Raw genomic sequence first — 56,310 nt, 5'->3', positions numbered from 1 at the left:
TCGCAGACGTTCATCTTGGTCCGCAGGGTCAGGCAGGCCACCCCGTCGCCCAGGTCGACCAGCGCCGCCGACTCGTTCTCGGCCAACACCCCGGACGCCTGCGCGACGGTCAGCGGACAGGGCGGCAGTTCGGCCACCGAGCCGTCGGTGGCCAGCACCGCACCCGGACGGGGACGGAATCCGCCAGCCTCTGCCGCCTGCCGCAGCAAAGTGGGCACCGGGCGTCCTTCGGCCTCGAAGCGTTCGACCAGCCAGTCCACGCCGACCGTGTCGGCGAGTTCGAACGGACCCGCCTGCCAAGCGTAGCCGAGCTTCATCGCGTCGTCGATCAGGCCGACGTGGTCGGCGATCTGCGGCGCGGTGAGGCAGCAGTAGTCAACGAATTCCCGCAGCACCGTCCACGCGTACCGGCCGGCGGGCGAGTCGGTCTCGCACACCGCACGGAGGCCGCGGGCCTGCAGCGCCGGGTCGGACGGCGTCCGCCGCGGCCGGTACTCGAAGGTGTCGGTGTCGATCACCTCGTCGATCGGACCGTCCTCGGTCTTGCGGCGGCGGGTGAATCCGCCCGGGCCACGGCGTCCAACCAGGCCGCGTTCCAGCAGCCCGGTGAAGGTGGCGTTGGTGGTGATGTCGTAGCGGTGGTAGCCGTCGTCGGCGGGCAGCAGCCGCAGGAAGCTCGTCCAGATCGACGGCACCAGGTTGATCCCGACCAGGTCGAACAGCCCGAAGACACCGGTGCGCGGCGTCCCGAATGCCCTTGTCATCACGGCATCGGCGGTTTCGATGTCGACGTCGCCGGTGAGCGCCTCGGCCGAGGCGACGGCCATCCAGAAGTTGCCGATCCGGTTGGCCAGGAAGCCCGGGGTATCGCGGCAGCGCAGCACCGTCTTGCCGAGTTGATAATCGCCGGCCGCGACCAGTCGTTCGACCACCTCCGCGTTCGTCGATGGCCCGGCGACAACCTCCAACAGAGGCATGTGCCGGGGCGGGTTGAAGAAGTGGGTGATCGCGAAGTGGGCGACGAACCCGGCGTCGCGGCCTTCGACCAGACTGGCCAGCGGGATCGTGGAGGTGTTCGAGGTGACCATGGTGTCCGGGCCGCGGTGCCCCTCGATGGTCGTGTACAGGTCACGCTTGACCCCGAGGTCCTCGAAGACCGCCTCGATCACCCAGTCGGCTTCGGCGTAGGCGGTCACGTCATCGACCACGTTCCCCGGCGTCACCCGCTCGGCGAAGACCGGCAACATGAAGCCTCCAGCCTTCACCTGACGGGCAATCGCGTCCCTGGCCAGCTTCGACCGATCCTCGACCTCACCCTCGGGGACCACATCGAGCAAGCGCACCTTCACGCCCGCGTTCGCCAGCTGCGCCGCGATCCCGGAACCCATCGCTCCCGCGCCGACCACGACCGCCTGCCGCACGTCCGTCGCACTCATGGACACCTCCTCGTGCCTGCTCCGATCGTAGTCCGAGCCGCTTGTCCACGTTCGCCCAACCCGACCCCGCCCCGGGCCCTCCATCGTCATCCCGGACTTGATCCGGGATCTCTCTCCCCGGGGATCTCGCCCGCCGGAGATCCCGGGTCGGAGCCCGGGATGACGTGAACGATCAGCGCTTCCCCAGGAGGAGTTGAGGGGTCGGACAAGCGGACGAGCGAATACCGACCCGGCGGAGATGGTTGACTCGGAGCATGAAGGTCAACCTCGTGCTCGGTGCCGGCGGGGCTCGCGGATTCGCCCACGTCGGGGTCATCCAGGAACTGCATGCCCGCGGTCACGAGGTGGTCGGGGTGGCCGGCACCTCGATGGGTGCCCTGGTCGGCGGGGTGCTCGCCGCCGGCGGCCTGGACGGCTTCACCGACTGGGTCCGAGCGCTGACCCGCACCGACATCGTCCGGCTCACCGACCTGAGCCTCGGCGCGCCCGGCCTGATCCGGCTGCAACGGGTGATGCGCGAACTGCACCGGTTCATCGGCGACGTCCGCATCGAAGATCTGCCGATCCCCTACACCGCGGTCGCCACCGACATCGATTCCGAGCGCGAGGTGTGGTTCCGGCACGGTCCGCTGGTGGCGGCGATGCGGGCGTCCATTGCGATTCCGGCGGTGTTCACCCCGGTGCGGATCGGCGAGCGGCTGCTGGTCGACGGCGGGCTGCTGAACCCGCTGCCGATGGCGCCAGCGATGGACATGCCCGGTGAGGTGAGCATCGGGGTCTCGCTGTTCGGCCGCAGCCCGGGCCTGCACCTGGGACTGCCCAGCAAGGAGTCCGCCGACGAGGCAAGCGCCGACGCCGACATCCCGGTCGACGCCGGAGAGCCGTCCTGGACGGCGCGGCTGGCGCATTCGGTGGCCGAATCCTGGCCGGTGCGGAATCTGAACAAGCTGCGCACGCCGACGCCCCCGGCGGAGAAGGCGTTCGAGGACTGGCCCGCCGACGTCAACCTGGCCGACTTGCTCGGCCGCTCCCTCGACATCATGCAGGGCCGCATCGAGATGGCCCGCACCGTGCTCAACACACCCGAAGTTCTGGTCTGGGTGCCGATGGACGCGTGTAGCGTGCTCGATTTCCACCGGGCGGAAGAGATGATCGAATTGGGACGACGGGTCGCCATCGAGGAGTTCGATCGGATGGGCCTGTGACCAACACCGTCAACAATCGGAGAACGCAGATGCACGACGTCCGGCTGATCGCCTCGGACATGGACCACACCCTGCTCGACGAGCAGGGCGAGCTACCGCCCGGGATCGACAGCTACGTGAGCCGGCTGCACGCCGCCGGCATCACCTTCGTGGCGGCCAGTGGGCGTCCGCTCAACCGGCTGCAGCAGATGTTTCCGCCCCGCGAAGGCATCGCCTACATCGGCAACAACGGCGGCTCGGTCAGCTACGGCGACACGATCCTGTTCGAGAGCCGGCTGAGCCCGCAGAGCTATCGGGAGATGGCGGCGCTCACCCTGCGCGTGACCCCCGGAGTACCGGTGGCCTGCAGCCCCGACGCGGCCTACGTGCTGGCCGTCCATGCTGAACACGAGGAGTACCTGAGCAGGTTCAACCCCCGGATCGTCTACATCGACGATTTCGAAGAACTGGACGCCGCGATCGACAAATTCAGCGTCTATCTTCCGCAGGGCGAGAGCATTCGCTACTACGACGAGGTCTTCTACCCGGCCTACGCCGACGAGTTCTCGGTCACCACGGGCAGCCCGCTCTGGGTGGACGTGATGAATCCCGGCGTCCACAAGGGTCATGGGCTCCGTGTGCTGGCCGACCACCTGGGCCTGGAACGGCATCAACTGATGGCGTTCGGCGATGCCTACAACGATCTGGAGATGCTCGACGAGGCCGAGCACAGCTATGCCGTGCGCAACGCCCACGAGGCGGTGCGGCAGCGGGCCCGGTTCCTCGCCGAGTCGAACGCCGACCACGGCGTGGTCCAGGTGATCCGACAGGTGTTGGCCCTGCACGAGGGCGATTGTGCCGAGCCGGTCGAAACCGTCGGCGGCATCGGCAAGGATGGGGTCCGACCCACGCAGGAGGTAACGCTATGAGCACCGATCACGGCAAGAAGCCGTACGTCCTCGACATCGAGGCGGCCACCATCGAGAACCCGAACTTCCGCACCACGTTGTGGACCGGCGAGCACCTGCAGCTCACCGTGATGTCGATCCCGGTCGGCGGCGACATCGGGCTCGAGGTGCACCCCGACAACGACCAGTTCCTGCGCGTCGAGCAGGGCCGCGGGCTGGTGCAGATGGGTCCGGCCGAGGACGACCTGCCCTTCCGCGAAGAGGTCGAGGACGATTGGGTCATCCTGGTCCCGGCCGGCACCTGGCACAACGTGACCAACATCGGCGATGAGGATCTGAAGGTGTACGCGCTGTACGGCCCGCCCGACCATCTTCCCGGCACCGTGCACGCCACTCAGGCCGACGCCGAGGCCGACCCGCACGAGCACTGAGAACGCTGATCAAGACGTCCGCCGCTGGTTGAGCTTGTCGCCCCCCCGGCGAGGGGATGCCCTGCACGAGGGTCTCGACAAGCTCGACCAACGACTAGGGCCAGGGGTTCGCCGTGCAGCCGCGCAGGTCGCCGCTCTGTTGCATCATCACCGGCGCCTTCTTGCCCTTGCCGGCGCAACTCGCGTTGCCCTTGCCGAGCAACTGCCCGATGGCGTGGTTGATCAGGTAGGTGCGATAACCCGCCTTGTCACCGGCGTAGCCGGCAGCGCCGGACTTCCAGCCTGCGGCGTTGATCACCACCACGTCGCCCTTGGTGCAACTGGTGGCGACGCTGCCGTCCGAACCGCACAGCTCGGCGGCTGTCGCCGCACTGGCCAGGTACAGCTTGACGTCCGCCTTCGACTGGGCCACCAGGGCGAACCGGACGTCACCGGAACCGGTCCAGCTGCGGGGGTCGTTGAGCACGCCCGCGATGGTGGTGGCGCTGGAGTCGGCCTTCAGCTTGGCGCTGGTCTCGACCGCCACCGCGTAGCGGTAGAGCTTGCCCTGCGAACCGGTGGCGGCCGCGGTCACGGTGGACCAGTCGAAGTCGCCTGAGGACTTCATCGTGCTGCTCGGCGATCCGGACGCGGTTCCCGTCGGGCTGGCCGAGGTCGTCGTGCTGGCGGTCCCGCTGGGACTGGCTGAGGGACTGGTGAACCGGGTGCCGGTGGGCGCGGGCACCGGAACGGTCGGTTCACCCGCCCGCTCCACGGGAGCCGACAGCGCCTGGACGCCGGCCACGACACCCACGAAAACGGCCACCACGGCCGCAATCAGTCCGATTCGCACCCAGTTCGGCCGCACTCGTCCGCCTTCCGGTCGATCCACCGGTTCACCCTATGCGATCGTCGCGAAGGCCCTGATGCGCGACCCGCGCCGCGAGTTCCGCCGTCCGATCATTGCTCGGTGACGGCGTCGGAACGTCAGCGGCGGCGGGGAATGACCACACCGGCGAGGCCGGCGAGCAGCCCGCCCACCGTCGCGATCCAGGCCGCCGTCTGCGCCGAGTGAGATTCGACCACCTGTCCGGCCAGAGCGGCACCGATCGCGACGCCGACCACGCCGACCGTGCTGAGCATCGTCATGACGGTCGACAACCGCTCGGGCGGCGAGATCCGTTCCGCGTAGGCGTACCCGGTGACCAGCGTCGGGCCCACCATCACACCGATCAGCAGGCAGGCGAGCGCCATGCTCGGGGCGTCCCACGCCACGATCAGCAGCGGTGAGGTCAGCGCGCAACCGAAACCGAAGACGACGATCCTGGCGGCCAACGGGAACCGCGCCGGAATCCGATTGCTGAGCAGCCCGGTGGCCGCGCTGCCCACCGCCAGCGCGCCGTAGACGAGACCTGTGACAGCCGCCTCACCACGCTCGGTGAAGTACGCGGCGACACTGGTCTGGGTGCCACCGAACAGGACGCCGACACCGCCGACGGCGATGCCGAGCGGAACCAGCACCCTCCAGTCGATCCGGTCGGCCGATTCGGCGTGCCGCAGCCGTCCGTGCCGGAGCGCGGGCAGCGCCGAGCGGTGCAGCGCGAAACCGACCTGCCCCACCCAGGCCAGTGCCAGCGCGGTGAGCAGCGGGAGAGGCGGCGCGACCGCGCTCAACGTGGTGGCCAGCACCGGTCCGACCACGAAGGACACCTCGTCCACCGCGCCCTCCCAGGCCATCGCCGAGGCGGTGAACGCCACCCGGTCGGGTCGTCCGGCGGCGACCTGGGACCAGCGGGCCCGGGCCATCGCACCCAGCTGCGGGTTGGCGAAGCCGATCAGGGCGGCCAATCCGCATGCGACGGTGAGCGGAACCTCCGGACGGCACCAGGTCAGGAATCCCGCGATCGCCGCGGTCTGGACGACGGTGGCGACCAGGCCGACGACGCGGTGTCCGTACTGGTCGGAGAGATGACCGACCAGGACGGCACCCGCCGCGCCGCCCAGACTCAGCGCGGCGGTAGCCAACCCGGCCAGCGCGAACGAACCGAGGGCATGTTGGGTGTACAGCAGCAGCGACAGCGGCAGGATGCCGGTGGGCAGGCGTCCGAGGAAACCCAGGGCGACGAACGACGCGCCCTGGCTGCGCAGCAGAACCGGGTACGGCAGGTGCTGCGGCATGGGTTCCCTCCTGGCAGGTGGACGTGCGGCGCTCACCGACCGCTCGCCGAACTATCTACCGCTCGCCGAACTCAGCGAGCGCTGAATAGTTCGGGGAGCGCGGTAGCTGTGGGCAAACAAACAGCGAGGCGGGGAGGAATCCCCGCCTCGCTGCTGTGGCTGGCTCAGGCGGCGGCGACGACGCTCACGTTGATGTGAGCGACAACGCCGCTGGTCAGCTTCAGGCCGACGGTGTGGGTACCGACGGACTTGATCGGCTTGGCGATCTCGACCGAGCGCTTGTCGACGGCGGGGCCGCCGGCCTTCTTCACCGCGAGCACGATGTCGGCCGGGGTGACAGCACCGAACAGCTTGCCGTTCTCGCCGGCGTTGGCCGGCAGCGAAACGGCGAGCTCCTCGAGCTGGCCGCGGATCTCCTTGGCGTGCTCGACGTTGCGGATCTCGCGGGCGTCACGGGCCCGCTTGATGCCCTCGATCTGCTTCTCGGCGCCCTTGGTCCACTTGATCGCGAAACCGCGGGGCAGCAGGTAGTTACGGCCGTAGCCGTCCTTGACCTCGACGATCTCGCCGGGGATGCCGAGGTGGTCGACGGCAGCGGTCAGAATGAGCTTCATGCTGGCGTTCCTCCTTCTCAGCGGGCGGTCGAGGCGTACGGCAGCAGGGCCAGCTCACGCGCGTTCTTGACGGCGATCGCAACCTTGCGCTGCTCCTGGACGGACAGGCCGGTCACCCGGCGGGCGCGGATCTTGCCCCGCTCGGAGATGAACTTCCGCAGGGTCGCGGTGTCCTTGTAGTCGATGTGGCCGATGCGCACGGACTTGGCCGGCGCGATCTTCTTCTTGTTCACAGGCTTGCGCTGTGACTGGGCCATTATGGTGCTCCCTTTCAGTGAGCCCGGCCGAGGCCGGAATGACGTAGATGAATGGGGACGAGCCGCCGATCAGGCGGTACCGCTCGGACGTGCACCGAACGGCAGGCCGATCAGAACGGGGGCTCGTCGCTCTGGGCCTGCGCCCAGGGGTCGTTGCCGGCCGAACGGTTGTTGTTGCCACCGCCGGACGACCACGAATCGGAACCGCCGGCGTTGCCGCCACCGGAATTCCCGCCGCCGGAGTAGCCGCCACCACCGGAGTAGTTGCCGCCACCGCCACCGGTCGTCCGAGTGACCTTGGCCGAGGCGTACCGCAGCGACGGGCCGATCTCTTCGACCTCGACCTCGAACACGGTGCGCCGCTCACCCTCACGGGTTTCGTACGAGCGCGACTTCAGCCGGCCCTGGACGACCACCCGCATGCCCTTGGTCAGCGACTCGGCGACGTTCTCGGCCGCCTGCCGCCACACGGAGCAGTTGAGGAACATCGCGTCGCCGTCGCGCCACTCGCTGGTCTGACGGTCGAACGTCCGCGGGGTGGAAGCGACGGTGAAGTTGGCCACCGCCGCACCGGACGGCGTGAAGCGCAGCTCGGGATCGGCGGTCAGGTTGCCGACCAGGGTGATTTGGGTTTCGCCTGCCATGAGTGTGTCTTTCGATCGAGGTACTGAGTCACTCAGAGCCTGTCAGCTGCCGCTGACAGAAACTTCTCTAGCGGGTATCGGGCCGGATGATCTTGGTGCGCATGATCTGCTCGTTCAGGGTGAACTGGCGGTCCAGCTCCTTCACGTCGGCAGGTTCAGCGGTGAGATTGATGACGGCGTAGATGCCTTCGGACTTCTTGCGAATGTCGTAGGCAAGCCGGCGACGGCCCCAGATGTCCAGGTTGTCGACGGTGCCACCGGCCTTGGTCAGGCCTGCGAGCGGCTTCTCCAACAGGCCGTTCACCTGACGGTCGTCCACATCGGGATCGATGATCACCATGACTTCGTATTGACGCATACGCGAACTCCACCTCCTCTGGTCTCGAGCGGCCATGAGCATTTCCCATGGCAGGAGGGCGTGTGCAAACGGTGCCGGAAGGCACCAAGGGTCAACCTTAGCGGCCGGACGCCGCCGGCGGCGAATCGCGCGACGCTCGGGTGACCGCGGGAACCGTCCCGCCGATCAGTCCAGACCGAGGTACTGCTCGAGGGTGACGTTCGCTCCGAGCGCCCGGATCGCCCGTGCCTGCGAGACGCCGACGTAGCGCCAGTGCCACGGCTCGTAGCCGATGCCGGTGATCTTCGTCGCGCCCTTCGGGTAGCGCAGCACGAAGCCGTAGTCCTGGGCGTGGCTCCGCAGCCAGCGCCACTCCTTGGTCTTGTCGAAGGTGGTGCCGCGTCCGGAGGGACTGCGCAGGTCGACCGCGAGGCCGGTCTGATGCTCACTGGTGCCGGGCAGCGCCACGTACTTGACGGTGTAGGCGCGCCCGTAGCGCCGCAGTGAACTGTTGTACAACGCCTGCTGCTGGGCGTGCGAGCGGTAGCTGGAGACCACGTGCAGCGCTCCACCGGCCTTCCGGAGCGCCTTGGTGAGCGCCGCATAGGCTTTCGCGGCCGTCGGGGTCAGCCGGGCCGGACCGGTCACCTTCGGGCGGTAGCCGGCCCCGAGCCGGTGTTCGGCCGACACCACGATCACCCCGTCGACCACGAACGGCCGGTTCAGTCCCTTGCCACGCCGGGTGTCCTTGGGCGGCACGGACGGGGTGGTCGGCGGCGTCGCTGCAGGCGTTCCGGACGCACTCGGGCTCGGCGACGCGGTCCGGATGGCTGCCGACGAGTCCACGGACGTGGCGACCCGGGTGGTCGGCGGGGGTACGTCCGGGCCGGCGACGGGTGCTTGGGCGCAGCCGGCGACACCGAGGACGGCCACGGCCGCCACCGGCACCAGCCAGTCCCCTACCGGTCGACGCATCGACGTCCCTTCCGCTCCGAGCAACCCCATCGTGCCGGACGTCGGCGGCGCCCGAAGCCGTCCGACATTGTCAGAGGCCGCCGTTAGGCTCGTGACCATGATCGCGATGGGTGCACACGTCGACTCCACCGACCCGATCGCCGAGGCGAGGGCACGCGGGGCACAGCTCAGCCAGTTCTTCCTCGGCGACCCGCAGGGCTGGAAGGGCCCGCAGGTCGCCTATACCGGCGGGGCCGCCGCCTTGAAGGCGGACGCCGAGGCCGCCGGTATCGCGCTCTACGTGCACGCGCCGTATGTGCTCAACGTGGCCAGCATGAACAACCGGATCCGGATTCCGTCGCGCCAGCACCTGCAGAAGCAACTCACCGCGGCCGCCGAGATCGGCGCGGCGGGAGTGATCGTGCACGGTGGCCACCTGACCGCCAAGGACGACCTCGAGGCCGGCTTCACCAACTGGTTCAAGGCGGTCGACGGGCTCGACATCGCCGTCCCGCTGCTGATCGAGAACACCGCCGGCGGCACCAAGGCGATGGCCCGGCATCTGGAGAACATCGACCGGCTCTGGGCGGCCATCGGCGCCTCGGCCAACGCCGACAAGGTCGGCTTCTGCCTCGACACCTGCCACGCCCACGCCGGGGGCAACGAACTACTCGGCCTGGTCGACCGCGTCCGTGCCATCACCGGGCGGATCGACCTGATCCATGCCAACGACTCCCGCGACGCGTTCGACTCCGGCGCCGACCGGCACGCCAACTGGGGTGCCGGGCAGTGCGACCCCGAGGGTGCCCGCGACGTGATCCGCTCCGCCGGCGCACCGGTGGTCGTCGAGACCCCCGGTGACGCCGCCGAGCACCGCGCCGATTTGGCTTGGCTGGCCGAAGGGCTCTGACCCCACCCGGATCAATATGGATGCTCGTTGGTCGAGCTTGTCGAGACCTCGGACGGCACCGCTCGCACGGTTTCGACAAGCTCAACCAGCGGTGGGCGCGTTGATCAACGCCTCCAGCCGACCTTCAGTCGGCGTCCCGCTGAGCGGCGCGCTTGCGGCGCTTTCCTTCATGCATCGCCGCCACCCGGGCGATCGGGATGGTGTGCCCTTCGGCGATCAGTTCGTCGGGCACGGGCTGCGGCGACGGCAGCAACGCCGCCCACAGATCATCATCACCAACCAGCGCAGGAGCGCTGCGAACCGTGAAGTCAGCGGGCCGCACCTCCGGCAGATCGTCCCAGGGCACCGGAAAGGACACCGGCGTCCCGGGGCGCACCCGTGGGCTGTAGGCACACGCCAGCGAGGCGCCACCGGAGCGAGTGGCGTCGACGAACACCTTGCCGCCGCGATCCGCCTTCAGGAACGCCGTCGTCACCGCCTCGGACGCCAGCCGTTCGGTGCGGGCAGCGAGGGCCCGGGTCGCGGCGGCCGCATCGGGCAGGTCGATGCCGCGCACCGGCACGATCACGTGCACACCCTTTGATCCGGACGTCTTCGCCGCCCCCGCCAGCCCGGCCTCCGCGAGTGCCTGCCGCACCAGCAGCGCAGCCCGGATGACCACGTCGAAGCCACTGCCCTCCGGCGGATCGAGGTCGAGCACCAGGTGGGTGACCCGTCCGGCCAGAATCTCGGTGCGCTCGCCGATCTCGGGCAGCATCACCGTCGGGTGGTATTCGACCGCCCGCTGGTTGGCCAGCCACAACAGGGTGCGCCGATCGTCACAGAGCGGGTAGCGGACCTCGCGATGCCCGGCCTGCGACCACACGATCGTGCTGCGCACGTAGTCAGGGGCGTAGTCGGGCAGGTTCTTCTGCATGAACGGCTGCTGTCCGGGGCGCACTCTGATCACCGACAGCGGTCGCCCGGCGAGCTCGCGCAGGATCGGGCCGCGGACGGCGTCCAGGTAGTCGATCAGATCACGCTTGGACGCCTCGGCACCGCCGAACAGCGGCTGATCCAGGTTGGTCAGCTCGACCCCGTCGCGTACCTCGACCCGCCGCGTGCGTGCCATTGACCCAGCCTGCCACCAGTCACCCCAAGAAGCGCGCCCAATGGTCGAACGAGCCGCAGACAGGCACGTCATGGCGGCATTAGCCTGTCGACCGTGACCCGAAGCATTTACGTCGCGGCCCCCGAAGGCCAGACCGGCAAATCCGTCATCGCCCTAGGACTCCTCGACACGCTGCTGCGCGAGGTCGAGTCGGTCGGCGTGTTCCGTCCGCTGGTGCGCTCCGATCAGCACGACGACATTCTTCAGATGCTGCTCGACCAGCCCGGCGTGCAACTCGACTACGACGACGCCATTGGCATCACCTACGACGAGATGCGCGTCGATCCCGAGGGTGCCCTGGAGCGGATCGTCGAGAAGTTCGGCCGGATCAGCCCCCGCTTCGACGCCATGGTGGTGCTCGGCTCCGACTACGCCGATGTCACCAGCCCGACCGAGCTGGCCTTCAACGCCGATGTCGCGGCCAACCTGAACGCCGCACTTCTGCTGGTGGTCAGCGGTTTCGGACGCGGCGTCCGCGAGATTCGCGACGCCGCCGACGCGGCCCTCAACGAGTTCACCGCCCACCACGTCCAGACCATCGGCGTGATCGCCAACCAGGTCGACCGGGCCATCCTGACCGAGACCTCGGCCGCGTTGCGCGAACTCACCCACCTGGTCGTCGCGGCCCTGCCGGCCGAGCCGCTGCTGGTCGCCCCCACCCTGCGGGCCCAGTTCGAGGCGGTCGGCGCGACCCAGGTGCTGGGCAATCCCGATCTGCTCGACCGCGAATCGCAGGACGCCATCGTCGCGGCGATGACGCTGCCGAACGTGCTCTCCCGGCTGGTCACCGAGGCCACCGTGCTGATGCCCGGCGACCGGTCCGGCGACCTGCTGCCCGGCCTGATCCTGGCCCACCATTCCGGGTCGTTCCCGCAGCTCACCGGCATCATCCTGACCGGCGGCTACCCGATCCCCGAGAACGTGGTGAAGCTGTTCGACGGCATGCATCTCGACCTGCCGATCGGCATGACCGACCAGGGCACCTACACCACCGCCCGTGACGTGTTCCAGACCCGCGGGCATTTCACCTCCTCGCCCCGCAAGGCTGAGACGGCCCGCCGGATCTTCGCCGAGCAGGTCGATTCCGCCGAGCTGATCAAGGCGCTCGAGGTGCCGCCGTCGCACGTGGTCACCCCACTGATGTTCGGCTACCAGCTCAACGAGCTGGCCCGCCGCGACCGCCGCAAGATCGTGATGCCCGAGTCGTCCGACGACCGCATCCTCGAATCGGCGTCGATCCTGCTGCAGCGCGGCGTCGCCGACCTGGTGCTGCTGGGTGACCCGGTCGAGATCAAGACCCGCGCCTCGGCGATGGGCTGGGTGCTGGACGGCGTCGAAATCGTCAACCCCACCGACCCCGAGCTGGTCGAGCGGTTCGCGGCCGAGTACGCCACGGTGCGCGCCCACAAGGGCGTCACCATCGAGCAGGCCCGCGAGAAGATGAAGGACCTCTCCTACTTCGGCACGATGATGGTGCATCTGGGCATGGCCGACGGCATGGTGTCAGGCGCCATCAACACCACAGCCAACACGATCCGGCCGTCGCTGGAGTTCATCAAGACCAAGCCGGGCGTCAAGGTGGTCTCGGGTTCGTTCCTGATGTGCATGACCGACCGGGTGCACGTCTACGCCGACTGCGCGGTGAACCCCGACCCGACCGCCGAGCAACTGGCGGACATCGCGATCAGCTCGGCCGAGACGGCGGTGGCCTTCGGTATCGAGCCACGCGTCGCGATGCTCTCCTACTCCACCGGCAGCTCCGGCTTCGGCGCCGACGTCGACAAGGTGCGGCAGGCCACCGAGATCGTCCGCGAGCGGCGTCCGGATCTTGCCTTGGAGGGGCCGATCCAGTTCGACGCCGCCGTCGACCCGGACGTGGCGAAGACCAAGCTGCCCGACTCGCCGGTGGCCGGCAAGGCGACGGTGTTCATCTTCCCCGACCTGAACACCGGCAACAACACCTACAAGGCGGTGCAGCGGTCGTCGGGTGCGGTCGCGATCGGCCCGATCCTGCAGGGCCTGAAGAAGGCCGTGAACGACCTTTCCCGCGGCGCCCTGGTCGAGGACATCGTGAACACCGTGGTGATCACGGCCATCCAGGCCCAAGCCGACGCCAACTGACGACACGACCGCCGAAACCCCTAGGAGCTTCCATGAGCACGCCCATTCTGCTGTTGAACGCGGGTTCGTCCTCGATCAAGTACCAGGTGATCGACGCCGACGACGAGAGCGTCCTGGCCACCGGCCTGGTCCAACGGATCGGGGACGAGTCCGGCACCATCGACCACACCGTAGGCGGCCAGACCTTCCATCAGGAGCGCGGCTTCCCCAACCACGGCCGCGCACTCAAGGTGATGGTGCAGCTGTTCGAGGAGAACGGGCCCAAACTCGCCGACGTGGTGGCGGTGGGTCACCGGACGGTGCACGGCGGTGCCGCCTTCCGGGAGACCACCCTGGTCACCGACGAGATGCTGGACACCCTGCGCGAGCTGTCGCCGCTGGCCCCGCTGCACAACCCGCCGGCCATCGCCGGCATCGAGGCGGCCCGCGCCGCGCTGCCCGACGTGCCGCACGTGGCCATCTTCGACACTGCGTTCTTCTCCAGCCTGCCGATCGAGTCCTACACCTACGCACTGGCCAAGGACGTCGCCGAGAAGCACGGCATCCGCCGCTACGGCTTCCACGGCACCTCGCACAGCTACGTGTCGAAGAAGGTGGCCGAGGTGCTCGACCGGCCGTATGAGGAGCTGAACCAGATCGTCTGCCACCTCGGCAACGGTGCCTCGATCTCGGCGATCCGCGGCGGTGTCGCGGTGGACACCTCGATGGGGCTCACCCCGCTGGAGGGCCTGGTGATGGGCACCCGCAGCGGCGACGTCGACCCGGGCCTGCACGCCTACCTGTCCCGCCAGGTCGGGATGAGCATCGACGACATCGACACCCTGCTGAACAAGAAGTCCGGCATGCTCGGGCTCTGCGGGGTGACCGACTTCCGCGACATCAACGATCTGATCGCCGAGGGCAACGCCGACGCCAAACTGGCGCTCGACGTCTACGTGCACCGGTTGCTGCACTACATCGGCGCCTACCTGGCCGTGCTGGGCAGCCTCGACGCGATCACCTTCACCGCGGGTGTCGGCGAGAACAACCCGGGGCTGCGCAAGGCGATCATCGACCGGCTGGCCGGCTTCGGCTTCAGCCTGGACGACGAGGCGAACGCCGTCCGTTCCAAGGAGCCGCGGGTGGTCTCGACGCCCGATTCGAAGGTGACGGTGCTGGTGGTGCCGACCAACGAGGAGCTGGCGATGGCGCGCGAGACCAAGGCGGCCGTCGGCGCCTGAGGCACCGTCGGTTGAGCTTGTCTAAACCCCCACGCTCGTACCACCGGGGTCTCGACAAGCTCGACCAGCGACCGCTCAGGCCTCGACTCCGGCCAGCACTGCCCGAACCCCGAGGTGATCGGTGCCCCGAACCCGGAAGGTGCTGAAGCCGGACGCGGTCAGGTTGGGCGTCACCAGCACGTGGTCGATGCCGATCAGCGCGGGGAAGGATCGGTCGGCCGGCCAGGTGCGGACGAAGCCGGCACCGGCCAGGTCGGCCGCGCTGCGGAAGCCGTCGGCGTAGAGGTCCTGCATGGTGAGGTGGTCGTCCACGGCGTTGAAGTCACCCGCGACGATCATCGGCATCGTGTCGCGATGGTCGGCCAGCCAGGCGCGCAGCTGGGCGGCGTCCTGCACCCACAGGCCGGGCCGGCAGTAGGGGTTGCAGGGGTGGACGGCGACCACCCGCACCGAGCCCAGTTGCGGCGTGCGGACCACCGCCGACCATTGCTGGAAGTTGCTCTGCGGCAGCGCCTCGGACGACACGATCGGGTACTTGGAGAAGACGACGGTGTCGCTGTCGGTCGCGCGGGCGGGGCCGTCCGTCGGGGCGCGGTACGGGTACGCGGCACGGAAACTCTGCGGCAGTGAGGCGACCCAGTCGGCATGCGCCTCGACGAAGACCGCCACGTCGGTACCTGTGACCGCGCGCGCGGCCGCGGCCGGGTCGGCCGAGACGGCCACGTTCAGGCTGGTGACGGTCAGCGGCTCGGTGGCGGCCGGACGCCGGTCGGCGACGAACGCGGGCGCCTGCCAGGCCACGGACGCCGCCAGGCCGGCAGCGCAGAGCAGTGCGAGCGGCACCACCACAGGCCTGCCCGGCGTCCGGTGCCGCAGCGCGCGCAACGCCGCGATGCCCACCAGCAGCAGCGCCGGCAGCCAGAAGACCAGGCCGTAGGGAATGAACGACGCCAGCTTGGCCAGCCGCTCCGAGGAGGGCGGCAGCACCCGCAGCCAGGTCGCCACGGCGGCCGGCACGGCGGCGAGCAGTCCTGGGATCACCAGCCAGCCCTGACCTCGGGGTCGGTGCCGAGCAGGCACGGGCGTCGGGTCGGCAACGGCCGGGCGCGTCGAAGTCACGGGGACAAGCGTGCCGGATCGAAGCAGGCCGGCTCCATCGCTGGAAGTTGTCGAGACCCCTGGCCCATCCGGCGCGGACAGGTTCAAACCGTAGGACTACAGCAACTCGAACGCCGAGCCGTCCCGAGCACTCAGCTGCCGTACGGCGTCCAGGCCGCGTCCGTTCAATACCGCCGCGTCACAGATGATGTGCAGCACCCGGGCGATCGCGGCGGGCGGCAGGCGCGGCTCGCGCCGCACCGCGAGGGCGAGATCCGAGGTGTGCACCACCAGTTCGACGGTGCGGGTCTCCAGGTAGTCGGAGAAGCGCATCCCGCCGAGCAGGGTGTAGATCACCGGGTCGCCCTTGGTCGCCGCGATGGCGGCGCGCAGGCGTCCGATCATCATCTCGACCACCTCCGCCGGCTCGTCGCCCAGATCGTGCCCGGCCGCAACACCTCGGTCGGCCACCGCCTCGTGGATGGATCGGTCGACCAGGTAGCCGGCCGCCAGGTACTCCGCCGCCGATCTCAGTTCCAGGGTCGCGGCAGGCTTGGCCAGGTAGTCGTGAGCGGTGGTCACCGCCCTTGCGGTGTGGCCGACCAGAGAACGGACGTCCCACACGCCCAGCGCCGGGCGATCCCAGGCGTCATGCGGTATCTCGCTGACCAGGGCGACGAAGGCCTCGGCTGCATCGAGCATCGTCTTCGCGGTGTCCATGTCTGACAGTACCGGCCCGGCTATCGCCAGGCACAGGGCCGCAAGGCAACTTAGCTTCGATCAGCGACCGCTAGCCTGCCTCGCATGACAACGGCACTGGTCACCGGCGGCACCTCCGGCATCGGCGCCGCCTTCGCCCGAGCTCTGGCCGACCGCGGGCACGACCTGATCCTGGTCGCCCGGGACGCCGAGCGTCTGACGTCCTGCGCCGCCGAGCTGTCCGAGCGTTACGGGGTACAGGTGGAGACGCTGGCGGCCGACCTGGCCGTCCGCGACGATGTGCTGGCGGTCGCGGACCGGTTGTCCGATGCCGAGCGGCCGGTCGAGATCCTGGTGAACAACGCCGGCTACGGGTTGCACGTGAAACTGCTCGATGACCACCTGGACGCCCACACCCACGCCATCGACGTGATGTGCGTCGCCGTGCTGATTCTCGGTGGCGCAGCCGGACGGGCGATGCGGGCCCGTGGTCACGGCACCATCATCAACACCGCCTCCTTGGCCGCCTACATCAGCCAGGGCGCCTATTCGCCGATCAAGGCGTGGGTGCTCGCCTACTCCGAAGGTCTGGCCAACGAGTTGCACGGCAGCGGTGTCGGGGTGACCGCGGTCAACCCGGGTTGGGTGCGCACCGAGTTCCACGAGCGGGCCGGAATCCGCACCTCGTCGATCCCGGACTTCATCTGGGTGGATTCCGACAGAGTTGCGGCCGAGGCTTTGGTGGATGCCGACAAGAAGCGGGTCATTTCGGTGCCCACAAAGCGTTGGAAACTACAGAAACTGCTAGCCAGGCACGCGCCGCGTTCCGGAGTGCGTTGGGCCTCCCGTATCTTGAGCAGAAGCCGTCAGTGAGCCCGGTCCTCTAGGGTTGCTGCGCGGTACGTGGAGGATCCGATCCAGCGGAAGGGACGTGGTGGCCGACGACAACCCGAACCGGTACTCGTCCGCTCCCGGGGCGGCCGGCCGCTTCGTGGCGCAGCAATTGGTGCTGAAGCCGTACGTCTGGTCCGCGCTGCACGTCCATGAACACGGACGCCGCAACCTGGACGGCCTCAAGCCGCCGTTCATCGCCGTCGCGAATCACTCCAGCCACCTGGACGCGCCGCTGATCATGGGCTCGCTGCCACGCAGGCTGAGCCGCAATCTGGCCGCCGGCGCGGCCGCCGACTACTTCTTCGACAAGTGGTACACCGCCGCCGCCACCCGGCTGTTCTTCAACGCCTTCCCGGTCGACCGCAAGGGCCTACGGAACCGCAAGGGCATGGCTGGCGTGCTGCTCAGCGAGGGCGTCCCGCTGCTGCTGTTCCCCGAGGGCACCCGGTCGCGCACCGGTGCGATGAAGAACTTCACCCCCGGGCATGCCGCGCTGTCGATCAGCCGCAACGTCCCGATCCTGCCGATCGCTCTGGTCGGCGCGTTCGCCGCCATGCCGTACGGGGCGACCCGTCCGCCGTCGGGCCGGCCGCATGTGCATGTGGTGTTCGGACGTCCGCTCAAGGCGGCGCCGGGCGAGATCGCGCACCAGTTCTCCGAGCGCGTCTACCGCTACGTCGTGGAGCTGCACGACTCGACCGCACGCGCCTACGGCATGCCCACCCAGGCCGACTTCCACCGCGCCGTCGCCCTCCGCAAGGCGGCCACCGAGCAGGCCCAACTGGCCCAGGCCGAGGCTGCGAAGGACGCCGAACCGCCCACTGACGGCTAGTCAGGCCCCCACCGCTGATCGAGCTTGTCCCTCTGAATGGTCTCGACAAGCTCGACCGACAGTGGGTTCAGGAGGCCCGGACGGCGTCCGGATAGTCGAGCCGCTGCCGGGACATGAAGCGGAACCGGTCGCCGCGGAAGCTGGAGACCGTCCACTCGACCACGTGGCCGTCGGCGTCCCAGCCGGTGCGCTGGACGCGCAGCATCGGTAGACCGGTGTCCACACCCAGCAGGTCGGCGGTGACCGGGTCGGCCAGCACGGTCTCGACGATGTCCTCCGCGGTCGCCACCACGGTGTCGCATTCTTCGCGCAGCGTCCGGTACAGCGAGCCGTACTCGGCGAGCTGTTCGGCCAGCCGGGGTAGCACCCGGGGCAGGTGGGCGACCTCGTGCGCGATCGGCTCGTCGAAGGCCGTCCGCAACCGCTCGACCCGCTGCACCAAGGTGCCGGACGGCACCCCCAGATGCTCGGCGAGCTCCCCGTCGGCGACCAGCTCGGAGATGTCCAGGACCACACTGCCGGGACGCCAGCCGTCCATCGCCAGGTCCTGCGAGAACGAACTGAGCGGACGCACCCGCATCATCTTCGGCTGCGCCACGAACGTGCCGCTGCCCTGGGTGCGCACCAGCTTCCCGTCGACCACCAACTCGGCGATCGCCTGCCGCACGGTGGTCCGTGAGGTGTCGAACCGGGCCGCCAGCTCGCGTTCGGTGGGCACTGCGGAGCCCGGGGTCAGGTCGGCGATCAACTCAAGGATGGCCTCTTTGATCCGGTAGTACTTCGGAACCTTCACAACTGTCCCTCCGGGGTGTGGGATCGACACCAGGGCCACCAGGATATTGGACTAGACCAAATCTGCGCAAAGGCTTGACGCCCACGATTGGTCTATGCCAATCTCTACGTAATGGTCTACACCAATCGACCAGTCGCCGCTCGCAACCGCTTAGAGGAGACCGCATGAGCACCGTCGCCGACGGGACTTCCGCCAAGAAGTCCGGCCCGCGCATTCCCGGGTTCGCCCAACTCCAACGGCTCGGCAAGAGCCTGATGCTTCCCATCGCCCTGCTGCCCGCCGCCGGCATTCTGCTGCGGCTCGGCCAGCCCGACCTGCTGGGCCAGATCAAGACGCCGATCATCGGCCCGTTCTTCGAGGCGATGAGCGCCGCCGGTGGCGCCATCTTCGCCAACCTGCCACTGCTGTTCGCCGTCGGTGTCGCGATCGGCTTCGCCAAGAAGGCGGACGGCTCGACCGCGCTGTCGGCGGTGGCCGGCTACCTGGTCATCGACGCTGTCTTCAAGAACATGTCCCCGGTCGTGCTGGCCGGCGTCACCGACGCCAAGGGCGAGCAGGCGATGATCAACTACAGCGTCTTCGCCGGCATCATCGTCGGTCTGGTCACGGCCTGGCTGTTCGACAAGTACCACAACATCCAACTGCCCGCGTATCTGGGCTTCTTCGGCGGCCGCCGGTTCGTGCCGATCGTCGTCTCGCTGGCCAGCCTGATCCTGGGCTTCGGGCTGAGCTACTTCTACCCGATCTTCGAGTCGGGCCTGACCGGTGTGGCCACCTTCATCGCGGGCTCCGGTGCGTTCGGCGCCTTCCTGTACGGCTTCGCGAACCGCATGCTGATCCCGATCGGCCTGCACCACATCCTGAACACCTACATCTGGTTCCTGTACGGCTCGTACACCACCCCCGGTGGCGACGTCGTCACCGGCGAGCTGACCCGATTCGCCGCCGGCGACATGAGCGCGGGCCTGCTCACCTCGGGCTTCTACCCGATCCTGATGTTCGGCCTGCCGGCCGCCGCGCTGGCGATGATCCACGTCGCCAAGCCGAAGCAGAAGAAGATCGCCATCGGCATCCTGTCGGCCGCCGGCCTGACCGCGTTCCTCACCGGCGTCACCGAGCCGCTCGAGTTCGCCTTCATGTTCGTCGCCTTCCCGCTGTACATCATCCACGCGGTGCTCACCGGCCTGTCGCTGGCCATCGCCTACCTGCTCGACATCCACCTCGGCTTCTCGTTCTCGGCCGGCCTGATCGACCTGGTGCTCTACGGCACCGCGCCCGCCGCCCAGAACATTCCGCTGCTGATCGGCATGGGCGTCGCCTTCTTCGCGCTCTACTACTTCATGTTCCGCTTCGCGATCGTCAAGTGGAACATGCGCACCCCGGGCCGCGAGCCCGATGACGAGTTCGAGGCCGAGCAGGCCGCGAACCTGACCGACGACGGTGGCGCCGCTGCCGGTGGCGGTGCCGGCGGAGCCGCACTGGCCAAGGCCGAGCAGCTGATCGCCGCCTTCGGTGGCCGCTCCAACCTGGTCAACACCGACGCCTGCATCACCCGGCTGCGAATGGAGGTCGCCGACAAGGCCAGGGTCGACCATGCCCGGCTGAAGCAACTCGGCGCCGCCGGTGTGATCGAGGTGGGCAACAACGTCCAGGCCATCTTCGGCACCCAGGCCGAGGCGTTGAAGAACGACATCCTGGGCGCGCTGGCCGCCAACCCGACCGGTCCGGCCGTCGCGGTCGACACCGCTGCCCCGGCCGCAGCCGAGGCTGCCCCGGTCGCCGCCGCTGCCGCCGTCGAACCGACCACGATCCTGGCCCCGGTGCCCGGCCGTCCGGTCGCTTTGAAGGACGTCCCGGACGCCACCTTCGCCCAGGGCATCGTCGGCTACGGCCTGGCCATCGACCCGCCGCGCGGCGTGGTGCAGGCGGTCGCCCCGATCGGCGGCACCGTGCTCACCCTGTGGCCGCACGCCTACGTGATCGTCACTCCTGAGGGCGTCGGCGTCCTGGTCCACCTCGGCCTGGACACCGTCCAGCTGAACGGGCAGGGCTTCACCGCCCATGTCGCCCAGGGTGATGTGGTCGAGGCCGGCCAGCTGATGATCACCTTCGACGTCCCGGCCGTCGAGGCCACCGGCCGCAACCCGATCATCCCGGTCGTGGTGATGGACAAGAAGCAGGCTGACATCGCCTTCACCGACGCCGTCATCGGCGGCGAGCTGAACGCCCTCGACGCCATCATCACCACCCGCTGAACCACCCCACGACAAGGAGAGACAACCAATCATGGAGATCGTCATCTGCCCGGACGCCACCGCAGCCGGCAAGCTCGGCGCCGAGGCCATCGTCACCCTGGTGCAGCGCAAGCCGGAGGCCGTGCTCGGCCTGGCCACCGGGTCGTCCCCGCTGGCCATCTACGACGAACTGGCCGCCCGGCATGACGCCGGCGAGGTGTCGTTCGCGCAGGCCCGCGGATTCACCCTGGACGAGTACGTCGGCCTGCCGGCGGACCACCCGGAGACGTACCACAACGTGATCCGGCGGGATTTCGTGAACCGGGTCGACTTCGGTGCCGACGCCGTGCACGGCCCGGACGGGCTGGCCACCGACATCCCGGCGTTCTGCGCCTCGTACGAGGCGGCGATCGAGGCGGCCGGCGGGGTCGACCTGCAGATCCTGGGGATCGGCACCGACGGGCACATCGGGTTCAACGAGCCCGGCTCGTCGCTGGCCTCCCGGACCCGGATCAAGACCCTCACCAAGCAGACCCGGATCGACAACGCCCGGTTCTTCGACGGCGACATCGACCAGGTGCCGACGCACTGCATCACCCAGGGCCTGGGCACGATCATGGCGGCCCGGCACGTGGTGCTGGTGGCCAGCGGCGCGGCGAAGGCCGAGGCCGTCCACCAACTGGCCGAAGGTTCGGTCAGCGCGTTGTGGCCGGCGACGATCCTGCAGCATCATCCCCATGTGACGGTGCTGCTGGACGAGGCCGCGGCGGGCCGTCTGCAGTTGACCGGCTACTACCGCGAGACCTACGCCTCGAAGCCGGCCTGGCAGGGTCTGTGATCGTCGGTTGAGGGAAGGGATTCACGCATGTTGATCACCGCTGAGCGGATCGTCACCGGCACCGAGGTGTTGAGCCCGGGCTGGCTGGAGGTCACCGGCACCGTGGTCACCGCGCTCGGCGCGGGGGTGCCTGCGGGCACCCCCGCGCACGAGCTGGGCGCGGTCACCGTGGTTCCCGGTTTCGTCGACATGCACACCCATGGCGGCGGATCCGGAGCCTTCCCCGAAGCGACCGCGGAGAGCTCGCTGGCCAGTCGTGACCTGCATCGCCGGCACGGCACCACGTCGATGATCGCCTCGCTGGTCGCGGCGCATCCGACGGATCTGCTGCGACAGGTGGGGGTGCTGACCGAGCAGGTGCAGGACGGCCTGCTGGCCGGCATCCATCTGGAGGGTCCGTGGCTGTCGGCGCAGCGTTGCGGGGCACATGAGCCCAGCGCACTGCGCGACCCGGAGCCGTCCGAGATCGACCGGGTGTTCGCCGCCGGGAAGGGCACCATCCGAATGGTCACCATCGCACCCGAACTACACGGCGCGCTGCCGGCGATCCGGCGCATCTCGGACGCCGGCGCAGTCGCCGCGATCGGCCACACCAACGCCTCCTACGAAGAGGCGCGGGCCGGCATCGAAGCGGGGGCTCGAGCAGCGACTCACCTGTTCAACGCGATGCGGCCGTTGCACCACCGCGAGCCGGGCCCGATCACGGCCCTGATCGAGGATCCGCGGGTGACGATCGAGCTGATCAATGACGGCGTCCACCTGCACCCCGCGCTGTACCGCAACGCCACCAAGTGGGTCGGCCCGGACCGGGTCGCCCTGATCACCGACGCGATGGCCGCGGCCGGCATGTCCGACGGCGCCTACACCCTGGGCGCCCTGGACGTGGACGTGACCGACGGCGTCGCCCGGGTGGCCGGCACCAGCACCATCGCCGGCAGCACCGCCACCATGGACCTGGTCTTCCGCAACGCCGTCCTGGGCTCCGGGCTGGAACGTCAGGCTGCGCTGCAGCTGGCCGTGAAGCAGGCCAGTCTCAACCCTGCGCGGGCGATGGGCTTGAACGCCGGCGATCTGGTCGTCGGCGGCCCCGCCGACCTGGTGGTGCTGGACGACGACCTGCGGGTCGCCCGCGTCCTGCATCAGGGCACCTGGGTGGAGTGACCTTCGGGGCGGCTCCCCCGTGCCGGTCATGAGCGTCATCCCGGTCTGGCCGCCATCCCGGTCTCCCTCGTCATCCCGGGCTTGCCCCGGGATCTCGTGCGAGCGCTGGTCGGCCGCGGAGATCCCGGCGTCCGCCGGGATGACGAGAGCGGCGGGGTGACGAGAGCGGCGGGACGACGAGCGCCCCCGGGTCACGCGGGAGCGCCGGTCAGGCCAGGGCGGGCACCTCGCGGAGCCGGAGCGTGCGGCGGCGGACGACGGCCAGGGCACTGGCGCCGAGGGCTATCACCGCCCAGCCGAGCAGGGTGAACACCGCGGCGGAGGCTCCGTTGGCGTCGGTGACGATGGCCCGGACGCCGTCCAGGGCCGGTGAGACCGGGGACACCGAGCGGGCACTGTCGAAGAAGGCGGGGGCGGCAGCGGTCACGGCGCCGACCGTGGTCAGCACGGCGAAGGCGATCGCCAGCAACCGTCCGGCATTGCCGAGCCAGGCCGCCAACGCGTGGTTGAGCAGCACGAACGCCACCCCGGCGAGCAGCAGGAAGCCGGCCAGCGCCGCCGCCTGCGGCACTGCCAGGCCGAGCACACCGGCGCCGATCCCGGTCAGCACCAGCGCCTGCGCCACTGCGACGACCAGCCCGGGACGCACCGCCCGCCAGATCAGCGTGCCGGTGGATGCCGTAGACAGCGCGAGGCGTCCGTCGAGCGGCTTGACCAGGGCGAAGGTGGCCAGCGCACCCAGCCACAACGCCAGCACCAGCAGCAGGCTCGCCCACGCGGTGGTGGGCGCGACCACGCCGGCCGAGCCGTCCGGACTGACCGGGGCTGCGACGACGGTGGACAGGTTCTCCCGGTCGCTCTTGCTGTAACTGGGCACCTTGTCGGCGCCCTTGGCCAGACCGTCGGCGAGTTTGCGTGAGCCGTCCGCGAGACTGCCGGCACCGTTCGCGGCTTTGCTCAAACCCGTGGCGAGCTGTTTCGCTCCAGGCGCCGCCGCATCCACGCCGCCGGTGTACTGCTCGACGCCGGAGCGCAGCTTCGGCAAGCCGTTCGCGAGCTGGGTGGAGCCGTCCGCGGCCTGCCCGATGCCCTTGGCCAGCGCGCCCATCCCGGAGCCCAACTGCCCCGAGCCCTTGACCAGTTCCTGCCCACCCTTGCGGAAGGCGGCCAGCTGCTCGGCCTGCTTCTGCTGTTCCTTCGGACTCGGCAGCTGCTTGTTCAGCTCGCTGCTCAACGTCGACAGTCCGGACGCCAGCGGCGACACGCCCTGCGCGGCAGCGCCGGTGCCAGTGCCGAGCCCGCGGAAGAACGCGGCGCATTCCGCCTCGGACTGGTACGGGCAGTCGATGCCGAGAGAGGTCGGGTCCTTGGACGCCGCCGCCATCGCCGCCTGGTACTGCGCCAGGCCGCCGGACAGCTGCGAGAGACCACCGGCCAGGGTCCCGGTGCCCTTGCCAGCGGCCACCAGCTGATCGGCCAGCCCGTTGGCACCGGCCACATAGGTCTTCACCCCGCTGGCCAGCTGCTTGCCCTGCGCCGGCAGGTCCGCCGTCTGCTGCTTCATCTGGCGCATGCCCTTGGCCAGCGCACCGGCGCCGGTCTCGACCTGCTTCACACCGCTGACCAGCTGCGGCGAGCCGGCCGACAGCTTGCCCAGCCCATCGCTCAGCTGGCCGGCGCCGTCGGAGGCCGACCGGATGCCGTCGCCGAGTTCGTCGGTGCCGTCGGCGAGCTTCCCGGCCGCGTCAGCGACGGTCTGGAACTGCTTGCCGGTGTCGTTGAAGCCGATGTAGATGCGGTCCAGGTAGGCCTTGGTGAGCGTCTCGTTGAGGGTCTGGGACGCCGCGCTGGCCAGCACATTGCCCAGCCAGCCGTCCGCGACACCGGCGACCGGCGAGGTGTGCACGGCGATGGTCGCCTGCTCGGCGGTGGCCGGATCGTCGTTGCCGTAGGAGGTGGCCGCCTTGGAGAAGTTCTGCGGAATGACCACGACCGCGGCGTAGCGCCCCGAGGACAGGCCCGGCCAGGCATGCGCCTCGTCGGCCAGCACCCAGCTGAAGTTCTGCTGCTTGTCGGAGTCGACCAGGGCGGCGGACAGCTGCCGACCGAGCGGAATGAACTGGTCGTCGAGGGTGACGCCCTCGTCGAGGTTCACCACCGCGGCCTCGACCTGGTGCAGCCGGTCACCGGAGTTCCAGGTGCCCCAGAGGAATCCGCCGGCGACCAGCACCGGCACCAGCACCAGGGCGAGCAGGCTGCGCCAGGTCAGCGTGCGGGTTGCTTCAGGCATGGCTGAGTTCTCCTTGCAGGTTCAGCGTGCGGTAGGACGGCGGCAGCAGGTCGGCGAGATCGGCGCCGGGCGCATGCCCCAGGACGGCGCAGCCGCCGGCCTCGGTGAGCAGCCGCAGCCGCTCGGCGAGTTGGACACGCTGCCGCGGGGTAAACAGGTCGGCCTCTTCGACCACCAGCATCGGGCCGTCGAAGTCACGGATCGGGGAACGATGGGACGGGGTGGCGACGGCGGCGATCCGGCGCACCTCGGACGCCTGCTCGGGCAGTGCGCGTCCGGCCACGACCACGTCGCCGGCGGTCAGTGGCAGCCGTCCGGCCAGGGCGAGCAGCAGGGCGCGGCGGGCCGTCACTTCGCCCTCGACCACCAGCACCTCACCGGGCTTCACCGCCACATCCACACCCGAGAACGCGCCGTGCACGGACAGCCCGCGGCCGTAGACGATGTGCCCACCGGCTTCCGGCCAGGACTGCAGCTTCAGCTGGTGGGCCAGCGCCTCGCCTTCGATGTCGACCACCGGCATCCGGCGATCGAGCCAGCGCGGCAGCCACCAGGCGTGCCGTCCGAGCAGCTTCATCACCGCCGGCACCAGGGTCATCCGGACGATGAAGGCGTCGATCGCCACGCCGATGGCAAGGGCGAATGCGATCGGTTTGATGGTGCCCTCACCCGAGGGGACGAAGAACGCGAACACCGCGAACATGATCAGCGCGGCGGCCACCACCACCCGCGAGGAGTGCACGAAGCCGTCCTCGACGAAGTGGTCGGTGTTGCCGTGCACGTATTCCTCGCGCATCCGCGAGACCAGGAAGACCTCGTAGTCCATGGCCAGGCCGAACAGCACGCCCATCAGGATGATCGGCAGGAAGCTGATCACCGGCGCGGGTTCGCCGAGGTTGACGATCTCTTTGAACCAGCCCTGGTTGAACACCAGCGCGGTGGCGCCGAACGCCGCCCCGACGCTGAGCAGGAAGCCAAGCGCGGCCTTGATCGGTACCCAGATCGACCGGAACACCAGCGTCAGCAGCACCAGCGACAACCCGACCACGAAGATGCCGAACGGCAGCAGCGCACCCGCGAGCCGTTGCGTCACGTCGATCTGGACGGCGGTCGCCCCGGTCACCGAGGTGTCGATGCTGTAGTCGTGCAGCCATCTGTCGTGTTGGGCGCGTAAGGCCTGCACGAGTTCGGCGGTGGCCGGGTCGTCCGGTCCGGTGGTGGGAATGACCTGGATGAGCGCGGTGTCGGCGTTCTCGTTCGGAGTGGCCAGCGGCACCAGTTGAACGCCGGGCATCTTCTCGATGTCGGCCTTCAGGTCGTCGACGATCTGCAACGGGTCGTCCGATTCGACGATGGTGCCGGTGATCACCAGCGGCCCGTTGTAGCCGATGCCGAACTCGCGACTGATCACGTCGAAAGTGACCCGGTCGCCGTAGCTGACCGGGTTGCGGCCCGAGTTGGGCAGGGCGAGCTGCAGGTCCTTCGCCGGGACGGCGAGCGCACCGAGCGCGGCCACCACCAGGGCGATGGTGAGCAACGGGACGGCGGTCACCGTCCGCACCCAGACCCGGCGCAGATCGAATCGAGGTCCGCGAGCCCGGGACGCCTTGGCCGCCTTCGGCGTCAGCCGGCTACCGGCGAAGCCCAGGAAGGCGGGCAGCAGGGTGAGCGCCAGCAGCACCTCGAAGAACACCCCGACGGCCGAGAAGATGCCCATCACACCCAGGAAGGGAACGCCCGAGATGGTCAGGCCGGCCAGCGCGATGATCACCGTCAGTCCGGCGAACACCACCGCGGAACCGGCGGTGGCGACGGCCCGGGCGGCCGACTCTTCGGCGTCCAGTCCCTGACTGAGCTGGTCACGGTGCCGCGAGACGATGAACAGCGCGTAGTCGATGCCGACCGCCAGTGAGATCATCACGGCGAGCATCAGGCTGGTCGAGTTCACCTCGATCACCTTGGAGGCCAGCATGGTGACCTCAACCGCGATGCCGACCCCGATCAGGGCGGTGCCGACCGGCATGGCCGCAGCGGTGACCGAGCCGAGCACGACGAGCAGCACGATGATCGCGACCACCACGCCCAGGCCCTCGATGATGCTCAGGTGCGGAATGTGGGTGGAGAACACCTCGCCGCCCAGGTGCACCTCGGAGCCCGGCAGCAGGCCGGCGACCTTGGCAGCCTGATCTTCCAGCTGCTGCTTCTGGTCAGCGGTGATCTCGGTCACCGACACGTTGAGCTGCACGTTGGCGAGCCCGGCGCGTCCGTTGTCGGAGATCAGGCCGTCGACGTGCTCGTTGTAGGGGCTGACCACCTCGTCGACGATGGAGAGGTCCTTGAAGGTGTCGAGCGCGTCGATCACCTTGGTCTTGGTCGCCTTGTCGTTCAACGACTCGCCTTCGGGCAACAGCAGCACCACCTGTGCGGTGGTGGCGGCGCCGGAGGGGAAGGTCATCTTCAGCTGATCCAGGGCGACCTGCGAGGACGCCCCCGGGATCCGGAAGCTGTCGTTGAACTGGGCACCGCCGAGCAGTCCCACCGTGCCGCCGAGCGCGGCCACCAGGGCCAGCCAGACGATCAACACCCGGACGCCGTGCCGATAGCAGGCACGTCCGATCCGGTAGAGCATCGACGACATCGGCCGTCCCCTCCCACAATTCTCGATACAGGTATGTATCCGATGCAGTAGTGTATTCAATACGAGCGTGTATGCAAACAGCTAGGATGCGGCGATGAACACCACCCCCGAGACCGTGCGGCGCAGCCCCCGCCGCGAGGCGACGCGGCAGCGGCTGCTGGACGCCGCTGTGGAGTTGTTCGGCGAACGCGGTGTGCTCGGTTCCTCGGTGGAGGAGATCTGCGAGCGGGCCGGCTTCACCCGCGGAGCGTTCTACTCCAACTTCGACTCCAAGGACGAGCTGTGTCTCGACGTGCTGCGCCGCAAGGGTGAGCAGTACCTGTCGGCAATGCAGGCCGCGATCGCGGTGATTCCCGACGAGCCCGGCACGACCGACGGCACCGAACGGCTGATCCGCGACGCCGTCGGGGTGTTTCTGGAGGCGCAGCCGAAGAAGTCCGCCGAACTGGTCAGCATGATGGAGCTGCGGCTGCACGCGCTGCGGACGCCCGAGCTGCGCGAGGGCTGGCTGGCGGTGCACGAGGGCATCTCGAAGTCGACCTCGAGCCTGCTGGATCTGGCGCTCGAGCGGGTCGGTGCCCGGCTGTCCGTCCCGAGCTCTCAGGTGATCGAGCTGCTCGGCGCCGTCTACGAGAACACGGTCAGCCTCAGTGTGCTGCGCGGCGAGAGCCGTCCGGCCGACCTGGCCGAACAGTTGGCCGCCCTGCTGGACGCCTTCATCGTCGGCGACTGCTGAGCCATGGACGGCGTGCCCCGGGCGTCCGATCAGCTGGCCGGCGCCGTCCGGACGGCGCTGGCCGCGGGCGGCGATCCCGAGCGTGCTGTCGGTCAGCAGCGCTACATGAAGTCAGCGCTGCCGTTCCACGGCCTCACTGTTCCGCAGGTGCGGGCGCTCGTCCGTAAGGTGGTCGCCGCGCATCCGGTGCCCGACCGTGCCTCCTGGCTGACCGCCGTGACGATGCTCTGGGACGAGGCCACCCACCGCGAGCAGCGCTACGCCGCCATCGGGGTGCTGCGGCACCGGCGGTATCGGGAATGGCTGATTCCGGACGAGGCCTTGCTGGGGGTATTGCGTCACCTGGTCACCACCGGCGCCTGGTGGGATCTGGTGGACGAGCTGTCCCACGTCGCCGGCGACCTGCTGGCGTCCGACCGGCCGACGATGACCACGGTGTTGAGAGCCTGGTCGCGCGAGCCGGATCTGTGGCTGCGGCGGGTCTCGATCATCGCCCAACTCGGCGCCCGCAACGCCACCGATGTCGAACTGCTGACCTACGCCATCGAGGGCAGCATCGACGACCCGGACTTCTTCGCCCGCAAGGCCATCGGCTGGGCGCTGCGGGACTACTCCAAGACCAACGCCGCCTGGGTCCGCGGCTACGTGGCCGCGCAGGCGTCCCGGCTCTCGCCGCTGTCCCACCGGGAAGCCTTGAAGTGGCTTGAGGCTCAGGCCACCGCCGACTGAGCTTGTCGCAGCCGGCAGGGGTCTCGACAAGCTCGACCAACGGGAGCTCGGACGCTGATCGTCCGCAGATCAGCGACCGATTCCGGGCGCATCTCGCCTCGGCCGCCTCAAGTCAGGCCCGAATCGGTCGCTGATTGACGAGCCAGGAACGCTCGCACCTGGCTGATCATCACCAGCGGCTCGTCGTTGAGCTGCTTCCAGGTGTATCGCAGGACGCGGTAGTCACCCATCGTGAGCACGTTCTGGCGCCGCCGGTCGGACTCGAAGACCTCCGGCTTGCTGTGTACCTCGTAGCCATCGAACTCGACCACCAGACCGGCCTCCTCGAACAGCACGTCGGGGAAGCATCGGCAGCCGTCGATGACCAGCTCAGCGTTGGCCACCCAGCCGGTGATCCGATGCCGCCGTAACAGCGAGTGCAGCAGCCGCTCGCCACCCGACCAGGGATTGTCGACGCTGGTGCGGACCACTCGACGTCTGGTCTCTTGCCCCGCGCTCCCATCGAAGACCGGCACCATGGCGGCCAGTTCGGACGGCTTGACCAAGCCCGTGCGCAAGAACCGTTCCAGCAGGGCACCCGAATCTCGCGCTGCGCCCTCGACGGCAAGGTAGCGGGCGGACGGGCACCGCAGTCCCTGCACCCTGACGCGATGTTCCGTTGGCACCCGCCGCCGAACCCAGCGGACGGCGTCCGTCGACGCGTGGCCGCGCAGGTGCGCCAACTGGACTCGGTCTCCCGGACGGAAGGGACGTTCGTCCAGACTTCCGGTGAGCGCCGCAACCGCGTCCGCGGCCCAGAGCACTGCGCCCGGGGACGTCGCCAGTGCGGCCGCGAACCGCGTCCGACGGCTCGTGATGAGGGTCGCGTCGACGTAGACCCCGGGCAGCACCCGCACCAATGCGCCGGAGCGCTCCAAGGCGTCGAACGTCGTCCGTGACCTCGGGTGATCCCGGCGACGCAGCACTCCGTTGTTCAGGTTCATCACGTTCGTGAGCAGCATCACGTCGTCGAGGTCGTCCATCAGCTCAGCGCATCAGATCGGGCGGGCGCGTGGGTGCCCGAAGGCGGGTTATCCACACAACTCGCGCCAGAAATCCTCCGCGGCTCGCGGATCAGCGACCGATTCCGGGGGTCTTCCGCCTCTTGCGGCGGGGACAAGTGGGAAATCGGTCGCCAGTTGACGGATGGTCGGGCAGGGTCTCGACAAGCTCGACCACCAGTGGTTCGGACGCGGGCCTCGACAAGCCCGACCGACGGTGGCCGGGGCGCGGGTTTCGACAAGTTCGATCAACGGCGGCCGCCGGCGGAACTCAGCGGAGGGTCAGCTCGCCCAGCGTCCGGTGTAGAACAGCCAGGCCCAGAAGCAGAGCACCACGGCGGCGACGGCGCACCCGAGCACGGTGAGCAGGATCCGGAAGCGGCGGCGTCCGGGGGTGACGTTCCAGCCGCCCGAGAGTGCCTCGCCGATCAGGATGAACAGCGGGAACCACAGCAGTACGGCCCGGTTCACGCTGAGGAACCAGTACGAGCACGAGAAGGCGAGCACCTGGACGCCGACCCAGGACGCCTCGGCCCAGCGGCGCCGGGCGAGGCAGGCGAGGGTGACGACGATGCCGACCGCCATTGAGATGATCTCGGCGCGGAACACCCAGGCCCACTCCGGGAAGGCCGGGTAGGCGGTCGAGGTCGCGGCTTCGATGGTGTGCTGCAGCGACACCCAGGGCCAGGTGAAGCCGCGCGGCCAGCCGGCGGACTGTGCGTGGTACCAGGCGTTCCAGTCCCCGGTGAGGTGGTGCAGGTAGGCGATGTAGGCCAGCAGCGTGAGCGCCGGGATGGTCAGCCAGGCCAGGGCACGGACGCGCTGGCGCCAAGTCACCACCGGCGGGGCGGGGCGATAGCCGGTGGCCACCGCGCCGGACCACTGCGAGATGGGTCTCGACAAGCTCGACCAACTGAAGGACGCCGGCTGTCCGGACGTGGCCTGCTGCGGCCACTGCCGACGCCACGGCCAACTCCACCGGGACGGCGCCTGCGCCGTTCCCGTGCCACCGACACCGACACCGAAGGCGGCAGCACCCCCAGCCCTTCCGGATCGGCCGCCCAACCCCTGGGTGAGCGCCAGGATCACCAGCGCGCCCAGCAGGAACAGTCCCGACACCCGCAGCGTGCAGGCGATGGCGGCCAAGCTCGCGGCAGCGCCCCAGCGACCACGACTGGCTCGCTCCCAGGCCCAGAACGCGGCCGCGCAGAACGGCGCCTCGGTGTACGGGACGAGGGTGAACACCGTTGTCGGAGCCAACAACCAGACCACCGCGGCGATCGGGCCGCCCAGTCGATGCAGCGCCGCGGCAGCCAGCGCCGAGCAGATCAGGGCCAGCCCGACGCCGGCCCACAGCATCGGGATGCCCACTGCCGAGAGTGCCCGCAGCGCCAGCGGCCAGCCGGGGAAGAAGGCGATGTCGTTGGCACCGGTGTAGCCGTTGGTGGCGATCGCGAAGTAGTGCTGCACGTCCCAGTTCGCCAGCATGTCGCCGGCGGAGCGTCCGGTGGTCACCCCCACCCAGAGCGCGACGCCGACCAGCAGTAGCCGGGTGAACAGCCAGGTCTGGACGACCAGCCGTCCGCCGTCGCGGACCCGGTGGGTGGTGGCGGGCAGCTCGGGACGCAGCATCACCGCAGCCATGGCGCCCACCTCATCCAGGGCGCCACCTGGGCGCCGTCGAGCACGCCGCCGTCCGGGTCGTCGAGCCGCGGCATGGCCAGCGCATGTCGGCTGGTCCACTGCGGGTTCCGCACCGGATCGAGATCGGGCCAGAGAATGTCGCGGACCACCAGGGCCGCGATCCACAGCTGGACGCCGACCCGCACCAGCACCGCCGCCAGGTACAGGCCCTGACCTCCCGAACCGGACTCCAGGGCGCCGTCCAGGTGGGCCCAGATGGCGATGAAGTACAGCCCCTCGCCGATGCTCCAGATCAGCCAGTCACGCCAGCGCGGGCGGGCCAGCACCACGAACGGCAGCAGCCACAGCACGTACTGCGGCGAATACACCTTGTTGACCACCAGGAACAGCACCAGCACCAGCAGGATCCCCTGCGAGAGCCGGGGACGCCGCGGCGCCAGCAACAGCAGCAGGCAGATCGCCGCCGTCCCGACCACCATCCACCAGGTCTGCGCGCCGGAGGCGTCCGCGACCGGATGGCCGGCGAGGCTGAACACGTACCAGATCGAGCCCAGGTCAGCGCCGCGGTCGACGTTGAACGTCCAGAAGTACAGCCAGCCGGACGGGCTCAGCAGGTAGATCGGCAGGTTGACCGCCACCCAGCTGCCGGCACCGCCGGCCAGTGCCAGCCAGAACGCCCGGAGCCGTCCGGAACGGAAGCACAACACCGCCAGCGGTACGAAGAGCAGCAGCGGATACAGCTTCGCGGCGACGCCGAGCCCCCACCAGATCCCGGCCCAGCCGGGCCGTTTCCGGGACCAGGCCAGGACGCCGAGCGCGGTGAACGCGAGCACCATGAAGTCCCAGTTGATCAACCCGGTGGTCATCACCGCGGGGGCGACGGCGATCATCATCGCGTCCCAGGGGCGGGCGAGCCGCAGATGCGCCCACAGCACCAGCATGAAGAACACGAACAGCAGCAACGCGTTCACCCCGACGAAGATCGCCGCGGCCTGCGCGATCTCGGCAGGGGGGACGTCCGGGCCGACCCGGCCGCCGAGCAGCATGGTGAGGCGCCGGGCGACCTCCATCAGCGCACCGGTCAGCACCGGGTATTCGACGTCGGCGCCGAGGAACGGCACCTTCCCGTCAGCGAGCCCCCGGGCATAGAACAGCGGCAGGATGTCGCTGTAACACATCGCCTGGTAGACCGACGCACCCAGCTGACACGGCAGTTGCCGCAGCATCAGCACCAGGTACGAGACGGTGCCGGCCAGCAACACCCAGGGCTGCGGGTTGAACCACACCCCGGCACGCTCGGCCCTCAGACCGACAGCACCACCCAGGGCTTTCGCCCCGGTCATCGCCCGGAGGGCTTGCCGCTCGGACGCTCCGACGGGCGGTTGCTGGGCTGACCGGTGGGTTCGTCCGTCGGCTCATCGGTCGGCTTCCCGGTGGGCGTCGCCGTCGGGGTGGCGGACGCCGTGGGGCTCTTCGTCGCGGTCGGCCGGGTCGTCCGCGGCGGCAGGGTCGGCGTCTGGGTCGACACCCGATGCGTCGGCGGGTCGAACGAAATGTCCTTGAGTCCCTGCTGCGCGACCTGCATGTAAGACATCCAGGTGCTCAGTGGCGGACCGGCGCCGAAGAAGCCGGGGTAGATCTTGTTGAGGTCGTCGGTGCCGTTCTTGCCGGCCACGAACATGACCGCCGTCGAGATCTGCTTCGACATGCCGACGAACCAGCAGGCGGTGGTCTTCGAACCACCCTTGGCGGCCCGGTCGTAGGCGGTTCCGGTCTTGCCGGCGATCGGGAAGCCCATGCCGCCGGCCCGCGAAGCGGTGCCGTCCTGCACCACATGGGTGAGCGCATAGGCGACGTCGTTGGCCACGTCGGCGTCGATCACCTGATCGGCGTGGGTGTCGGCCTTGTAGAGGACGGCGCCCGAGGCATCCTTCACCTGGGCCACGACGTGCGGCGGCACATGCTTGCCGCCGTTGGCGAAGGTGGCGTAGCCGGACGCCTGGTAGACCGGGCTCACCTCCGGGATGCCCAGCGGCACCCGGCTCACCGGATTCCAGCCGCCCTCCTTGGGCAGACCCACCTTCTGGGCGAACTTCAGCGTCTCGGCCGGGCCGTTCTTCATGTTGCCCTCGAGGTCGACGAAGGCGGTGTTGATCGAATGCGTGGTGGCCTGCTGCAGCGTGACCCGTCCGTAGTTCGAGTCACCGGCATTGCGCACCGGCACGCCCTCACCCGGCGGCGTGAACTGCGAGCCGTTGAAGACGTCGTTGAGGGTGAAGCCCTGGGTCAGCGCCGTACCCAGCGCGTAGGGCTTGAACGTCGAGCCGGTGGCCCGCGGGGTGGTCGCCCAGTTGCGGCCCTTGAGGAAGTCGGGACCCCCGTAGAGGGCGACGATGCCACCGCTGTCGACGTCGATGGACGCCAGCCCGGCGTGCAGTTTCGCGGCCTTCTTGGCGTTCCCGCCGGCCGTTTGCGAGGTGATCGTCTGGGCCGCTTTGACGGCGGCCTCCTGGGCCTTGGCGTCGAAGGTGGTGACGATGTTCAAGCCGCCGCCGGAGATCTGCTGGTCGGTGAACCCCTTGGCCCGCAACTCTTCCTGGACCATGTTCAGCAGGTAGCCCTTCGGACCACCGAACTGGGAATCGCGTTCGACCTTGGGGAACTTCGGCAGCTCGTAGTAGATCTTCGCCTTCTCGGCGTCGGTCATCTTGCCCATCTCGACCAGGCCGTTGATCGTGTACTGGTAGCGCTCGAGAAGGTCGGCGGCCTGCTTGTCGCCCCGCGACGGGTCCAGGTTGCCCGGGTCGTTCGCCATCGCGGTCAGTGCGATCGCCTGGGCGTCGTTGAGCTTGGCCACCGGCTTGTTGAAGAACGCCAGCGAGGCCGCCTCGACGCCGTACGCACCGCGTCCGAAGTAGACGGTGTTGAGGTAGCCCTCGAGGATCTGCTCCTTGGACAGCTCGTTGCCCATCTTGGCGGCCAGCAGGATCTCGGTGAACTTTCGGGTGTAGCTCTTGTCCTGGGTGAGGTACATCACCTTGATGTACTGCTGGGTGATGGTGGAGCCGCCCACCACGTCCTCACCGCGCAGCACCGAGATCACCGCGCGGGTCATGCCCGAGACGGAGAAACCCGGATCGGTCCAGAACGACCGGTTCTCGCCGGCGACGATGGCGTCCTTCACGTTCTGCGGGATCTTGTCGTAGGGCAGGCTCTGCCGGTTCTGGATCTGGTAGCTGCCGATCTTCTCCTTGCCGTCGCGGTAGTAGACGAAGGAGGTGTTGGTCTGGAAGTCGGCGTTCGGGTCGGGCAGCTTCACCGTGGCGTAGGCGACGCCGACCACGGTGCCGCCCGCGACGACCAGGGCCAGCACGGTGATACCCAACCAGGTGAAGAACCGGCGCCAGCCGCTCTTCTTCTTGCGGCCGGAGGTGCCGGGGGTGCGCTTGGAGGGCTCAGCCATAGATGTCCTCGACGGTTCGTTGACGGCGTGGCGGACGGCGGGTGACCCCGTCGCCCAGCAGGAAGGAAGTGATCATGTGGTTCCAGCCGCAGTCGGTGCACACCTCGACGACGCACACCTTGAACTCGCCGAACTCGTTCTGCATCTCGTTCAGTTCGGCACTCGATTTGATCCGGCCCGAGTACTGCCCGAGCTGGTCACCGAAGACGTAATGCAAGTGCACCAGCCGCGACTCACAGATCGGGCAACGGTCGGTCGTGTCCTCGCCGTGATGCAGAGCCGCCCGGATGAGCATCGGGTCAGCATCGCAGGCGTCCGAGTGGGAAAGGGTGCGCGGAGATCGCCGCAGAGCCTGCAACGTGTTGCGGCGTTGCAGCGCATAATCGATCACCTCGCGCTTGGACCACATGCGCTCAAGGGTAGTTGGGCCTACGACAGGGGTCGATCCCGGCTTCATGAAGGCCTCGAGCTCCGCGTCGCGATGTCTGGACTCAGCCGAATGGGCAGCGGCGCGCCGGGGCGGCTAAGATCGTCGCGTTCCGCGGCGCTGGGCGTCCGGGACCAACAACCGGGGACGTGGCGCAACTGGCAGCGCAAGACCTTTGCAAGGTCGAGGTTGAGGGTTCGAGTCCCTTCGTCTCCACCAAATTGTCTCGGTTCGCGCGCTTGGCCCGGTTCGCCATGAGGCCGGCTATCTCTTCGTCGCGGCCCGGCGTCATCCGAACTGATAGCTTCGCTGGGTGCAGCGTGGCGAACTGTGGTGGGCACAGATCGACGAGAAGCGACCGGTGGTTTTGCTCTCGTGTGATGCGGGGTCCGAGGTCCACGTCATGCAGATCGTCGCACCGGCCACGTCGGCCGAGCGACGCGGCTTCTTGATCATGTCGGGTGACCAGGCGGTCGATGCTGACGTCCGGCGCCGCATCGTTGCTGAGGCCGGTCCGGTCCAGGCAGTCGGCATCGAGGTCTGGTTCGGCCGTTCGGAGGGGTTGGCGGAAGCAGGCGTTGCGCGGGTTGCGCTCCCGCAGGACGGCACGATCTTCTGCACCTGGACTATGAGCCTCACCGAGGATTCTCTGATCGAGCGGATCGGTGCGTGTTCGCCGGATAAGCTCCATGAGCTTGACGTGGCGGTGGGGTTGGCTGGCGGCTGAGGTTCACACCACAAACGTGATCCTTCGCTATCTCAGTAGAGTTGTCTGAATGTCCCTGGGTCGTGCCTTTACCACTTTGTGGGGGGCAAATGCAGCATCGAACCTCGCCGATGGACTCGCTTTCGTTTCGATTCCGTTGCTGGCAATTTCTTTCACCGATGACCCCCGGTTGGTCGCCGGTCTGGCAACGCTCTACGCCGTGGTCAGGCTACTTGCCGCACTGCCTATCGGTGTATTGGTCGACCGTCTTGATAGACGGACGATCCTGATCGTCACCAACCTCATCAGAGGTGGCGCTGTCACTGCACTAGCGATTTGCACGCAGCTTGATATCGGCGGGTTGATCCTGCTCTACGTCGTCTACGGAGTTATCGGCACGCTGGAGAGTGCCGCCGACAATGCAGCCGTGTCGCTCGTGCCGAGCATCGTGAAGAAGGCGCAGCTCGACAGCGCAAACGGTCGCATCTCAGCAGCACAACTTGTCGCCGACGAGTTCGCTGGCCCACCACTGGGCGGGTTCCTCTTCGCTTTCGCCGCCGCTGCACCCGTTTACGCGATGGGTGGCCTCTGGGCAGCAGCGGGCATAATCGCGCTCGCGCTTCCATCGCGGATTGCGGCGACGCCTGGCGCAACGCCGACCAAACGGCCGCCGATGTGGAAGGAAGCCGTGGCCGGTGTCTCATGGCTGGCAAGGCATCGAATTGTGGGCAGCCTGGCCATGATCGGAGCGCTTGCCAGTGTCGGCTATATGCTCACGTTTTCCATCCTCGTAATTTTCGTTCAGGATGGGCTGGGAGTCAGCCCCGCCGGGTACGGAGTGATCCTGTCGATCTCTGCGCTGGGCGGCCTTATTGGCTCGTTTACGACCGCGCGGGTCCGTCTGAGAATCGGGTATCGGTGGACGATTGTGGCGAGCCTGACCTTGGGCGCAGCCTCACTGCTCGTCCTGGCAACGACCACTAATACGGTCGTTGCTTCAGCGTGTCTTGTGGTCTATATCTTTCATGCGGTGGTGTGGGGAATCTGTTCTGTTTCCCTACGTCAAAGGCTCGTTCCAGAGCCCTTGCGTGGACGTGTAAACGCTACGGCCCAGGTACTGGGCCTACTTGGCCTAGCTGTGGGGTCATTTGCGGGCGGGCTGTTGGCGGTCATTGACATCGCCCTACCTGTAGCGGTTGGTGGTGGAATCTTCCTCGCTTGTGCACTTGTGGCTTTGATCCTCCTCAGAGACGCAGAGGCTGGCTGATCAGGATCGAGGCGGCTTCACCTGGACTCCTGGCTAAGTGTGGATATCCCCGTTAGTGTGTCAGGAATAGTCGGGGAGTTCCCCACCTACTTGTCGGAAGGTGGCGCGAAGATGCTGCTGTCCACAGCCGACCGTCTCGCGATCCACGAGCTACTCAACCTCCACGGGCATCTCTGCGACGTCGGCGCCTTTGATCGCTTCGACGAGATCATGACCGCGGACGTCACCTACGACGTCAGCGATCTCGGCGGCGGCGTGATGCACGGCGTCGATGAATGCCAGGCGGCGGCGATCGCACTCGGCGCCGGCAACCCGGTTGCCCACCTGGTGACCAATATCGTGATCGGAGAAGCCACCACAGCCGGGGTCGACGTGGCCTCCAAAGGACTCGGGGTGATGGGGTCGGGAATGATCGGCAGCGTGGTCTATCTCGACCGAGTGATCCGGACCACCCACGGGTGGCGCATCGCTCGACGGCGAGTGATCGCACGCCGAGTACCACTCTCTCCGTACGACCTACCTGTGTCCCGGCCCCGCCCAGTTGATGGCGACGAGACGCGGCGTGCCGAACGAGAGTGATCGTCATCCGCAGGGCGCGACCCTTGTCGAGCGGCTTCGGGTGACTCACACGTGCTTCAGATGTGCTCGTAGACCCAGATCCATTCCCCGGCGAGTTCGGTGGAAAGCTCCTGGGTCAAGGTCGTCACCGCGTCGGTCAGGTTTCCGCCGAGCAGGTCGCCGCTGATCGCGACATGGCTGCACACGGCTGCGGCACGAACGTCCCAGGCGGTGAGCGGCGCCGTCCAACCGCAGCGATCGCAGCGGTGAATGGGCACCTGTGCCGTCCGGTACCAGTCGTCGACCAGATCGAGGGCCGCGTCGCTCACCTCCCGGCAGGCGGCGCAGCGGAAGCCCTCGAAGGCATCGCCGCTGTCATAGACGGCCCATCGGTCGATCACCGTGATCGGGAACTCCGCTCCCTCGGACGCCGCCGCGGCTGCCGTCCCGAACAGTCGCGGGCCGGCCGCATCCGCCGCTATCACGTTTCCCTGCCGGTCCTTCGGCTTTCGCCAGTCCACCAGACCTTCGCACGGCTGAGTCCAGCCTCGATCCCGCAGCCACGACCGGACGCGGCGAGCGCGGTGCGCGGCCGTCTCGGCTGACGCACCGGCATCCAGGACGTGGAATCGTTGATCGCCCATGGCACGAACCTAACCCGGCCGCACTAGCCGGCGAGCCCGTCCGCTTCCATCCGGACGTATCGCGCGATCCTGCGGCCGGCGAGCAGTCGGTCGAGCCAGGATGTGTGTCCCTTCCGGAGTCGCGTTGAGGACGTGCCGGGCGATCGCGGTGACACCCGGCTGCCGGCTCTGCCGCCCTACGATCACCCCCATGGCGATCAGAATGGACAACGTCGGCATCGTCGTCGAGGACCTCACCGCGGCGATCGCGTTCTTCGAAGAGCTCGGCCTGGAACTCGAAGGCCGCGCCATGGTCGAGGGCGAGTGGGCGGGCAGCGTCACCGGTCTGGGCGACCAGAGTGTCGAGATCGCGATGATGCGCACCCCGGACGGCCACGGCAAGCTCGAACTCTCGCGCTTCCTCACCCCGGACGTGGTCGCCGATCATCGCAACGCCCCGGTGAACGCCCTTGGCTACCTGCGGGTGATGTTCGAGGTGGACGACATCGACGACACGCTGCGCCGTCTCGACAACCACGGCGTGCAACTGGTCAGCACCGAGGTCGTCCAGTACGAGAACGTGTATCGGCTCTGCTACGTCCGCGGCCCCGAGGGCCTGCTCATCGGGCTCGCCGAAGCGATCCGGTGACCGGCAGAGGTGACTTTCAGCCCGTTGGGAAAGTGCTGCGGTAGTCGACGGGCAGCAGGTGACCGTCGGCGTCGACGACGTTGGTTTCCATCCCGGCGATGATGTCTGTGTTCTGGGCGGACACGCACCGCCAGCCGCCGGGACCACGGCGCACGACGAGGGACATCAATGTCTGCCGCGGCTTCGGAGCTCCCACCTCACCCACCGGGGTTTGCCCGGTCAACACCATCCGGGCATGGACGACGGCGATGTCGTCCGTGAGTTGTTTCACTCGGGTGTCACGCAGCCGCAGCTTCGAATCGGCGAAGATCACCGACAGCCCATACGCGTGCGCCCGCCGGATCGAGTGCCGGTCGTGCCACCACAGACCGGTGACATTGACGAACTCCGCATCCTCGTCGAACAAGTCGGCGATCCCGTCCGGATCGCGCCGCTGCCAAGCCTCGACGAACGCCGCTGGGACATCCTCAGGTTGATCCAACGGCGTGTTCACCATGCGCATCATCCTCCCATTCCGGGCGGATCAGGGCCTCCCCGGCAGGTGGGCGAATTTGGCGATCGTGGCCTCGGCACGACGCACCCGCGCCGGGGTTCCGGCCGGAATCAGGTCGGGCAGAAAGCCGTACTCGTCACGTAGTCGCATGGCGACCGGATCCCCGGACGCGGCCGCCCGCACCTGCTCGGTCCACCAGTCGGCGACGTCGCCCCAGCCAGGGGTGGCCAGCGCCCCCGCGAACTGCTGGACGGCCAGCCCGGCGGTGAGAGTGGCGAACTTGAGCCGGACGTCGAGCGGCCAGCCGGCCAGCGTGCCGGCCACCAGCGCCGCACCGAAGCAGTCGCCGGCCCCGGTCGGGTCGATCGCCCGGACGGGCAACGCCGGCACCCGGGCCCAGGTTCCGCTGCCGGAATCCAGCGCGATCGCGCCCTGGGCGCCGAGGGTGACGACGGCCAGCGGCACCCGGTCACCGAGCAACTCCAGAGCCTCCTCCGGCGTTCGGGTGCGGGTGTAGGCCATCGCTTCCCGGTCGTTGGGCATGAAGCAGTGGCAGCCGGTGAGCCGGTCCAGCACGCAGGGGTCCCAGGCGCCGGTGCCGTCCCAGCCGACGTCGGCGAACACCAGCGCACCGGAGGCCCGCAACTGCTGCCACCAGGGGTCGCCGTCCAGTTCGGCGATCACCGCCCGCGCCGTGCTGCCCGGCGTCAGCAGTCGGGACGGCGGCACCGGGGACTCGTGGCCGTGGGTGACCATCGCCCGGTCGCCGTCGTAGGCCATCGACACGGTGACCGGGGTGTGCCAGCCGTCGAAGCTGGGCGACATCGAGGTGTCGATGCCCTCCTGGTCGGTGAGCACCTGCCGACACCATTGCCCGTAGCCGTCGTCGCCGAAGCCAGTGATCAGCCCGGTTCGCAGTCCGAGCCGGCTCAACGCCACCGCGAGGTTGGCGATGCCGCCCGGCGAGGTGCCCATGCCGGCCGCCCAGACCTCGGTTCCGGGCGCCGGTGGGGTCGGCAGATCGGTGAAGACCACGTCGGCGAACACCATGCCGGCCACCAGCACGTCGAACTCGCGCGGCGACACGGCGGACCCCAGAGTCACGGTGGAGCGTTGCGTCATGGTGAGTCCGTCACCGCGGCCCAGGTCTCGGCCACCCGATCGCGACGCCGCTTGCGCGGCCCGAGCACGCCGACGACCACCACAGCCACGATCGCCAGCCCGAGCAGAGTCTTCACCCGAGCAGTCTATGGAGCCGCTCAGCGGGGCGGCAGCGTCACCAGCGGCGCCCAGGGGTCGGTCTGCCGAGCCGCCCAACCGCCCAGTTCATCGGCGGACATGGCGGCCACCAGTTCGGCCAGGCGCGGCTGGTCGACGACGGTGACCTCCACTCCGTCGAGCCGGCTGATCCCGGCCATCGGCAGCGGCTTGCCGTCGATGTTGTCCGAACCCAGATGCACGTCGAGCGCCGTCCGCCGGATCTCCGCCGGGGTTAGGCCGGCGTCCACCGTGAGGCAGTTATGCAGGATGCCGCCGATGGCCTCGACCTTCGCCGGATTCGTCACCGCATCGCCGCTCACCACGGATCGGACGATCTCGACGAACACCGCCTCGGTCCGCTCCAGCCGGGTCAGCGGTTGCCGATTCGCGCTCAGATAGACCTTCGCCTCGGCACCCGACAGCACCAGGTCACCGGAGGGGAAATGCCATCCCTCGGCCGACATCTCGGCATCGTTGCGGACGTCGACCCCGCCGAGCACATCGATGATCGACAGGAACCCGTTCAGCTTGAGTTCGACCAGATGGTCGATCCGCAGGCCGAGCATCGACTCCAAAGACCGGACGGCACCGGCGCCACCCGCCGCGCTGAACCGGCCGGCCAGCGCCATCTCGGTGCCGTCGGGATCGGTGACCAGGAGGTTCGCCGGCACCCCGATCAGCTGCAACGCGTCGCGCTGCGCGGACATCTGGGCGAGGTAGGCGCTGGCCAGGGCGCCGTCCTCGTCGGTGACCAGCACCAGGTAGCGCATCGGTGTCGCGGTGTCCGGAGCCGCGGTCGCGTCCGGCCGGCCCGGATAGTCGGGCAACGGGGAGCTGCGCGGCACCTCGGCTAGCGCCTGGGTGACCGCGCCGAGGTAGAGCGAAACCAGGCCGAGCACGCCGGCGACCACGACGAAAGCGCCGAGGGTCGCCACGGCCACCAGCCGATCGCTCCGGGTATGCACGGGGACAAGGCTAGATTCCTGATCCAACAGCTGCCCACCACCACTCCGGGAGGTCGATCCCAGGACGCGCCGACGGCAGCGGTGGTACGAAAAGAACCGTCCCCGCGTACCACGGGCACCGGTGAAGCCGGCCGACGTGCCCGGACGCCTACTCTTGGGGCGATGGATCCGCGTGACCTGCTCTTCCCACCCGGTGCCACCCGGCACGACTGGGTGCTCGACGGCATGCTCACGCTCGCCATGATGATGGTCACGGTGCTGCCGTACGCGCCCTATTCCTACTGGAACTCGATCCCGCGTCCGTTGCTGCTGGCGACCCTGACGATGATGGTGCTGCCGCTGGTGCTGCGCCGGCACTCACCGCTGTTGATGCTGGCCGGCTGCACGGTGGCCGGCATCGCCCAGGTGGTCGTGGTCAACACCTTCACCGCGACGCTGGTGGTGCTGCCGATCGTCGCCTATTCGGTGGCTCGCTGGGTGCATGGCCCGGTGGCGCGGTCGGTGGTGGTGGTCGGCGGCTTCGCGTCGGTGATCGGTCCGCTGCGCTGGGCGACGGCCACCGAGGGGCTGAGCATCAGCGCCCGCGGCATCGTGCTGTTCGTGCTGGCGGCGTTCGTCTGCCTGGGCCTGATCGTCACCCCGTATGCGATCGGACGCCGGGTCCGCGAGTCGACAGTCGCCCACGCCGACCGGATCGCCGCCGCCGAGGAGCGCTATCAGCTGCTGTTGGCCGAACGCGAGCAGCAGGCCCGGCTGGCCGAGTCGCGGGCCCGGGCCACCATCGCGCGCGAGTTGCACGACATCGTGGCCCACTCGCTGTCGGTGATGATCGTCCAGGCCGAGGGTGGACGAGCGCTCGCCACCAAGCGTCCGGACGCCGCCGTCGCCGCCCTGGACACCATCGCCGACACCGGACGCGAAGCGCTCAGCGAGATGCGCCGGATCGTCGGGGTGCTGCGGTCCGAGCCCGAGCGACGCGGTGCCGACTGGGAGCCCGCCCCCTCCCTGGCCGACATCCCCGATCTGGTGCACCGGGCTTCCGACCGGGCCACCCTGGTGGTGCACGGCGAGCCGCCGCGGGTCTCCCCCGCCCTGGAGTTGACCATCTACCGGGTGGTGCAAGAGGCGCTGACCAACTTCCTCAAGCACGCCGGCCCGACCGCGACCGCGGTGGTCACGCTGGCCTACGGGGCGACCGAGATCATGGTCGAGATCGTGGACAACGGTCCCGGTCCCGAGCTGGTGAACACCACCCCCGGCCACGGCCTGCGCGGCATGGCCGAGCGGGTCACCTCGATGGACGGCCGGCTCGAAGCACATCCGCTGGCCCTGGGCGGGTTCGTCGTCCGTGCCGTGCTGCCCGTCCAACCCCGACAAGGAGTACATCGATGAGCCCCACGATCCGGGTCTTCCTGGCCGACGACCAGGCCCTGGTCCGCAGCGGTTTCCGCATGCTGATCGAGGCCGAGGACGACCTCGCGGTGGTCGGTGAGGCCGCCGACGGTGCCGCCGCCGTCCAGGCGTTGACCGCACACCCGGCCGATGTGGTGCTGATGGACATCCGGATGCCGGTGATGGACGGCGTCGAGGCCACCCGGCAGATCATCCGGGCCGGGCTGGGCACGAAGGTGCTGGTGCTGACCACTTTCGATGTCGACGAGTACGTGTTCGCGGCGCTGAAGGCGGGGGCGTCCGGCTTCCTTCTCAAGGACGCCCGACCGACCGACCTGCTGAACGCGATCCGCAACGTGGCGGCCGGCGAAGCGGTGATGGCGCCGTCCGCAACCCGCCGGCTGCTGGACCAGGTGGTGCCGACCCTGCCCGCCTCGCCGGGCGCCGACCGCCGCCTCGACGTGCTCACCGACCGGGAGCGCGAGGTGCTGATCGAGATCGCCGCGGGCGCCACCAACTCCGAGATCGCCTCCCGGCTGTACATGGCCGAGGGCACCGTGAAGACCCACATCGGCCGGCTGCTCTCCAAGCTGCAGTGCCGCGACCGGGTCGGCCTGGTGCTGCTCGCCTACGAGTCCGGCCTGGTCCGCCGCTAGCCCCCAGCGCTCGGGGCGCCCGATAGGCTCGGCGGGTGCGCTATGTCTCCACCCGATCGAGTTCGGACGTTCCCGGGCTGCCGTTCTGCGACATCCTGCTCGACGGTCTCGCCCCGGACGGCGGCCTCTACCTGCCCGAGCACTACCCGACGCTGACCGCCGAGACGCTGGCGCAGTGGCGCTCGCTGCTGGCGTCCGAGGGCTACGCGGCGGTGGCGTTCGAGGTGCTGCGGCTGTTCGTCGACGACATTCCGGACGCCGACCTGCGGGCGATCTGCGAACGCGCCTACGCCGTCGAGGTGTTCGGCGACCCGGTCGTCCCGGTGGCACCGCTGTCGGACGGCATCTGGCTGGCGAAGCTCTCCGAGGGCCCGACCGCAGCGTTCAAGGACATGGCCATGCAGCTGCTCGGCCAGCTGTTCGAGTACGAGCTGGGACGTCGCAACCAGACGCTGACCATTCTGGGCGCGACTTCGGGCGATACCGGTTCGGCCGCCGAGTACGCGATGCGCGGACGGCGCGGCATCACCGTGTTCATGCTGTCGCCACAGGGCCGGATGAGTCCCTTCCAGCAGGCGCAGATGTTCAGCCTGGACGATCCGCACATCGTCAACCTGGCCGTCGAGGGCGTCTTCGACGACTGCCAGGATCTGGTCAAGACGGTGATGGGTGACGCCGCGTTCAAGGCGGCGCACAACCTGGGTGCGGTCAACTCGATCAACTGGGGCCGGGTGGTGGCCCAGGTGGTCTACTACGTCGTCTCCTACCTGCGGGTGACGACCGCTCAGGAGGCCGCCGGCGAGGCCGTGACTCGGGTGTCGTTCGCCGTCCCGACCGGCAATTTCGGCAACATCTGCGCCGCCCATGTGGCCCGTGAGATGGGGCTGCCGGTCGACGCGCTGATCCTGGCGACCAACGAGAACAACGTGCTGGACGAGTTCTTCCGCACCGGCGTCTACCGGGTCCGCGCCGGCGCCGAGGAGACGTCCAGCCCGTCGATGGACATCTCCAAGGCCAGCAACTTCGAGCGTTTCGTCTACGACCTGCTGGGCCGCGACGGCGCACGGGTCGCCGAACTGTTCACCCGGCAGCTGCCCGAGCAGGGCTTCTTCGACCTGTCTGGGACACCGGAGTTCGCCGGCATCCGGCAGCGTTACGGCTTCATCTCGGGCACCTCGACCCACGCCGACCGGTTGGCCACCATCCGCGCGGTGGACGCCGCCGACGGCGTGGTGATCGACCCGCACACCGCGGACGCGGTGAAGGTGGCCCACGACCTGCGCGACACGGTTCCCGGGCCGATCATCGCCACCGAGACCGCCCTCCCGGTGAAGTTCTCGGCCACCATCGTCGAGGCGCTGGGCCACGAACCCGCGCGTCCGGACGCCTTCGTCGGCATTGAGGACCTCCCCCGCCAGGTCACCGACATCCCCGCGGACGCCGACCTGCTCAAGCGGATCATCGACGACCACACGTGACGGAGTAACGACGTCTTCCGGCCCGCGACGTCATCCCGACGCGCGCCGGGATCTCCGCCGCTGAGGTTTGGCACATCCATCTGTGTGAGGTGTGATGCCGATCTGTTCCTCCGGACCCGCCGAGGATCCCCGCACTGAGCAGTCTGGTTGGTGCGGGGATCCCGGCGTCCGCCGGGATGACGGGTCGGCGGAGAACCTGGAACACGGGACGTCCATGAGGGACTCAGTGTTGGTGGCCACCGCCGTCGTGGTCGTGCGGGGCCGGCTGGACGCCGCCGGTTCCGACGCCGGGGTCGCGTCCGTCGACGAAACCGCTGGTGTCCCGGGTCATCTCGTCGAGGGGCACCTCGTGCACCTCGCCGTCGGCACCGAGCCGCCACGGCTGGAAGAACATCGAGTCATGGTCGTGGTGCTCATGTCCGTGCTCGTCGTGTTCCTCCGCCTGCCCGTGGTCATGCGGCTCCATCGGCTCGGCTTCCGGACGTGACAGCAGCCCCGGCTCGTCGGCGGACGGCACCACCGGTCCGCGCCGCACCACCGGTCCACCGCGGTCCTTGTGCTTGCCCATCTCTTCGGCCTCCTTCCGGCGCTCTTCCGCGCGCTCCTTCTGCTTGTCCAGGTCGCCTCGATCCGGACGCTTGTCGTCTTCGGGTTGGCCGTCCGACTTCGGGATCTCGGCCCGGTAGGCGACGGCCGTCCGCAGCTCCTCGCGTTGGAACTGGACGGTGCGCCGATCACCGCCGGTCGCGGTGAACCGCACCGAGTAGACGCCCGGCTTGGCGGTGGCGAACGCGCCGCTGAAGCTGCCGTCCCCGGCGCCGCGCAGCGCCACCAGGGTCTCGACGCCACCGGGATCGGTGACCCGGGCCAGCACTCGCGCCCGCTCGGTGAACGGCTGCCCGAACATGGTCAGCGTGGCCCGCAGTTCGAACTTGTCGCCGGCGATGGCCAGGGAGGGCGCGATCTCGGCGTCCAGGTGCACGTCGGAGTAGCTCTGCACGATCATGCTGTACGGCACGGTGCCGCTGGCCCGCAGCTGGGCCAGCCGGACCTGCAGATCCTCGCGGCCGCGGAGCTTCTTGATCGCGTCCCGAGGCAGCCCGATCACCGCCTTCCACTCGCCGACGGCCATGATCCGCGGATCCACCGGCAGGGTGAGCCGGTACAGCACGTCGTCGAGGTTCTCCTGGTACTCCACGGTGGCCAGGCCCGACGAGCCGTCGATGGTGGTGCCGTCCGGAGCGACCAGGACCACCTCGAGCAGCGGGGCCAGCGGCGACAGCACGATCACGTCGACCTGGTGATCGAGTTCGCCGAGCAAGAACGGCACGGTGTGCTCGCTGCCGATCGCCAGCTCGCCCTGCGGGTCGACGACGATCGCGGTGTCAGTCACCCCGGCCAGAATCTGGATGAAGTACTTGGTCAGCCGGAAGCGGCGCTCGGCGGCGGTCATGTCGCCGGTGATCAGCATGTACCGCGAGATCGAGGTGAGCACGGCGTCGCTGACCCCACCCGGACTGCCCAGGCCGATCGCGTATACCTGGTCGGCGTAGGGCGCGATGGCGGCCAGCACTGACGCGTCGGTGACCCCCGGCGACTGGTTCTGGTTGCCGTCGGTGAGTACGCACAGCGCGAACTGCTCGTAGGGCGTCGCGGGGTCGGTGCGCTCGGCGTCCAGCACCGCGGCACCTTCGATCATGCCCTGGCCGATGCCGGTCAGGCCGCGCGGCTCCAGTTCGGGTGAGGCGATCGCCGAGTCGAGCACCTCGCGTCCGGAGCCGGGCGTGGTGGGCGCGGGACCCATCTCGGTGATCCCGTCCAGGACGGCGGTCAGGTCGTCGAAGGTGACCACCCCGACGCCGTCGATCGGCCGCATCACGTCGCGGATCACTGCCAGTGACTCCTTGAGCAGGTCGTAGCGCGAGCCGGCTGTGCCCGCGTTCGCCCACATCGAGCCGGAGCGGTCCAGCACCAGCGAGACCGCGGCGCGGGGCCGGGCGACCGGGGTGGCGGATAGATCGACCACCCAGCTGCCCAGGGTGTACTCGTCGCCCGGGTTGGCGGCGTCGTAGCCGTCGTCGTCCACGATGAAGGCCCGCACGCTGGCCGTCCCCGCTTGTGGGACGCCGATCGGACCGTTGGCCTGGAACTGCACGAAGACGCTCGCAGTGACCGTCTCGGCATGGTCGTCATGCTCGACGGTGACGATGCCCTGCCCGGCCGGGGCGCTGAAGCCGGCACCGGTCACCCCGGTCAGTTCGAAGCGGACCTGGCGGCAGGTGCGCACGGTGAACTGCACCGGATGGAAGGTGGTGAGCAGTTCGGGTACCGAGCCGAACGACACCGACGGGGTGTCCAGGCTGACCTCGGGCAGGTCGCTGTGGAACCAGTAGCCGACCGCATGGTGGTCCTCGTTGGCGTTCGGTGTCGAGAACATCGGCGCGGCGAACCAGGCGGCCGTGCCGAGGTTGACCATCGTGTCGCCACCGTTGTGGCCGCCGTTCGCGGTGCCGCCCGCCTGCGGCTGGAACTCCGAAGCCGCACCGAGCTTGCGCTGCCAGATCGACCACAGCCGGTCGACGTTGCAGTGGTGCAGCCAGAAGGCCGGGTCGTTCACCGACACCGACGGGTAGGTCATGTGACCGCCGTCACCGGGCTGGCCCTGCGGGTTGAGTTCCCAGCCGCCACCGATCCAGACGTGGACGCCGTCGTGCAGCACGCGTTCCAGGAATTTGCGGAAGGACGCCAGCACCTGTGCGTTCGTCGGCGCCGAAGTGTCGTTCCAGGGCGCACCGTCGTAGACGTCCGGCCAGGTCTGTCCGTTCGGCACCGCGATGCCGAAGGCGCGCAACGCTTCCGCCCGGCTGGGTAGATCGCCCGCGGCCGGGATGCCGTTGGACCGCTTCAGGGTCAGGTCGGAGTCGCCGCCGCGGCGGATGTTCATTCGCCAGGTGGTCGGGTCGGCGAACGGCCCGGACGTGACGTAACCCGTCGTCGGACCGGGTCCGGCGTTGCCGAAGCCGCCGAGCAGGTCATTGGTGAAGGGCCAGCCGGCGTCGGCCGAGCTGCGGGCGGTGATCCAGTCCCAGTACGGAATGGTCAGGTGATGATTGCCGCTGACCACCTGCAGGTCGTATTCGAGCTGGTGCAGGAACTCGCGGTGCCACGGACCGAACGCGGGACCGCGATGGGCACCGAAGCCGACCGTGTTGTGCAGCCAGACGTAGTCGTCGTAGCGGTTCGGCGTCCCGCCGCCGGCACTGACCGCCGTCGCGGCCGCGGGTATTCGGCTGGGTGATTTGGCTGGATCCTTCAGGTCGAGGAAGGCCTGGACCAGTTCCGCCTTCTCGGCGGCGGTGAGTTCGGCGACGTTCTTGCGGCACAGCATCGGAGTGCTCCTTCTCGGGACGGGTTGTCGCCGAGAAGTGCCGGTTCCACCACGGTTTCGGAGGTGGCACAAGTACGTAAGCGCTGATCAATGCGGAGTTGTCGAAACCCGTTGCAGGGAGAGGTCTCGACAAGCTCGACCAACGATGCCCAATCACCGCCCATTCACTCGATCAGGCCGCGCCGTTTCAGCAGATGCGTGATGTCGGGGTCGGCTCCGCGGAAGTCGCGGTAGGCGTCCATGGCGTCGATCGAACCGCCCTGGGCCAGCAGGCGCTCGCGGTAACGCCGTCCGTTCTCGCTGGTCAGCCCACCGTTGGCGAGGAACCAGGCACCGGTGTCGGCGTCCAGCACCTCGGACCACAGGTAGCTGTAGTACGCCGCCGCGTAGCCGCCCTCGAAGATGTGCTTGAAGTAGGTCGACCGATAACGGGTCGGTGCCAGCGGGTAGTCGACCCCGGCCGCGGCCAGGGCTTTCGCCTCGAACTGCGCCACCTCGTCAGGTTCGGACGGCAACTCGTCGAGCGGCGTCGAATGCCAGGCCTGGTCGAGCAGCGAGGCGCCGAGCATCTCGGTGGTGGCCCAGCCCTGGTTGAACAACTCGGCCTGGGTGAGCGCGTCGATCCATGCCGTCGGGATCGGCTCGCCGGTCTGGTGATGGACGGCGTACCGGCGCAGCAGTCCGGCGTCGAGCGCCCACATCTCGTTCACCTGGGACGGGAACTCGACGAAATCGCGCGGGGTGTTGGTGCCCGACTGCGACGGGTAGCGGACGTCGGAGAGCAGCCCGTGCAGCGCGTGCCCGAACTCGTGGAACAGGGTGCGCACCTCGTCCCAGGTCAGCAGCGTCTGCTCCCCGGCCGGCGGCTTGACGATGTTGAGGTTGTTGACCACCACCGGCTGCTGGCCGAGCAGATGGTTCTGGTCGACGATGTTGTTCATCCAGGCGCCGCCCTGCTTGCCGGCCCGGGTGTAGTGGTCGGCGACGAACAGCCCGAGGCCGGTGCCGTTGCCGTCGAACACCTCGAAGACCCGCACCTGGTCGTTGTAGCCGGGCAGGTCGTCGCGTTCGACGAAGGTGATCCCGAACAGCGCGGTGGCCGCCGCGAAGACGCCCTCGTGCAACACCCGTTCCAGTTCCAGATAGGGCCTTAGTTGCGCCGAGTCGAAGCTGTATCGGCGGGCCTTCAGCTTCTCGGCCAGGTACTCCCAGTCCCAGGGCTGCAGTTCCTCATCTTGCAGTTCCTGCAGGTCGGCGGCTTCGGTGTGCGCGTTCGCCACGGCCGCCGGCACCATCCGGTGCAGCATCGCGTGCACCGCCTCGGACGTGGTGGCGCAGGCGTCCGCGGCCACGTACTCGGCGTGGTGCGGGAAGCCGAGCAGGGCGGCGCGCTCGGCACGCAGCCGGGCGATCTCGACCACGAGGGCACGGGTGTCGTGCTCACCCGACCACCCCCTGCCCACGGACGCTTCGTGGAGTCGGCGGCGCAGCCCGGCGTCGCCGATCTCGCACAGAACGCCCTGCGGCGTGCACGAGTCGAGCTCCAGCAGCCAGCCGTCCAGCCCGCGGACCTGCGCCGCTGCCCGCGCGCCTGCCACGGTGGCCGCCGCCACACCGGCCAACTCGGCCTCGTCGACGACGTGGACGGCGGCGGCGTTGGAGCCGGCCAGCGACGTCCGGCCGAACGCCGAAGTCAGCTCGGCCAGCCGTTCGTTCAGTTCCCGCAGCCGGGCCTGCTCTGCCTCCGGCAGCCCCACCCCGGCCCGGACGAAGTCGCGCAGATGGGTTTCCAGCCAGTACCGGGCCGCGGCGTCGGCGACCACCTCGTCGGCCTCGACCCGTTCGTTCAGCGCCACTACTCGCTCATACAGTGCACGGTCCTGGTAGATGGCGTCGCCGAGCCGGGCCATCATCGGCGAGATGGTGGCGTCGATGGCGTCCAGTTCGTCGGTGGTGTCGGCCGGCTGAACGGTCCAGAACGCACCCAGCGCCCGGCCCAGCAGTTGCCCCGACCGCTCCCAGGCGTCGATCACATTCGTCACCGTCGGCGGATCGGCGACCTCGGCGATGGCCCGCAACTCGTCCAGCCGCTCAGCGATGCCAGCCTCGACCGCAGGCAGGTAGTGCTCGGCACGGACGTCGCGCCACGGCGTCAGCTGGTAGGGCAGCGTGGACGGCCGGGCGAACGGATTGGCGGGATCGAGGCTCATGCCGCCCATCCTTGCAGCCGGCTCAGACAACGTACGGCTCGCCCCGATCGGCCACCATCGGCTTGCCGGCCCGCGCCCAGGCCAGCGTGCCGCCGTCCACGTTCACCGCATCGATGCCGTTGGCCAGCAGATAGGCGACCACCTGCGCCGAACGGGCGCCGGAACGGCAGATCACCGGCAGCGGACCCTCGACGACGGGCAGCTCCGACAGCCTGGCCACCACCTCGCCGAGCGGAATGTGCACCGCGTTGCGGGCCCGTCCGGCGGCCCATTCCCCCGGCTCACGGACGTCGAGGACGACGGCGTCGTCGGGCAGTTCGTTGACAGTGATCTCGGTGTTCTCCACGGCTCCTATCCAAGCACCCGCCCGTCCCGGCGGTGAGCCCAGACCTGGCTATCGTGCGAATCCCCCGCGGAAAGGAAGTGTCATGACGGCGAGATCGGAGCAACTCACCGACCCACGGGTCGCCATCCGCGGCTACCGCCTGGTCACCTGGAAGGGTCTGCTGTCGATCGCGTTCCCCGTCGCGGTGGGCCTATGGATGCTCTTCGTGCACGGCCCGGGCAAGCCGGTCTGCGAGGGCAAGCTGATGCGGCCCGGCGACCTGTGCGTGAACGGATCGCGAACCGAGAGCTACGGCAGCATGATGGCCGGGATCGAGCGATCCGCGCGCGCCGCAGCCATCGTCGACCCGTGGCTGATCGGCCTGCTCGCGGTCGCCACGCTCTACCTGGTGGCTCAGGTGTTCCTGCGGCATCGGATCGACCCGCCCGAAGCCGTGGGACCGGTCAGCTGGCACGGCTCGCCCCTGGTCCCGCAACCGCACTTCACCGCACTCGCCGCCATCCTGATCCCGATCGCGATCAGCCTCACCGCGAACACCCTGGCCGGACCTGCGGCTTGGTACGAATATCTGATCGGACCGGCGATCGGCGTCCTCGGCGGCTATGCGGCGTTGCGCGCTCGGCCCAAGCCCCCGTTCCTGGTCCGGGTCGACGATGGCGGCCTCTGGGTGCTGCGGGGGGCCCGGAGCCGGTGGATACCGTGGCCGTCGGTACGCGAACTACGCTGCTTCCCGGACTCCTGGACCGTCCGCCTCGACCAGGAATCGGTCTGGGTCAACCGGTTGGTGACCGACGGAAAGATCCTCGATCTGCAGTTGGCCGTCAGGCAGCCGCCGGCCGCCTGACGGCTCACACCGGCGGCGTCGGCTTCGGCAGCGCGCCGATCTGCTGCAGCACACCGAGTTCGTCCCGGACGCCCCAATGTTCGGCCAGCCGGTCGCCCTCGGTGCGATAGATGTGGATCGTCGGCATCGTGTACGGACGCCCGGCGAACTGCTCGCCGTGCACCGGCGCCACCGCCACACCGTGACCGAGCGCCCGGATGACGATCCGGTCGTCGGTGACGAACTCGTCCATCAGCTCGTAGCGCAGGGCGAGCACCCGGGTCACGTAGGTGAGGACCTGCCGATACCCCTCAGGTCCGGGCGGCAGTGGGAACGGCGAGCCGTGATCGACGAAGTCGGCGGTCACCGCCGCGTCCAGGCAACTCAGATCGCCCGAATTGATCGCCGCGAACACGGCGCGTGCGGCGGGCAGCGCCGCGTTGGTCCGACTCGCCCCGATGGTGGTGCTGGTCATCATGGTCCCCCTCGATACGGTGTCACTGGAACTCTATTCCAGTGGAATAAGAATCCAACGAATGGGGAGTGATGTCAACACGCGGCTACGACAATTCGCGGCGCACCCAGGCCGCGCGGCTGACCCGGGCGAAGGTGTTGGCAGCGGCCCGTGAGCATTTTCTGCAGGCCGGCTACCACGGCACCACCATCGCGGCCCTGGCACGCGCGGCACAGGTCAGCCCGCAGACCATCTACAACACCTTCGGCGGCAAGGCCGAGGTGCTGAAGGCCGTCTACGACACGCTGCTGGCCGGCGACGACGAGCCGATCGCGATGAACGACCGGCCCGAAATGATCCACGTCCGCACCCGCGACGACGCCCCCGAGACGCTGCGCGCCTACGCGGCGTTCGCCCGAATGCTGATCGAGCGCACCGGGCCACTGCTCGGCGTGGTGCTCGCCGAAGGCGCGGGCTCGGATGCCGAACTCAGCGCGTTCCTGGCCACCATCGACCGCGAACGCCGGTTCGGCAACACCGGGGTGGTGCGGCACATTCAGGAGCGTTTCGGCCTGGGTGGGGGTGTCACCGTCGAGCGGGCCGTCGATCTGGTCTGGACGCTGACCTCCCCCGAGATCGCCGACCGACTTATCCGGCGCTGCGGCTGGGAACTGGATTCCTATCAGACGTGGCTCGCCGAGGCCCTGGTCGACGGCCTGGACGCGCTGGCCGCCGCTTCGTAGCCGGCTCAGTTGGCCGGCGGCTGCTGGTAGTCCTGGTCCGCCTGGCCGGACGCCTCGTCCGTGGCACGCGCCGGCCGGTGCGCGGTCGAGGAGAAGCCTTCCGTGAAGACCGTGCGGCCACGGGTGGAGAGCCCGACGTAGGCCTCCTTGATCTCGTCGACGAAACCCTTCATCTGCTGCGGCACCTGCCGAGCGTAGTTGGCGACCGGACGATCCCCGGCAGCGCGGCGGTCGGTGTAGCCCTGCCTGCTCTGCTTGACGACGTCCTGGACGGTGCCGGCGACGATGTCGGCCAGCCCGGTGATGACGTAGGCGGCTTCGGTGGCCACCTTGGTCGCGACCTTGCCGACCTTGTTCGGGGTGATGCGGGTGTTGCTGGGCATGGCTGTTGCTCCTGAGTGCGCACTTGCGGTGACCTGTTGAGCGTCCAGCCTGACGCGCCCAGGAGCGGCGTTCAACCTCCCACCGGGTGACTCCGGGAAGTGTCAGGGATGCCGAGTAGGGTGCCGCCATGAATGTCAGCGACGCCGTGGACGCCCTCCTCCCTTCCGTTGTCGACGACCTGACCGCCCTGGTCGCGATTCCCTCGGTGAGCGCGCTGCCGGCCCATGCCGGCCACGTGCAGCAGAGCGCCGAATGGATCGTGGCGCAGGTCCGGGCGCTCGGCTGCGACGACGTCCGGATCGTCGTCGAGGGCGGTCAGCCCGCCGTGATCGCCCACTTCCCCGGCCCTGCCGGCAGCCCGACGGTGTGCCTGTACGCGCATCATGACGTGCAACCCACCGGCGACGTCGCCTTGTGGACGTCGTCCGATCCGTTCCGGGTGCGCGAGGCCGACGGACGGCTGTTCGGGCGCGGCGTGGCCGACGACAAGGCGGGTGTGATGGTGCACCTGACCGCGTTGCGGGCCTTCGGCGGCAAGCCACCGGTGGGCGTCACGCTGTTCGTCGAGGGCGAGGAAGAGATCGGATCGGCGTCGCTGGCGACGATCCTCGAGGGGCATCGTGACCTGCTCGCCGCCGACGCCTACGTGATCGCCGATTCCGGCAACTGGAATGTCGGCGAGCCGGCGTTCACCACCACACTGCGCGGCCTGGTCGACTGCGTGGTCGAGGTGTCCACCCTCGATCACGCGCTGCATTCCGGGCAGTACGGCGGCGCCGTCCCCGACGCCCTGACCGCGCTGTGCCGGCTGCTGGCCACCCTGCACGACGCCGACGGCAATGTGGCGATCGAGGGGCTGAGCGCGATGCCCGACCCCGAACTGGACTACCCCGAGAGCCGGCTGCGAGCCGAGAGCGGCATGCTGGACGGCGTCCGGCTGCTCGGCGACGGGCCGATCGCCGGACGGCTGTGGACCAAACCGACCGCCACCGTGATCGGTATCGACGCCACCAGCGTCGCCGACGCCTCGAACACCCTGGCGCCGTCGGCGCGGGCCAAGGTGAGCGTCCGGATCGCCCCGGACGCCGACCCCGGCCAGGCATTGGCCGCGCTGACCACCCACCTGGAGCAGCATGCGCCCTGGGGCGCCCGGGTACGGGTCAGCGATGGAACCAAAGGTTCCGGCACCACGGTGCCGTTCCAGGGCCCGTTCGCCGACGCGGCCCGGGCGGCGTTCGTCGAGGCGTGGGGCGTCGAGCCGGTGTTCACCGGGCAGGGTGGTTCGATTCCCATGGTGGCCGACTTCCAGCAGGCGTTCCCCGCCGCCGAGATCGTGGTCACGGCGGTGTGCGACCCCGATTCGCGGATGCACGGCATCGACGAGTCGCTGCATCTGGGTGACTTCGCCAAGGCCTGCAAGGCCGAAGCACTGCTGCTGGCCCGGCTGGCCGGTGAGGCCGGCTGACCGGCTAGAGCAGCTGGCCGACCAGCCCGGTCGCGGCCAGCACCGCTTGGCGTTCGAGGACTCCGAGTTCGGAGTTCCGGACGGCCTTGTTGAACGCGGCCAGGGTGACCTTGGGGGTTTGGCCGGCCGCGATCCGCGCGCTGGCCAGCTTCCAGTCGTCGAGCAGTTCGGTCTTGGCGTCGCTGTCGGGCAGCGCGTTCAGGGCGAACCGGACGCCCTCCAGCGCCGCGGCCAGGCCGACCACCTTGCCCGGGTCGGGTGAGCTGGACGTCGTCTTGGCGGTCGGGCTGGTGCGCTTCGACGGGCTGGATGACGGCTTCGCCGACGTGGTCGCCGACCGGCTCGGCTGGCCGCTGAACAACTGCGCGGTGGCCAGCCCGGTCAGGTTGGCCGCGATGCTGCCGGCCAGGATCGCCGCCATCAGGCCGACCAGGACGCCGGCGATCCACCACGAGCCGGGGGGCTGGAGTGCCTCGATGGCGCGGGCGGCGGCCGGCGACGGGGCGTTCACCTGGGTGTACGGACGGGTTGCCTGCGCCGGCGCTCCCGGGGGTGCCGCGCCCGGCCGCGGCACCGATGCGGTCGTCGGCGGCGCCATCGGCGGCATCGGC

The 56,310-nt window shown here is 69.0% G+C and carries 53 protein-coding genes and 1 tRNA gene (1 of these 54 only partly in view); 25 read left to right on the top strand and 29 right to left on the bottom strand.

The window, feature by feature from the left end; translation table 11 throughout:
- On the bottom strand, window positions 1-1,436 hold the 5' portion of the coding sequence (locus QM624_RS13715) for a 3-hydroxyacyl-CoA dehydrogenase NAD-binding domain-containing protein (RefSeq protein ID WP_415092735.1). The gene continues 823 nt to the left of window position 1, outside the view; the window shows 1,436 of its 2,259 coding nt (coding positions 1-1,436); its start codon is at window positions 1,434-1,436; its stop codon lies off the left edge, out of view.
- A gap of 254 nt (window positions 1,437-1,690) precedes the next feature.
- Here QM624_RS13715 and QM624_RS13710 point away from each other — a divergent pair, with 254 nt between their 5' ends.
- The 3 genes from QM624_RS13710 to QM624_RS13700 are packed head-to-tail and all read left to right on the top strand — an operon-like array spanning window position 1,691 to window position 3,959.
- The gene (locus QM624_RS13710) at window positions 1,691-2,641 is read left to right on the top strand and encodes a patatin-like phospholipase family protein (protein ID WP_415092733.1); all 951 of its coding nucleotides are present in this window, start codon (window positions 1,691-1,693) and stop codon (window positions 2,639-2,641) included.
- Window positions 2,638-3,549 (top strand): HAD family hydrolase, encoded by a 912-nt coding sequence (locus QM624_RS13705; RefSeq protein WP_415092731.1) that lies wholly within the window; start codon window positions 2,638-2,640, stop codon window positions 3,547-3,549. The genes QM624_RS13710 and QM624_RS13705 overlap by 4 nt, the downstream gene beginning before the upstream one ends.
- Entirely contained in the window at window positions 3,546-3,959 is a 414-nt protein-coding gene (locus QM624_RS13700) for a cupin domain-containing protein (protein WP_298130479.1), read from the top strand. The genes QM624_RS13705 and QM624_RS13700 overlap by 4 nt, the downstream gene beginning before the upstream one ends.
- A gap of 94 nt (window positions 3,960-4,053) precedes the next feature.
- Here QM624_RS13700 and QM624_RS13695 read toward each other — a convergent pair whose 3' ends face one another.
- The gene (locus QM624_RS13695) at window positions 4,054-4,566 is read right to left on the bottom strand and encodes a DUF3152 domain-containing protein (RefSeq protein ID WP_415092729.1); all 513 of its coding nucleotides are present in this window, start codon (window positions 4,564-4,566) and stop codon (window positions 4,054-4,056) included.
- A gap of 1 nt (window position 4,567) precedes the next feature.
- On the opposite strand from QM624_RS13695, the gene QM624_RS13690 reads away from it, so the two are divergent.
- Window positions 4,568-4,912, top strand: a complete 345-nt coding sequence (locus QM624_RS13690) for a hypothetical protein (protein ID WP_415092727.1) — start codon at window positions 4,568-4,570, stop codon at window positions 4,910-4,912.
- 13 nt (window positions 4,913-4,925) lie between these two features.
- Here QM624_RS13690 and QM624_RS13685 read toward each other — a convergent pair whose 3' ends face one another.
- From QM624_RS13685 to QM624_RS13660, 6 genes are all read right to left on the bottom strand, one after another.
- A complete protein-coding gene (locus QM624_RS13685) occupies window positions 4,926-6,116 on the bottom strand; it encodes an MFS transporter (RefSeq protein WP_415092725.1) in 1,191 nt (396 codons plus the stop codon).
- Window positions 6,117-6,280: 164 nt separating this feature from the next.
- On the bottom strand, window positions 6,281-6,730 hold the full coding sequence (rplI, locus tag QM624_RS13680) for a 50S ribosomal protein L9 (protein WP_415092723.1): 450 nt from the start codon (window positions 6,728-6,730) through the stop codon (window positions 6,281-6,283).
- A gap of 17 nt (window positions 6,731-6,747) precedes the next feature.
- On the bottom strand, window positions 6,748-6,987 hold the full coding sequence (gene rpsR, locus QM624_RS13675; RefSeq protein WP_298130467.1) for a 30S ribosomal protein S18: 240 nt from the start codon (window positions 6,985-6,987) through the stop codon (window positions 6,748-6,750).
- A 110-nt stretch (window positions 6,988-7,097) separates the two neighbouring features.
- Window positions 7,098-7,631, bottom strand: coding sequence for a single-stranded DNA-binding protein (locus QM624_RS13670; RefSeq protein ID WP_415092721.1), 534 nt, complete (start codon window positions 7,629-7,631; stop codon window positions 7,098-7,100).
- A gap of 67 nt (window positions 7,632-7,698) precedes the next feature.
- Complete coding sequence (rpsF, locus tag QM624_RS13665; RefSeq protein ID WP_298130462.1) at window positions 7,699-7,989, bottom strand: 30S ribosomal protein S6; 291 nt, start codon at window positions 7,987-7,989, stop codon at window positions 7,699-7,701.
- Between the two features lie 165 nt (window positions 7,990-8,154).
- Window positions 8,155-8,943: a D-alanyl-D-alanine carboxypeptidase family protein gene (locus QM624_RS13660; RefSeq protein ID WP_415092719.1), complete on the bottom strand. Its 789-nt coding sequence runs from the start codon at window positions 8,941-8,943 to the stop codon at window positions 8,155-8,157.
- Window positions 8,944-9,034: 91 nt separating this feature from the next.
- On the opposite strand from QM624_RS13660, the gene QM624_RS13655 reads away from it, so the two are divergent.
- Window positions 9,035-9,832, top strand: a complete 798-nt coding sequence (locus QM624_RS13655; protein WP_415092717.1) for a deoxyribonuclease IV — start codon at window positions 9,035-9,037, stop codon at window positions 9,830-9,832.
- 124 nt (window positions 9,833-9,956) lie between these two features.
- On the opposite strand, the gene QM624_RS13650 is transcribed toward QM624_RS13655, so the two are convergent.
- On the bottom strand, window positions 9,957-10,943 hold the full coding sequence (locus tag QM624_RS13650; RefSeq protein WP_415092715.1) for a DNA polymerase domain-containing protein: 987 nt from the start codon (window positions 10,941-10,943) through the stop codon (window positions 9,957-9,959).
- 93 nt (window positions 10,944-11,036) lie between these two features.
- On the opposite strand from QM624_RS13650, the gene pta reads away from it, so the two are divergent.
- Both pta and QM624_RS13640 read left to right on the top strand, forming a co-directional pair.
- Complete coding sequence (pta, locus tag QM624_RS13645) at window positions 11,037-13,103, top strand: phosphate acetyltransferase (RefSeq protein ID WP_415092713.1); 2,067 nt, start codon at window positions 11,037-11,039, stop codon at window positions 13,101-13,103.
- A gap of 32 nt (window positions 13,104-13,135) precedes the next feature.
- Window positions 13,136-14,323, top strand: coding sequence for an acetate/propionate family kinase (locus QM624_RS13640; protein ID WP_415092711.1), 1,188 nt, complete (start codon window positions 13,136-13,138; stop codon window positions 14,321-14,323).
- Window positions 14,324-14,398: 75 nt separating this feature from the next.
- Here QM624_RS13640 and QM624_RS13635 read toward each other — a convergent pair whose 3' ends face one another.
- Both QM624_RS13635 and QM624_RS13630 read right to left on the bottom strand, forming a co-directional pair.
- On the bottom strand, window positions 14,399-15,364 hold the full coding sequence (locus tag QM624_RS13635; protein WP_415092709.1) for an endonuclease/exonuclease/phosphatase family protein: 966 nt from the start codon (window positions 15,362-15,364) through the stop codon (window positions 14,399-14,401).
- 174 nt (window positions 15,365-15,538) lie between these two features.
- Complete coding sequence (locus QM624_RS13630) at window positions 15,539-16,141, bottom strand: maleylpyruvate isomerase N-terminal domain-containing protein (protein ID WP_415092707.1); 603 nt, start codon at window positions 16,139-16,141, stop codon at window positions 15,539-15,541.
- Between the two features lie 84 nt (window positions 16,142-16,225).
- Here QM624_RS13630 and QM624_RS13625 point away from each other — a divergent pair, with 84 nt between their 5' ends.
- Together QM624_RS13625 and QM624_RS13620 are read left to right on the top strand one after the other, a co-directional pair.
- Window positions 16,226-16,993, top strand: coding sequence for an SDR family NAD(P)-dependent oxidoreductase (locus QM624_RS13625; protein WP_415092705.1), 768 nt, complete (start codon window positions 16,226-16,228; stop codon window positions 16,991-16,993).
- Window positions 16,994-17,051: 58 nt separating this feature from the next.
- The gene (locus QM624_RS13620) at window positions 17,052-17,846 is read left to right on the top strand and encodes a lysophospholipid acyltransferase family protein (protein ID WP_415092703.1); all 795 of its coding nucleotides are present in this window, start codon (window positions 17,052-17,054) and stop codon (window positions 17,844-17,846) included.
- A gap of 67 nt (window positions 17,847-17,913) precedes the next feature.
- Here QM624_RS13620 and QM624_RS13615 read toward each other — a convergent pair whose 3' ends face one another.
- The gene (locus tag QM624_RS13615; RefSeq protein WP_415092701.1) at window positions 17,914-18,639 is read right to left on the bottom strand and encodes a GntR family transcriptional regulator; all 726 of its coding nucleotides are present in this window, start codon (window positions 18,637-18,639) and stop codon (window positions 17,914-17,916) included.
- 164 nt (window positions 18,640-18,803) lie between these two features.
- Here QM624_RS13615 and QM624_RS13610 point away from each other — a divergent pair, with 164 nt between their 5' ends.
- The 3 genes from QM624_RS13610 to nagA are packed head-to-tail and all read left to right on the top strand — an operon-like array spanning window position 18,804 to window position 22,872.
- Entirely contained in the window at window positions 18,804-20,894 is a 2,091-nt protein-coding gene (locus QM624_RS13610) for a glucose PTS transporter subunit IIA (protein WP_415092699.1), read from the top strand.
- 31 nt (window positions 20,895-20,925) lie between these two features.
- Complete coding sequence (nagB, locus tag QM624_RS13605; protein WP_415092697.1) at window positions 20,926-21,711, top strand: glucosamine-6-phosphate deaminase; 786 nt, start codon at window positions 20,926-20,928, stop codon at window positions 21,709-21,711.
- Window positions 21,712-21,738: 27 nt separating this feature from the next.
- Window positions 21,739-22,872 carry an N-acetylglucosamine-6-phosphate deacetylase gene (gene nagA, locus QM624_RS13600; protein WP_415092695.1) on the top strand — a complete coding sequence of 378 codons (1,134 nt, stop codon included), beginning with the start codon at window positions 21,739-21,741 and terminating at the stop codon, window positions 22,870-22,872.
- A 208-nt stretch (window positions 22,873-23,080) separates the two neighbouring features.
- Here nagA and QM624_RS13595 read toward each other — a convergent pair whose 3' ends face one another.
- Together QM624_RS13595 and QM624_RS13590 are read right to left on the bottom strand one after the other, a co-directional pair.
- A complete protein-coding gene (locus QM624_RS13595; RefSeq protein WP_415092693.1) occupies window positions 23,081-25,162 on the bottom strand; it encodes a YhgE/Pip family protein in 2,082 nt (693 codons plus the stop codon).
- On the bottom strand, window positions 25,155-27,800 hold the full coding sequence (locus tag QM624_RS13590; RefSeq protein WP_415092691.1) for an MMPL family transporter: 2,646 nt from the start codon (window positions 27,798-27,800) through the stop codon (window positions 25,155-25,157). The genes QM624_RS13595 and QM624_RS13590 overlap by 8 nt, the downstream gene beginning before the upstream one ends.
- Before the next feature lie 94 nt (window positions 27,801-27,894).
- Here QM624_RS13590 and QM624_RS13585 point away from each other — a divergent pair, with 94 nt between their 5' ends.
- The gene (locus QM624_RS13585) at window positions 27,895-28,536 is read left to right on the top strand and encodes a TetR/AcrR family transcriptional regulator (protein ID WP_415092689.1); all 642 of its coding nucleotides are present in this window, start codon (window positions 27,895-27,897) and stop codon (window positions 28,534-28,536) included.
- A 3-nt stretch (window positions 28,537-28,539) separates the two neighbouring features.
- On the top strand, window positions 28,540-29,265 hold the full coding sequence (locus tag QM624_RS13580; RefSeq protein WP_415092687.1) for a DNA alkylation repair protein: 726 nt from the start codon (window positions 28,540-28,542) through the stop codon (window positions 29,263-29,265).
- A 107-nt stretch (window positions 29,266-29,372) separates the two neighbouring features.
- Here QM624_RS13580 and QM624_RS13575 read toward each other — a convergent pair whose 3' ends face one another.
- The 5 genes from QM624_RS13575 to QM624_RS13555 form a co-directional block, all read right to left on the bottom strand.
- Window positions 29,373-30,287, bottom strand: a complete 915-nt coding sequence (locus QM624_RS13575; protein WP_415092685.1) for an endonuclease domain-containing protein — start codon at window positions 30,285-30,287, stop codon at window positions 29,373-29,375.
- 300 nt (window positions 30,288-30,587) lie between these two features.
- The gene (locus tag QM624_RS13570; RefSeq protein WP_415092683.1) at window positions 30,588-31,949 is read right to left on the bottom strand and encodes a hypothetical protein; all 1,362 of its coding nucleotides are present in this window, start codon (window positions 31,947-31,949) and stop codon (window positions 30,588-30,590) included.
- Complete coding sequence (locus QM624_RS13565) at window positions 31,937-33,292, bottom strand: glycosyltransferase family 87 protein (protein WP_415092681.1); 1,356 nt, start codon at window positions 33,290-33,292, stop codon at window positions 31,937-31,939. Before QM624_RS13565 ends, QM624_RS13570 begins: the two co-directional genes overlap by 13 nt.
- Window positions 33,289-35,412: a transglycosylase domain-containing protein gene (locus QM624_RS13560; protein WP_415092679.1), complete on the bottom strand. Its 2,124-nt coding sequence runs from the start codon at window positions 35,410-35,412 to the stop codon at window positions 33,289-33,291. The genes QM624_RS13565 and QM624_RS13560 overlap by 4 nt, the downstream gene beginning before the upstream one ends.
- Window positions 35,405-35,821, bottom strand: a complete 417-nt coding sequence (locus tag QM624_RS13555) for a DUF5318 family protein (protein ID WP_415092677.1) — start codon at window positions 35,819-35,821, stop codon at window positions 35,405-35,407. Before QM624_RS13555 ends, QM624_RS13560 begins: the two co-directional genes overlap by 8 nt.
- A 161-nt stretch (window positions 35,822-35,982) precedes the next feature.
- Here QM624_RS13555 and QM624_RS13550 point away from each other — a divergent pair.
- The 4 genes from QM624_RS13550 (at window position 35,983) to QM624_RS13535 (ending at window position 38,391) form a co-directional block, all read left to right on the top strand.
- Window positions 35,983-36,058 (top strand) — tRNA-Ala (locus QM624_RS13550).
- A 94-nt stretch (window positions 36,059-36,152) separates the two neighbouring features.
- Complete coding sequence (locus tag QM624_RS13545; protein ID WP_415092675.1) at window positions 36,153-36,566, top strand: type II toxin-antitoxin system PemK/MazF family toxin; 414 nt, start codon at window positions 36,153-36,155, stop codon at window positions 36,564-36,566.
- A 49-nt stretch (window positions 36,567-36,615) separates the two neighbouring features.
- Entirely contained in the window at window positions 36,616-37,812 is a 1,197-nt protein-coding gene (locus QM624_RS13540; RefSeq protein WP_415092673.1) for an MFS transporter, read from the top strand.
- A 111-nt stretch (window positions 37,813-37,923) separates the two neighbouring features.
- The gene (locus QM624_RS13535; protein ID WP_415092671.1) at window positions 37,924-38,391 is read left to right on the top strand and encodes a nuclear transport factor 2 family protein; all 468 of its coding nucleotides are present in this window, start codon (window positions 37,924-37,926) and stop codon (window positions 38,389-38,391) included.
- A gap of 56 nt (window positions 38,392-38,447) precedes the next feature.
- Here the strand turns inward: QM624_RS13535 and QM624_RS13530 are convergent, their stop codons facing one another.
- Entirely contained in the window at window positions 38,448-39,014 is a 567-nt protein-coding gene (locus QM624_RS13530) for a hypothetical protein (RefSeq protein WP_415092669.1), read from the bottom strand.
- 190 nt (window positions 39,015-39,204) lie between these two features.
- Between QM624_RS13530 and QM624_RS13525 the strand changes: the two genes are divergently transcribed.
- A complete protein-coding gene (locus QM624_RS13525) occupies window positions 39,205-39,642 on the top strand; it encodes a VOC family protein (protein WP_415092667.1) in 438 nt (145 codons plus the stop codon).
- A gap of 16 nt (window positions 39,643-39,658) precedes the next feature.
- Here the strand turns inward: QM624_RS13525 and QM624_RS13520 are convergent, their stop codons facing one another.
- The 3 genes from QM624_RS13520 to QM624_RS13510 form a co-directional block, all read right to left on the bottom strand.
- Window positions 39,659-40,138 carry a YybH family protein gene (locus QM624_RS13520; RefSeq protein WP_415092665.1) on the bottom strand — a complete coding sequence of 160 codons (480 nt, stop codon included), beginning with the start codon at window positions 40,136-40,138 and terminating at the stop codon, window positions 39,659-39,661.
- Window positions 40,139-40,165: 27 nt separating this feature from the next.
- Window positions 40,166-41,257 carry a carbohydrate kinase family protein gene (locus QM624_RS13515; protein ID WP_415092663.1) on the bottom strand — a complete coding sequence of 364 codons (1,092 nt, stop codon included), beginning with the start codon at window positions 41,255-41,257 and terminating at the stop codon, window positions 40,166-40,168.
- A gap of 137 nt (window positions 41,258-41,394) precedes the next feature.
- Window positions 41,395-42,360, bottom strand: coding sequence for an LCP family protein (locus QM624_RS13510; RefSeq protein WP_415092661.1), 966 nt, complete (start codon window positions 42,358-42,360; stop codon window positions 41,395-41,397).
- Between the two features lie 162 nt (window positions 42,361-42,522).
- Here QM624_RS13510 and QM624_RS13505 point away from each other — a divergent pair, with 162 nt between their 5' ends.
- From QM624_RS13505 to thrC, 3 genes are read left to right on the top strand one after another with little or no spacing between them, the layout of a single operon-like run.
- The gene (locus QM624_RS13505; protein WP_415092659.1) at window positions 42,523-43,752 is read left to right on the top strand and encodes a sensor histidine kinase; all 1,230 of its coding nucleotides are present in this window, start codon (window positions 42,523-42,525) and stop codon (window positions 43,750-43,752) included.
- Window positions 43,749-44,408 (top strand): response regulator, encoded by a 660-nt coding sequence (locus QM624_RS13500; RefSeq protein ID WP_415092657.1) that lies wholly within the window; start codon window positions 43,749-43,751, stop codon window positions 44,406-44,408. The genes QM624_RS13505 and QM624_RS13500 overlap by 4 nt, the downstream gene beginning before the upstream one ends.
- Before the next feature lie 35 nt (window positions 44,409-44,443).
- Window positions 44,444-45,886, top strand: a complete 1,443-nt coding sequence (gene thrC / locus QM624_RS13495; protein WP_415092654.1) for a threonine synthase — start codon at window positions 44,444-44,446, stop codon at window positions 45,884-45,886.
- Between the two features lie 223 nt (window positions 45,887-46,109).
- Here the strand turns inward: thrC and QM624_RS13490 are convergent, their stop codons facing one another.
- The 3 genes from QM624_RS13490 to QM624_RS13480 form a co-directional block, all read right to left on the bottom strand.
- Window positions 46,110-49,274 (bottom strand): tyrosinase family protein, encoded by a 3,165-nt coding sequence (locus QM624_RS13490; RefSeq protein ID WP_415092652.1) that lies wholly within the window; start codon window positions 49,272-49,274, stop codon window positions 46,110-46,112.
- A 164-nt stretch (window positions 49,275-49,438) separates the two neighbouring features.
- On the bottom strand, window positions 49,439-51,484 hold the full coding sequence (locus QM624_RS13485; protein ID WP_415092650.1) for a M3 family metallopeptidase: 2,046 nt from the start codon (window positions 51,482-51,484) through the stop codon (window positions 49,439-49,441).
- 22 nt (window positions 51,485-51,506) lie between these two features.
- Entirely contained in the window at window positions 51,507-51,830 is a 324-nt protein-coding gene (locus QM624_RS13480) for a rhodanese-like domain-containing protein (protein ID WP_415092648.1), read from the bottom strand.
- Window positions 51,831-51,912: 82 nt separating this feature from the next.
- Between QM624_RS13480 and QM624_RS13475 the strand changes: the two genes are divergently transcribed.
- Window positions 51,913-52,674, top strand: a complete 762-nt coding sequence (locus QM624_RS13475) for a hypothetical protein (protein ID WP_415092646.1) — start codon at window positions 51,913-51,915, stop codon at window positions 52,672-52,674.
- A 4-nt stretch (window positions 52,675-52,678) separates the two neighbouring features.
- Here the strand turns inward: QM624_RS13475 and QM624_RS13470 are convergent, their stop codons facing one another.
- On the bottom strand, window positions 52,679-53,128 hold the full coding sequence (locus QM624_RS13470; protein ID WP_415092644.1) for an ester cyclase: 450 nt from the start codon (window positions 53,126-53,128) through the stop codon (window positions 52,679-52,681).
- Window positions 53,129-53,199: 71 nt separating this feature from the next.
- Here QM624_RS13470 and QM624_RS13465 point away from each other — a divergent pair, with 71 nt between their 5' ends.
- Window positions 53,200-53,850, top strand: a complete 651-nt coding sequence (locus tag QM624_RS13465) for a TetR/AcrR family transcriptional regulator (RefSeq protein WP_415092642.1) — start codon at window positions 53,200-53,202, stop codon at window positions 53,848-53,850.
- 5 nt (window positions 53,851-53,855) lie between these two features.
- Here the strand turns inward: QM624_RS13465 and QM624_RS13460 are convergent, their stop codons facing one another.
- The gene (locus QM624_RS13460) at window positions 53,856-54,233 is read right to left on the bottom strand and encodes a hypothetical protein (RefSeq protein WP_415092640.1); all 378 of its coding nucleotides are present in this window, start codon (window positions 54,231-54,233) and stop codon (window positions 53,856-53,858) included.
- A 128-nt stretch (window positions 54,234-54,361) separates the two neighbouring features.
- On the opposite strand from QM624_RS13460, the gene QM624_RS13455 reads away from it, so the two are divergent.
- Window positions 54,362-55,699 (top strand): dipeptidase, encoded by a 1,338-nt coding sequence (locus tag QM624_RS13455; protein ID WP_415092638.1) that lies wholly within the window; start codon window positions 54,362-54,364, stop codon window positions 55,697-55,699.
- A gap of 4 nt (window positions 55,700-55,703) precedes the next feature.
- Here the strand turns inward: QM624_RS13455 and QM624_RS13450 are convergent.
- On the bottom strand, window positions 55,704-56,310 hold a 607-nt coding region (locus tag QM624_RS13450; protein ID WP_415092636.1), incomplete at its 5' end, for a hypothetical protein.

Source organism: Micropruina sp. (assembly GCF_047606365.1).
Taxonomy (GTDB): Bacteria; Actinomycetota; Actinomycetes; order Propionibacteriales; family Propionibacteriaceae; genus Micropruina.
Note: the sequence above shows the minus strand (reverse complement) of the source record. Positions and strands in the feature narration are given on the sequence as shown.

Bases quoted from the DNA above. Each gene is read 5' to 3' on its own strand.
- QM624_RS13625 (WP_415092705.1), top strand. From the start codon at position 16,226: ATGACAACGGCACTGGTCACCGGCGGCACCTCCGGCATCGGCGCCGCC.
- QM624_RS13695 (WP_415092729.1), bottom strand. From the start codon at position 4,566: ATGAAGTCCTCAGGCGACTTCGACTGGTCCACCGTGACCGCGGCCGCC.
- QM624_RS13505 (WP_415092659.1), top strand. From the start codon at position 42,523: ATGGATCCGCGTGACCTGCTCTTCCCACCCGGTGCCACCCGGCACGAC.
- QM624_RS13610 (WP_415092699.1), top strand. From the start codon at position 18,804: ATGAGCACCGTCGCCGACGGGACTTCCGCCAAGAAGTCCGGCCCGCGC.
- QM624_RS13500 (WP_415092657.1), top strand. From the start codon at position 43,749: ATGAGCCCCACGATCCGGGTCTTCCTGGCCGACGACCAGGCCCTGGTC.
- QM624_RS13560 (WP_415092679.1), bottom strand. From the start codon at position 35,412: ATGGCTGAGCCCTCCAAGCGCACCCCCGGCACCTCCGGCCGCAAGAAG.
- nagA (WP_415092695.1), top strand. From the start codon at position 21,739: ATGTTGATCACCGCTGAGCGGATCGTCACCGGCACCGAGGTGTTGAGC.
- rplI (WP_415092723.1), bottom strand. From the start codon at position 6,730: ATGAAGCTCATTCTGACCGCTGCCGTCGACCACCTCGGCATCCCCGGC.
- QM624_RS13595 (WP_415092693.1), bottom strand. From the start codon at position 25,162: ATGCCTGAAGCAACCCGCACGCTGACCTGGCGCAGCCTGCTCGCCCTG.
- rpsF (WP_298130462.1), bottom strand. From the start codon at position 7,989: ATGCGTCAATACGAAGTCATGGTGATCATCGATCCCGATGTGGACGAC.
- QM624_RS13565 (WP_415092681.1), bottom strand. From the start codon at position 33,292: ATGACCGGGGCGAAAGCCCTGGGTGGTGCTGTCGGTCTGAGGGCCGAG.
- QM624_RS13640 (WP_415092711.1), top strand. From the start codon at position 13,136: ATGAGCACGCCCATTCTGCTGTTGAACGCGGGTTCGTCCTCGATCAAG.
- QM624_RS13475 (WP_415092646.1), top strand. From the start codon at position 51,913: ATGACGGCGAGATCGGAGCAACTCACCGACCCACGGGTCGCCATCCGC.
- QM624_RS13555 (WP_415092677.1), bottom strand. From the start codon at position 35,821: ATGTGGTCCAAGCGCGAGGTGATCGATTATGCGCTGCAACGCCGCAAC.
- QM624_RS13470 (WP_415092644.1), bottom strand. From the start codon at position 53,128: ATGACCAGCACCACCATCGGGGCGAGTCGGACCAACGCGGCGCTGCCC.
- rpsR (WP_298130467.1), bottom strand. From the start codon at position 6,987: ATGGCCCAGTCACAGCGCAAGCCTGTGAACAAGAAGAAGATCGCGCCG.
- QM624_RS13525 (WP_415092667.1), top strand. From the start codon at position 39,205: ATGGCGATCAGAATGGACAACGTCGGCATCGTCGTCGAGGACCTCACC.
- QM624_RS13685 (WP_415092725.1), bottom strand. From the start codon at position 6,116: ATGCCGCAGCACCTGCCGTACCCGGTTCTGCTGCGCAGCCAGGGCGCG.
- QM624_RS13535 (WP_415092671.1), top strand. From the start codon at position 37,924: ATGCTGCTGTCCACAGCCGACCGTCTCGCGATCCACGAGCTACTCAAC.
- QM624_RS13520 (WP_415092665.1), bottom strand. From the start codon at position 40,138: ATGGTGAACACGCCGTTGGATCAACCTGAGGATGTCCCAGCGGCGTTC.
- QM624_RS13585 (WP_415092689.1), top strand. From the start codon at position 27,895: ATGAACACCACCCCCGAGACCGTGCGGCGCAGCCCCCGCCGCGAGGCG.
- QM624_RS13490 (WP_415092652.1), bottom strand. From the start codon at position 49,274: ATGCTGTGCCGCAAGAACGTCGCCGAACTCACCGCCGCCGAGAAGGCG.
- QM624_RS13485 (WP_415092650.1), bottom strand. From the start codon at position 51,484: ATGAGCCTCGATCCCGCCAATCCGTTCGCCCGGCCGTCCACGCTGCCC.
- QM624_RS13650 (WP_415092715.1), bottom strand. From the start codon at position 10,943: ATGGCACGCACGCGGCGGGTCGAGGTACGCGACGGGGTCGAGCTGACC.
- QM624_RS13710 (WP_415092733.1), top strand. From the start codon at position 1,691: ATGAAGGTCAACCTCGTGCTCGGTGCCGGCGGGGCTCGCGGATTCGCC.
- QM624_RS13590 (WP_415092691.1), bottom strand. From the start codon at position 27,800: ATGTCGTCGATGCTCTACCGGATCGGACGTGCCTGCTATCGGCACGGC.
- QM624_RS13530 (WP_415092669.1), bottom strand. From the start codon at position 39,014: ATGGGCGATCAACGATTCCACGTCCTGGATGCCGGTGCGTCAGCCGAG.
- QM624_RS13455 (WP_415092638.1), top strand. From the start codon at position 54,362: ATGAATGTCAGCGACGCCGTGGACGCCCTCCTCCCTTCCGTTGTCGAC.
- QM624_RS13630 (WP_415092707.1), bottom strand. From the start codon at position 16,141: ATGGACACCGCGAAGACGATGCTCGATGCAGCCGAGGCCTTCGTCGCC.
- nagB (WP_415092697.1), top strand. From the start codon at position 20,926: ATGGAGATCGTCATCTGCCCGGACGCCACCGCAGCCGGCAAGCTCGGC.
- QM624_RS13575 (WP_415092685.1), bottom strand. From the start codon at position 30,287: ATGGACGACCTCGACGACGTGATGCTGCTCACGAACGTGATGAACCTG.
- QM624_RS13460 (WP_415092640.1), bottom strand. From the start codon at position 54,233: ATGCCCAGCAACACCCGCATCACCCCGAACAAGGTCGGCAAGGTCGCG.
- QM624_RS13465 (WP_415092642.1), top strand. From the start codon at position 53,200: ATGTCAACACGCGGCTACGACAATTCGCGGCGCACCCAGGCCGCGCGG.
- QM624_RS13670 (WP_415092721.1), bottom strand. From the start codon at position 7,631: ATGGCAGGCGAAACCCAAATCACCCTGGTCGGCAACCTGACCGCCGAT.
- QM624_RS13570 (WP_415092683.1), bottom strand. From the start codon at position 31,949: ATGGCTGCGGTGATGCTGCGTCCCGAGCTGCCCGCCACCACCCACCGG.
- QM624_RS13660 (WP_415092719.1), bottom strand. From the start codon at position 8,943: ATGCGTCGACCGGTAGGGGACTGGCTGGTGCCGGTGGCGGCCGTGGCC.
- QM624_RS13540 (WP_415092673.1), top strand. From the start codon at position 36,616: ATGTCCCTGGGTCGTGCCTTTACCACTTTGTGGGGGGCAAATGCAGCA.
- QM624_RS13515 (WP_415092663.1), bottom strand. From the start codon at position 41,257: ATGACGCAACGCTCCACCGTGACTCTGGGGTCCGCCGTGTCGCCGCGC.
- QM624_RS13580 (WP_415092687.1), top strand. From the start codon at position 28,540: ATGGACGGCGTGCCCCGGGCGTCCGATCAGCTGGCCGGCGCCGTCCGG.
- QM624_RS13700 (WP_298130479.1), top strand. From the start codon at position 3,546: ATGAGCACCGATCACGGCAAGAAGCCGTACGTCCTCGACATCGAGGCG.